Origin of the sequence: Lujinxingia sediminis, from assembly GCF_004005565.1 — a bacterium.
In the GTDB taxonomy this organism is placed as follows: domain Bacteria; phylum Myxococcota_A; class Bradymonadia; order Bradymonadales; family Bradymonadaceae; genus Lujinxingia; species Lujinxingia sediminis.
Window position 1 is genome coordinate 288,358 of record NZ_SADD01000003.1, and the last position, 57,671, is coordinate 346,028.

Annotated in this window: 51 protein-coding genes and 1 riboswitch (1 of these 52 running past the window's edge); of the genes, 33 read left to right on the top strand and 18 right to left on the bottom strand. The window is 63.8% G+C overall.

Features of this window, described 5'->3' with window-relative positions:
* On the bottom strand, positions 1-1,397 hold the 5' portion of the coding sequence (locus EA187_RS08865) for a ribonucleoside-diphosphate reductase subunit alpha (RefSeq protein ID WP_115605978.1). The gene continues 991 nt to the left of window position 1, outside the view; only the first 1,397 of its 2,388 coding nucleotides appear in the window; the start codon lies at positions 1,395-1,397; the stop codon falls past the left edge of the window.
* A gap of 183 nt (positions 1,398-1,580) precedes the next feature.
* Positions 1,581-1,789: riboswitch (cobalamin riboswitch) on the bottom strand.
* 273 nt (positions 1,790-2,062) lie between these two features.
* Positions 2,063-2,371 (bottom strand): hypothetical protein, encoded by a 309-nt coding sequence (locus EA187_RS08870; protein ID WP_127780019.1) that lies wholly within the window; start codon positions 2,369-2,371, stop codon positions 2,063-2,065.
* A gap of 670 nt (positions 2,372-3,041) precedes the next feature.
* On the opposite strand from EA187_RS08870, the gene dnaN reads away from it, so the two are divergent.
* The 20 genes from dnaN to hutH all read left to right on the top strand — a co-directional run bounded on the left by dnaN (position 3,042) and on the right by hutH (position 25,997).
* Positions 3,042-4,166 (top strand): DNA polymerase III subunit beta, encoded by a 1,125-nt coding sequence (gene dnaN / locus EA187_RS08875; protein WP_115605975.1) that lies wholly within the window; start codon positions 3,042-3,044, stop codon positions 4,164-4,166.
* 166 nt (positions 4,167-4,332) lie between these two features.
* Complete coding sequence (gene recF, locus EA187_RS08880) at positions 4,333-5,481, top strand: DNA replication/repair protein RecF (RefSeq protein ID WP_127780020.1); 1,149 nt, start codon at positions 4,333-4,335, stop codon at positions 5,479-5,481.
* Between the two features lie 612 nt (positions 5,482-6,093).
* Positions 6,094-7,620: a class I SAM-dependent RNA methyltransferase gene (locus EA187_RS08885; protein WP_127780021.1), complete on the top strand. Its 1,527-nt coding sequence runs from the start codon at positions 6,094-6,096 to the stop codon at positions 7,618-7,620.
* A 183-nt stretch (positions 7,621-7,803) separates the two neighbouring features.
* The gene (locus EA187_RS08890; RefSeq protein ID WP_127780022.1) at positions 7,804-8,646 is read left to right on the top strand and encodes a hypothetical protein; all 843 of its coding nucleotides are present in this window, start codon (positions 7,804-7,806) and stop codon (positions 8,644-8,646) included.
* A gap of 109 nt (positions 8,647-8,755) precedes the next feature.
* A complete protein-coding gene (gene moaA, locus EA187_RS08895) occupies positions 8,756-9,757 on the top strand; it encodes a GTP 3',8-cyclase MoaA (RefSeq protein WP_127780023.1) in 1,002 nt (333 codons plus the stop codon).
* A 1-nt stretch (position 9,758) separates the two neighbouring features.
* A complete protein-coding gene (locus tag EA187_RS08900) occupies positions 9,759-10,478 on the top strand; it encodes a molybdenum cofactor biosynthesis protein (RefSeq protein ID WP_127780024.1) in 720 nt (239 codons plus the stop codon).
* A gap of 132 nt (positions 10,479-10,610) precedes the next feature.
* On the top strand, positions 10,611-11,516 hold the full coding sequence (locus tag EA187_RS08905; RefSeq protein ID WP_127780025.1) for a cyclic pyranopterin monophosphate synthase MoaC: 906 nt from the start codon (positions 10,611-10,613) through the stop codon (positions 11,514-11,516).
* Between the two features lie 333 nt (positions 11,517-11,849).
* Positions 11,850-13,415 carry a lysine 5,6-aminomutase subunit alpha gene (gene kamD, locus EA187_RS08910; protein WP_127780026.1) on the top strand — a complete coding sequence of 522 codons (1,566 nt, stop codon included), beginning with the start codon at positions 11,850-11,852 and terminating at the stop codon, positions 13,413-13,415.
* Between the two features lie 262 nt (positions 13,416-13,677).
* Complete coding sequence (locus tag EA187_RS08915; protein ID WP_164856140.1) at positions 13,678-14,070, top strand: DUF3015 family protein; 393 nt, start codon at positions 13,678-13,680, stop codon at positions 14,068-14,070.
* Between the two features lie 230 nt (positions 14,071-14,300).
* On the top strand, positions 14,301-14,798 hold the full coding sequence (locus tag EA187_RS08920; protein ID WP_115605960.1) for a DUF3015 family protein: 498 nt from the start codon (positions 14,301-14,303) through the stop codon (positions 14,796-14,798).
* Positions 14,799-15,289: 491 nt separating this feature from the next.
* Positions 15,290-15,763 (top strand): hypothetical protein, encoded by a 474-nt coding sequence (locus EA187_RS08925; protein WP_127780028.1) that lies wholly within the window; start codon positions 15,290-15,292, stop codon positions 15,761-15,763.
* A gap of 195 nt (positions 15,764-15,958) precedes the next feature.
* Positions 15,959-16,420 (top strand): hypothetical protein, encoded by a 462-nt coding sequence (locus EA187_RS08930; protein ID WP_127780029.1) that lies wholly within the window; start codon positions 15,959-15,961, stop codon positions 16,418-16,420.
* 235 nt (positions 16,421-16,655) lie between these two features.
* Entirely contained in the window at positions 16,656-17,609 is a 954-nt protein-coding gene (locus tag EA187_RS08935; RefSeq protein WP_164856141.1) for a calcium/sodium antiporter, read from the top strand.
* A gap of 61 nt (positions 17,610-17,670) precedes the next feature.
* On the top strand, positions 17,671-19,350 hold the full coding sequence (locus tag EA187_RS08940) for an NAD+ synthase (protein ID WP_127780030.1): 1,680 nt from the start codon (positions 17,671-17,673) through the stop codon (positions 19,348-19,350).
* Between the two features lie 316 nt (positions 19,351-19,666).
* Positions 19,667-20,443, top strand: a complete 777-nt coding sequence (locus EA187_RS08945) for a hypothetical protein (protein WP_127780031.1) — start codon at positions 19,667-19,669, stop codon at positions 20,441-20,443.
* Between the two features lie 225 nt (positions 20,444-20,668).
* On the top strand, positions 20,669-22,126 hold the full coding sequence (locus EA187_RS08950) for a tetratricopeptide repeat protein (RefSeq protein WP_127780032.1): 1,458 nt from the start codon (positions 20,669-20,671) through the stop codon (positions 22,124-22,126).
* 168 nt (positions 22,127-22,294) lie between these two features.
* The gene (locus EA187_RS08955; protein ID WP_206524229.1) at positions 22,295-23,674 is read left to right on the top strand and encodes a dipeptidase; all 1,380 of its coding nucleotides are present in this window, start codon (positions 22,295-22,297) and stop codon (positions 23,672-23,674) included.
* Between the two features lie 4 nt (positions 23,675-23,678).
* Positions 23,679-24,044 (top strand): hypothetical protein, encoded by a 366-nt coding sequence (locus tag EA187_RS08960; RefSeq protein WP_127780033.1) that lies wholly within the window; start codon positions 23,679-23,681, stop codon positions 24,042-24,044.
* Positions 24,044-24,415, top strand: a complete 372-nt coding sequence (locus tag EA187_RS08965) for a DUF423 domain-containing protein (protein WP_115605935.1) — start codon at positions 24,044-24,046, stop codon at positions 24,413-24,415. Before EA187_RS08960 ends, EA187_RS08965 begins: the two co-directional genes overlap by 1 nt.
* Before the next feature lie 19 nt (positions 24,416-24,434).
* Complete coding sequence (gene hutH / locus EA187_RS08970; protein WP_127780074.1) at positions 24,435-25,997, top strand: histidine ammonia-lyase; 1,563 nt, start codon at positions 24,435-24,437, stop codon at positions 25,995-25,997.
* Between the two features lie 535 nt (positions 25,998-26,532).
* On the opposite strand, the gene EA187_RS08975 is transcribed toward hutH, so the two are convergent.
* The 5 genes from EA187_RS08975 to EA187_RS08995 all read right to left on the bottom strand — a co-directional run bounded on the left by EA187_RS08975 (position 26,533) and on the right by EA187_RS08995 (position 30,319).
* Positions 26,533-26,835, bottom strand: coding sequence for a DUF2795 domain-containing protein (locus EA187_RS08975; protein ID WP_115605931.1), 303 nt, complete (start codon positions 26,833-26,835; stop codon positions 26,533-26,535).
* Between the two features lie 70 nt (positions 26,836-26,905).
* Entirely contained in the window at positions 26,906-27,199 is a 294-nt protein-coding gene (locus EA187_RS08980; RefSeq protein ID WP_164856142.1) for a DUF2795 domain-containing protein, read from the bottom strand.
* A 338-nt stretch (positions 27,200-27,537) separates the two neighbouring features.
* A complete protein-coding gene (locus tag EA187_RS08985) occupies positions 27,538-27,867 on the bottom strand; it encodes a hypothetical protein (RefSeq protein WP_127780034.1) in 330 nt (109 codons plus the stop codon).
* A gap of 174 nt (positions 27,868-28,041) precedes the next feature.
* Entirely contained in the window at positions 28,042-29,241 is a 1,200-nt protein-coding gene (locus EA187_RS08990) for an ArsA family ATPase (protein WP_115605925.1), read from the bottom strand.
* 52 nt (positions 29,242-29,293) lie between these two features.
* Positions 29,294-30,319: an ArsA family ATPase gene (locus tag EA187_RS08995; protein WP_164856143.1), complete on the bottom strand. Its 1,026-nt coding sequence runs from the start codon at positions 30,317-30,319 to the stop codon at positions 29,294-29,296.
* 314 nt (positions 30,320-30,633) lie between these two features.
* On the opposite strand from EA187_RS08995, the gene ygfZ reads away from it, so the two are divergent.
* From ygfZ to EA187_RS09030, 7 genes are all read left to right on the top strand, one after another.
* Positions 30,634-31,743, top strand: coding sequence for a CAF17-like 4Fe-4S cluster assembly/insertion protein YgfZ (gene ygfZ, locus EA187_RS09000; protein WP_127780036.1), 1,110 nt, complete (start codon positions 30,634-30,636; stop codon positions 31,741-31,743).
* An 88-nt stretch (positions 31,744-31,831) separates the two neighbouring features.
* Positions 31,832-32,647, top strand: coding sequence for an undecaprenyl pyrophosphate synthase (gene uppS, locus EA187_RS09005; protein WP_127780037.1), 816 nt, complete (start codon positions 31,832-31,834; stop codon positions 32,645-32,647).
* 1 nt (position 32,648) lies between these two features.
* The gene (gene thiD / locus EA187_RS09010) at positions 32,649-33,494 is read left to right on the top strand and encodes a bifunctional hydroxymethylpyrimidine kinase/phosphomethylpyrimidine kinase (RefSeq protein WP_127780038.1); all 846 of its coding nucleotides are present in this window, start codon (positions 32,649-32,651) and stop codon (positions 33,492-33,494) included.
* Entirely contained in the window at positions 33,491-36,217 is a 2,727-nt protein-coding gene (gene alr, locus EA187_RS09015; protein ID WP_164856144.1) for an alanine racemase, read from the top strand. The genes thiD and alr overlap by 4 nt, the downstream gene beginning before the upstream one ends.
* Positions 36,218-36,419: 202 nt before the next feature.
* Complete coding sequence (gene infC / locus EA187_RS09020; protein WP_127780040.1) at positions 36,420-37,022, top strand: translation initiation factor IF-3; 603 nt, start codon at positions 36,420-36,422, stop codon at positions 37,020-37,022.
* Between the two features lie 249 nt (positions 37,023-37,271).
* Positions 37,272-38,897 carry a response regulator gene (locus EA187_RS09025; RefSeq protein WP_115605911.1) on the top strand — a complete coding sequence of 542 codons (1,626 nt, stop codon included), beginning with the start codon at positions 37,272-37,274 and terminating at the stop codon, positions 38,895-38,897.
* Between the two features lie 29 nt (positions 38,898-38,926).
* Entirely contained in the window at positions 38,927-39,298 is a 372-nt protein-coding gene (locus EA187_RS09030) for a response regulator (protein ID WP_115605909.1), read from the top strand.
* A gap of 14 nt (positions 39,299-39,312) precedes the next feature.
* Here the strand turns inward: EA187_RS09030 and EA187_RS09035 are convergent, their stop codons facing one another.
* From EA187_RS09035 to EA187_RS09065, 7 genes are all read right to left on the bottom strand, one after another.
* Positions 39,313-39,717 carry a tetratricopeptide repeat protein gene (locus tag EA187_RS09035; RefSeq protein ID WP_127780041.1) on the bottom strand — a complete coding sequence of 135 codons (405 nt, stop codon included), beginning with the start codon at positions 39,715-39,717 and terminating at the stop codon, positions 39,313-39,315.
* Complete coding sequence (locus EA187_RS09040; protein WP_127780042.1) at positions 39,714-40,784, bottom strand: EscU/YscU/HrcU family type III secretion system export apparatus switch protein; 1,071 nt, start codon at positions 40,782-40,784, stop codon at positions 39,714-39,716. Before EA187_RS09040 ends, EA187_RS09035 begins: the two co-directional genes overlap by 4 nt.
* The gene (locus tag EA187_RS09045) at positions 40,781-41,632 is read right to left on the bottom strand and encodes a flagellar biosynthetic protein FliR (protein WP_127780043.1); all 852 of its coding nucleotides are present in this window, start codon (positions 41,630-41,632) and stop codon (positions 40,781-40,783) included. The genes EA187_RS09040 and EA187_RS09045 overlap by 4 nt, the downstream gene beginning before the upstream one ends.
* A 25-nt stretch (positions 41,633-41,657) precedes the next feature.
* Positions 41,658-41,921 carry a flagellar biosynthesis protein FliQ gene (fliQ, locus tag EA187_RS09050; protein WP_127780044.1) on the bottom strand — a complete coding sequence of 88 codons (264 nt, stop codon included), beginning with the start codon at positions 41,919-41,921 and terminating at the stop codon, positions 41,658-41,660.
* Positions 41,922-41,945: 24 nt separating this feature from the next.
* Positions 41,946-42,704, bottom strand: coding sequence for a type III secretion system export apparatus subunit SctR (sctR, locus tag EA187_RS09055; RefSeq protein WP_127780045.1), 759 nt, complete (start codon positions 42,702-42,704; stop codon positions 41,946-41,948).
* A gap of 115 nt (positions 42,705-42,819) precedes the next feature.
* Positions 42,820-43,272 carry a flagellar biosynthetic protein FliO gene (locus EA187_RS09060; RefSeq protein WP_127780046.1) on the bottom strand — a complete coding sequence of 151 codons (453 nt, stop codon included), beginning with the start codon at positions 43,270-43,272 and terminating at the stop codon, positions 42,820-42,822.
* A gap of 96 nt (positions 43,273-43,368) precedes the next feature.
* Positions 43,369-44,040, bottom strand: coding sequence for a hypothetical protein (locus EA187_RS09065; protein WP_115605896.1), 672 nt, complete (start codon positions 44,038-44,040; stop codon positions 43,369-43,371).
* 319 nt (positions 44,041-44,359) lie between these two features.
* On the opposite strand from EA187_RS09065, the gene EA187_RS09070 reads away from it, so the two are divergent.
* The 5 genes from EA187_RS09070 (at position 44,360) to EA187_RS09090 (ending at position 50,066) form a co-directional block, all read left to right on the top strand.
* On the top strand, positions 44,360-45,796 hold the full coding sequence (locus EA187_RS09070; RefSeq protein ID WP_127780047.1) for an MBOAT family O-acyltransferase: 1,437 nt from the start codon (positions 44,360-44,362) through the stop codon (positions 45,794-45,796).
* Positions 45,797-45,822: 26 nt separating this feature from the next.
* Complete coding sequence (locus EA187_RS09075; protein WP_127780048.1) at positions 45,823-46,761, top strand: hypothetical protein; 939 nt, start codon at positions 45,823-45,825, stop codon at positions 46,759-46,761.
* Positions 46,762-46,835: 74 nt separating this feature from the next.
* Positions 46,836-47,747 carry a glycosyltransferase gene (locus EA187_RS09080; RefSeq protein ID WP_164856146.1) on the top strand — a complete coding sequence of 304 codons (912 nt, stop codon included), beginning with the start codon at positions 46,836-46,838 and terminating at the stop codon, positions 47,745-47,747.
* Positions 47,748-47,952: 205 nt separating this feature from the next.
* Positions 47,953-49,191: an NHL repeat-containing protein gene (locus tag EA187_RS09085; protein WP_127780050.1), complete on the top strand. Its 1,239-nt coding sequence runs from the start codon at positions 47,953-47,955 to the stop codon at positions 49,189-49,191.
* Positions 49,188-50,066, top strand: coding sequence for an ATP-grasp domain-containing protein (locus tag EA187_RS09090; protein WP_127780051.1), 879 nt, complete (start codon positions 49,188-49,190; stop codon positions 50,064-50,066). The genes EA187_RS09085 and EA187_RS09090 overlap by 4 nt, the downstream gene beginning before the upstream one ends.
* Before the next feature lie 301 nt (positions 50,067-50,367).
* On the opposite strand, the gene EA187_RS09095 is transcribed toward EA187_RS09090, so the two are convergent.
* The 3 genes from EA187_RS09095 to EA187_RS09105 all read right to left on the bottom strand — a co-directional run bounded on the left by EA187_RS09095 (position 50,368) and on the right by EA187_RS09105 (position 56,458).
* Positions 50,368-51,105 carry a hypothetical protein gene (locus tag EA187_RS09095; protein WP_127780052.1) on the bottom strand — a complete coding sequence of 246 codons (738 nt, stop codon included), beginning with the start codon at positions 51,103-51,105 and terminating at the stop codon, positions 50,368-50,370.
* Between the two features lie 109 nt (positions 51,106-51,214).
* Entirely contained in the window at positions 51,215-53,788 is a 2,574-nt protein-coding gene (locus EA187_RS09100; RefSeq protein WP_127780053.1) for a hybrid sensor histidine kinase/response regulator, read from the bottom strand.
* A 105-nt stretch (positions 53,789-53,893) separates the two neighbouring features.
* On the bottom strand, positions 53,894-56,458 hold the full coding sequence (locus tag EA187_RS09105; protein WP_127780054.1) for a hybrid sensor histidine kinase/response regulator: 2,565 nt from the start codon (positions 56,456-56,458) through the stop codon (positions 53,894-53,896).
* 310 nt (positions 56,459-56,768) lie between these two features.
* On the opposite strand from EA187_RS09105, the gene EA187_RS20375 reads away from it, so the two are divergent.
* The gene (locus tag EA187_RS20375) at positions 56,769-56,933 is read left to right on the top strand and encodes a hypothetical protein (protein WP_164856147.1); all 165 of its coding nucleotides are present in this window, start codon (positions 56,769-56,771) and stop codon (positions 56,931-56,933) included.
* A 504-nt stretch (positions 56,934-57,437) separates the two neighbouring features.
* On the opposite strand, the gene EA187_RS20380 is transcribed toward EA187_RS20375, so the two are convergent.
* On the bottom strand, positions 57,438-57,602 hold the full coding sequence (locus EA187_RS20380) for a hypothetical protein (RefSeq protein ID WP_164856148.1): 165 nt from the start codon (positions 57,600-57,602) through the stop codon (positions 57,438-57,440).
* Between the last annotated feature and the right edge of the window lie 69 nt (positions 57,603-57,671).

Consider the following 57,671-nt stretch of genomic DNA (forward strand, 5'->3'; position numbering starts at 1 on the left):
GAGCCCAGGTTGCAGACCGCCGTCTCCTGAGCCGAGCTCACCTCGATGATCTCCGTGCAGAGGTTCGAGAGGTGAACGCGCGCCCCCTCCTCGGCGGTCTGATTGCAGGTTCGGTTACTCGGATCTTTAAAGGTCATCCACCCGTTGCCGGTCTGCGCCAGCGTCCGCATCATCCGCCCGTAGAGGTCACGGGCTCGCAGCTCGCGCACCGCCAGCCCCTCCTTCTCGGCCTGCTCGTAGCGCCGATCGAAGGCCTCCCCATAGAGATCTGGAAGCTCCGGCACCTCCTTCGGGTCAAAGAGACTCCAGGATTCATCGGCCTCCACCCGTCGCATAAAGAGATCCGGGATCCAGTTGGCGATATTCAGGTTATGGGTGCGCGCGGCTTCATCGCCGGTGTTATCCCGAAGCTCCAGAAACTCCTCGATGTCGGCGTGCCACGGCTCCAGATACACGCAACACGCCCCCTTGCGCTTACCCCCCTGATTAACCGCCGAGACCGACGCATCCAGGGTCTTGAGCCAGGGCACAATCCCGTTGGACTTCCCGTTGGTGCTCTTAATGAGCGATCCCCTCGATCGCACCCGATGAAACGCCGTGCCAATGCCCCCCGAGAACTTCGAGAGCAGCGCGATATCGGTATAGCGCTGGTAGATCGCCTCAAGCTCATCGGCCGGGGAGTCGAGCAGAAAACAGCTGGAGAGCTGCTCAAATGACGTCCCGGCGTTAAAAAGCGTCGGGGAGCTTGGCAGATACTCCAGCCCGGAGAGCAGCGCGTAGAGCTTCTCGGCCTGCGCCATATCCTCACTCAGCGCACACGCGATCCGCAGAAAGAAGTACTGCGGCGCCTCCATCACTCGCCGGCTCTCCGGATGCCGCTGCAGGTAGCGATCGTAGAGCGTCTTGATCCCAAAATACTCAAAATGCGCGTCGCGGCTGCGATCGATGAGCGCGTCGAGCTCCTCGTGATGGGCCTCGACAAATCCCTTGAGCCGCGCGTTGTAGCGCCCGACCTCATAGCCCCGCTCCACGCACCGCGAGAAGCTGGTGATCCCCTCGCTCTGCAGATCATCCCCAATCCGCTGCGCCAGCAGTCGCGCGGCCAGCTTCGAGTACTGCGGCTCCTCCAACATCAACGACGAGGCGACCTGAATCGAAAGATCGTCGAGCTCCCGGGTCGACGCCCCATCAAAGAGCCCCCCGATCGTGCGCACCGCCACCCGCGTCGGATCGACCCGGGACAATCCCCGGGCGCAGCGGCTGATCGCGGCGACAATCCGCTCCAGGTCAACGCGTTCATAGGTGCCGTCGCGTTTGACGACACGCATCCCTCCCTCGTCTTTTCCCCCCTCATTCTCGTCGCTCTGTTCTGGCAGTGTTGCAGAAGTGGTGGTCATCTCTCATCCCTCGCTGCTCGGGTCATACGCGGGAACGACCAACCTCTTCAGAGCTCTCGGGCGCCTGACCCCAAAAGTTCCTCCAAAGTCGACCAGCGCTCCCGCGAGCGAAATGGGGCTTTGGAGGGCGTCTTAACGCTCACCTCTCTAAAAGCTCCCGAGTCGGACTGGCGCGGGATGTCTCCCCGGCGCCAGGCGCTGGCAGGTCTTCGGGCTCTCGAGCGCGCCCTTTTAAAAGGCACCTACTGCCCACCGCTTCCCAGGCTCTCAAGCCCAGTGCCATTGGTGGGGGTCGTTCTCGAATACCGCTGCGGGGCAGCTCCGGAGTCTCACCGGATTCCCTCTTCGGTGTCGCGATCATCTCGCGAAACACCAGCACGCAAACCACATAGAGTGGATCCCCCCCGTGGTCAACCACAAGATGTTGTGTTTCGAAGGCACGTCCGCGCCAACACGCGCTCCTGCCATCAGCCCCCTTTCGATGGGCGTTCCGGCGCGTGGCGACGCGTGAGTCTTTGCGGCGAGTCGTTTTGAAAAGAACGACGCCCCCCTGCACTTCGGTCTTCACCATCACGCGGGAAGAACTCGAAAAGGAGGGGGGCGTTATCTGATCATGGAGATGTTTCTGGCCTGCTCAGCGCGCTCCGCTGCTGCGCAGGCAGGGCCTAAAACTCCACCCGGTCGCCCGGGCGCAGGTTGCCGTCATAGCCCGGATCATCGCCCTTTTTCTGGCGGGCCTTGCGCGCGTTCCACGCCGCGCTCCCCAGAAAGGCCGGCGCGGCCACCACGCATAAGGGGCACATCACCGTGCCAAAGGCCGCAAGCCCCGCCACGCTCAACGCCCCCATCGCCCCGCCAAAGATCGTGTGCTCCCGCGCGCGGCGGCGGTACTCGCAGGGCGCTTCGCCCTGGTGTTGCTCCTCCTTCACGTGGATCGAAGACGCGCTCCCCTGGCCTGCTCGTTGTGTCACCATCTCAACCTCCGCAGCTCTCTCGAAGCGGCCCCCACTCACCATGAGGGCGCTCCCATCATCATCATCAGGGCCCCGAGCCACTCGCCCACCATCGCATCGTGTCGCGCTGCGGTGGCATCGGCACCCCACACCTACGTCCTGAGAGGAAAACAACGCCCGCTCACCGAACCTTCCGCCTCGCCATCGCACGACCTTCTCGAACGTCAAAACGCACCCGACTCCCCCCCCTATCTGAGCTATTTGATCCTTAAGCGATCGACCTTGATGAGAGAGCCCTGTGGAAAACTCTGTGAGAAACCCTGTGTTAAAGCTGTTAATCCACAACTGGAAAACCTGGGGCAAACTCGGCTCTCAGATTCTCCCCACATCTCCCACAGCCTTTCCCCGATCCGAATGTGGATAAATACTCGAAGTATTCAGGTGCTTTAGCGCTGCTCTCCACATTTCCACAGGCCCTACTTCTTCTACGTACCTCAAACACACCAAACCTTTTTTGTCTTTTGGTAGAAGATCCGTGACTGTGGAAAACTCCTGAGGCTCTAAGGGGCGCAAGCTCGCGAGTTACAAGGGCGATTGCCACTTGAAACCCTCCTCAACCTGTGGTGGATTGTCAGGGCTTACGAGCCGGGAAATTTATAAAAACCCAAACCTCTCCGCGGAGACGCGCTCCATGAAGATTCGCATTTCCAGCAAGACGCTCACCGACGAGCTCTTCAAACTTCAAGGCGTCGTCAGCCACCGCAGCACGCTGGCCATTTTGTCCAACGCGCTCCTGGTGGCCGAGGGCAACACGCTGACCCTGCACGCCACCGACCTGGACATCTCCGTGTCCACCTCCTGCGAGTGCGAGGTGCTGGAGCCGGGCAAGGTCACCCTGCAGGCCCGCAGCCTCTTCGACATCGTCAAAAACCTCGAAGAAGACACCCTCTCGCTGGAGACCGAGGAGAACCACTGGGCCAAGCTCAAGAGCGGCAACGTCAACTGCCGCATCGTCGGCACCCACGCCGATGAGTTCCCGCACCTGCTCGACATCGCCGGGGTGGAGCTCTTCCCGATTGGCACCCGTCGCCTGCTCGACATGATCGAGAAGACCCTCTTCAGCGTCTCCACCGACGACGCTCGCGCCAACCTCACCGGGGCCTTCTTCAAGGTCACCAACGAGAAGACGCTTCTGATGGTCTCCACCGACGGCCACCGTCTCTCCAAGATCGAGACGAAGCCCGAGGAGTTCGACGCCGGTGGCGACATCCCCGCCGCGCTCAACAAGGGCATCATCATCCCCCGTAAAGGGCTCGCTGAAATCAAGCGCACCGTCGATGCGAAGAGCGATGAGCTCAGCTTTGGCATCATCGACAACAACATCGTCTTTAAGAGCGGCCCGATGAGCCTCTCGGTGCGCCTGATCGAGGGGAGCTTCCCCGACTTCACCCAGGTGCTGCCCAAAGAGAGCGAGCACCGCGCTGTGGTCGAGAAGGACGTCTTCCAGCAGGCGCTCAAGTTCGTGAGCCTCTTTGCCAGCTCCAAGACCAACAACGTGCGCATCTCGCTGAGCGACGAGGGCCTGGAGCTCTACGCCTCCGACCCCGACCGCGGCGAAGCCACCAAGGTCGTGCCGATGCAGTACGGCGGGCAGGCTGTCAAAGCCGGCTTCAACTACCGCTACCTCAACGACGTGGTCAGCGCGCTCGACGGCTCCGAGGTCTCCATCGAGATCATCGACACCCTCTCCCCCACGCTCATCCGCGACACCCAGCGCGACGAGATGCTCTTCGTCGTCATGCCCATGCGCCTCTGATCCTTTTAATCAGGGTTTTTCAATTAAGGGAGTTGTTCCGTATCTGGCAGCTGAATTTGTTTTAAAAGATAGTTAGCGCGCGCCTCCGACGACCTTCGCCGGGGGCGTTCGCGTTTTCGCGCCACCCCTGAGCCATAGAGCCCAACTTTTTCGGGATAGTTCATCGATGCTTCTGGAAGCCCTTCGACTGCGCGATTTTCGCAACCTGCAGCACGTGATGTTGACGCCCAACCCGCGTTTTAACGTGATTGCCGGTCCCAACGGTCAGGGCAAAACCAACCTCCTGGAAGCCATCTACCTCTTGAGCGCGGTGAAGAGCTTTCGGCCCGGCACGACCAACCGCGCGCTGATTCATTTTGAGCGCACAGAAGCCACCCTGGAAGCTCGCGTGGAGCGCGGAGGCCATGAGCGCCTGGTGCGCCTGGAGATCTCCGAGCGCGGCAAGAAGGTGTTTTTGAATGAGGGGCAAGTCCGCAACATATCTGAGTTTTTCGGCACCCTGAACGTCGTGATCTTCGGGCCGGATGACATCGGCATCCTGCGCGGCTCCCCCTCGGAGCGCCGCCGCTTTATGGACCGCGCCATCTTCAACGCCCACCCGGCCTTTGGCACCGAATCCACCCACTACGAGGACGTGCTCAAGCACCGCAACGCGCTCTTAAAAGAGCCGCGTCAGGACGCCGCCCTGCGTGCGGTCTACGACGAGCAGCTCATCACCTACGGCGCCCAGATCCTGCGCCGCCGCCTGGACTTCATCACCCACTTTCGACCCGTGCTCACCCGCACCTTTTCGACAATTTTCGACCCCTCGCTTGCCGCCGACCTGCGCTACGCCCCGAGCTGGCTCGCTGAGGGCGAAGAATTTCTGGATGAGGCCGAGGCCTTAAGCTCCCCGCAGTACCTGGAGCGTGCCCTGGAGTTGGCCTTAAGGCGCACCGAGCGCGACGAGCGCGAGCGCGGCTACACCCTGATCGGCCCCCACCGCGACGACCTGCACACCACGCTGGGCGGCCACGACGTGCGCACCTTTGGCAGCCAGGGCCAGACCCGCGCCTTCGTGCTCGCCATGAAGATCGCCGAGATCACCTACCTGGAAGAGCGCTACCATTTTGCGCCCATCCTCCTGCTCGACGACGTCTCCAGCGAGCTGGACCGGGAGCGTAACCGCCTGCTCTTCGACTTTTTGCGCGCCCGCACTCAGGGGCAGGTCTTCATCACCACCACCCACCGTGATTTTATTCTGCTCGACCAGAATTTGAGTATTTTTGACGTGCAGGGCGGTCAGGTCATCGAGCGTGTCTCGGACGACGCGTGATTACCCCGACCGAAGAAACCCTCGTAGCGCTCAATACGATGGTCCGAAGCGAGCGACGCGGCTTTCACCAGTTGAAACATTTTTTGTCGAAGTGAACGACGCGGCCTTCGCCGGTTAAAACATCCGTCCCGAAGCGAACGACGCGACCTCCGCCGGTTGAAATAGCCTTCGTGAAGCGAGCGACAAGGTCTCCGCCGGTTGAAATAGCCTTCGCCAGGCGAGCGTGATGGCTTTCGCCGGTGAACATAGCTTTCACGAAGCGAATCGCATGCCTTTCGCCGGATAAAAGAGGTGTTACGAAGCAAGTGACGCCCCTGTTTGAAACGCAACGAGCCCCGTCGAAGAAAATGGCGTGGCTCGTTCATCCAGCGAGACACGCGTCGAAGGGAATCCCTCACCTCTTTTAGACGGGGCATGACGCGTTGAGCGCTTTGACAAAGGAGCTTCAACCGGCGGACACCTCGACACAGCGAATGTCAGGGCGCGTTCAAAACGAAATCACGTGCCGGACTGCCCGACACTGCTATTTTAATTTAAAACCATCGCGTCGAAGCGCATCGAATAAGGCGCTCGACGTGTTTGAGCCTTCCACGTCTGAAGAGAGCAAAACACATGATTCTGGAGCTTAGCCGGGGATTTCGACACGGCGATGAGGTCGAGCTGACCATCGACAAAATGAACGAGCGGGGCCTGGGCGTCGCCTTTGTCGAGACGGTCATCGGCCCGCAGAAGATGGAGAAGCGCTACGAGGTCTTTGTGCGCAAGGCCATCCCCGGCGACCGGGTGCGCGTGCGCATCGATAAGACGCGGCGCAAACGCGCCTCGGCCACCCTGCTGGAGATCCTGGAGCCCTCGCAGCTGCGCATCGAGCCCCGCTGCCGCCACTTTGGTACCCGCGAAGAGGCCCAGAAGGGCTGCGGCGGCTGCACCCTGCAGTCGATGCGCTACCGCCATCAGCTCGCCATCAAAGAGCGCCTGATCAAAGAGAACTTTCAGCGGGTGGGCCTCGACCCCGGGCTGGTGCTCCCGCTCAAGGGCATGGAAGAGCCCTGGTACTACCGCAACAAGATGGAGTTCACCTTCGGCGACGACGCCGAGCGTCACTTCGCGCTGGGGCTTTACCCCTCGGGCTACAAGTTCGAGATCCTCAATCTTCAGGAATGCCACCTGCAGTCGGAGTTCGTCTCGCGTTTTGTGCCGGCGATGAGTCATTTCTGTGCCTCGGTGGGGCTGGAGCCCTACCACAGCCGCCGCGACGAGGGCTGGCTGCGCAACCTGACGATCCGCGAGGGCAAACGCACCGGGGAGGTGATGGTGGAGCTGATGACCAGCCCGGCCACCGAGGTGCGTCTGGGCACCGAGACGGTCGATGCGGAGCAGGCCGCGCGGGCCTTCGCCGCCGAGGCCCAACGCCTGGCCTCGGAGCTCGGGCGGCCCATCACCTCCTTTTACTGGTCGCGCTACATCGCCGAAAAGGGCAGCCGCACCCGCATCGAAGAGACCCTGCTCCATGGCGAGCCCGTGTTGAGCGAGGAGATGCACCTGCCTGGCGAGCAGGTGCTGCGCTTTGAGATTCACCCCCGGGCCTTTTTTCAGCCCAACACCCTGCAGGCCGAGCAGCTCTACGCCGAGGTTATCGAGCGCGCGGGCCTGCTCGACGCCGATAGCCCCAACCGGCCCCAGACCGTGCTCGACCTCTACTGCGGCACGGGCACCATCGGGCTCTGCCTGGCCCCTTATGCCGAGCGCGTGCTCGGCATTGAGCTTCAGCCCGACGCGGTGGACAACGCCCGCAAAAACGCCACCGACAATCAGATCGACAACGCCACCTTCTTTGTGGGCGATGTGGGTAAGGTGCTGGCCAGCCCCGAGTTCATCGAGGCCCGCGGCGACGCCATCGACCTGGTGGTGGTCGACCCGCCCCGCTCCGGGCTTTTTGACCAGGCGATTGAACAGATTCTGGAGATCGCCGCCCCCACGCTGGTCTACGTCTCCTGCAACCCCAAAACCCTGGCGGACAACCTGGTGGCGCTCACCGCCGGGGGCTACCAGCTGGAGGTGGTGCAGCCGGTCGACCTCTTCCCGCAGACCTACCACGTGGAGAACGTCGCGCTCCTGGTGCGCAAGACGTCAACCTGAGTCGTTCGACCCGAAACCCATCAGCCGCCTCCGCTTTGCGGCGAGCCCGGGCGCTGGTAGCTTGGGCGCCCGTCGACTCCCGGCACGATTCATGCGCTGTGTTCCTGTGTAGGGGCCCCGAGCAGGGCTGCGGGGCGACGTGGTTCCGATAAACATTTCAGTGCTGATGGTGATGAGGTCGCTATGAACTTCGAGCTGCTGGTTGTCGTGGTGATTGTTGGCTTCGGAATCGCCGCGTTCTTTGTGGTGCTTCAGAACATCTCGCGCATGCAGGAACTTATGAAGACGAAATCGTACTGGCGAGCGATCGCCGAGAAATTCAACCTCAAACACGACTCCCCGACGGCCGGCCATGTGGAGCGGCTGGTGGGTTCTCACCGCGCCTGTCCGCTGATGCTCACGGGCACGGGCGACCCTTTGAGCGAGGGTTATGAGCTTGTGGCCGAGGTCGATCTCGTCACAGCGCTGCATAAAACGCTGACCCTGGTCAGCGAGCCCGACGCTCAGGAGGCTCCCACCATCGCCACCCTGCAGGCCGAGGGGCCCTCGCAGGCCCATGAGCTTCTGCAGGCCCCGGAGCTTCGCAAAGCCTGGGATGAGGCCGCCGCCTTTGCCAACTCTATGGAGGTGCGCGACGCCACCCTGCGCCTCAAGCGCCGCGGTCCGCTCAGCGATGAGACGATCCTCGAAGAGCTCACCGAGCTGGCCGTCAGCCTGGCGATTGTGCTGGAGAACCAGGCCGGAAGGTTCGTCACCCTCACCCCCGAGGGACGAAAGATCGAGGCGGCCTCACCGGCTCAGGCCGGTCGGATGCCCGTCTCCGGTGCGCTTCACTCCCGCAGCACGAGCCCGATGAAGGGCGACTTTTTTGATGAGAAATCCGGCTTTCCGGTGCGTGGCGAATGGGATCGTTCCGGGGAGTTTCGGGTGCCCGCCGAAGGCAAAAAAGACGCCGAGGCGAAGCGCAAAAACGCCCCCGAAGACGACCTGAAGTTGCTTGATACGGATGATGGCGACCTCTTTTAGGGTTATGTGAGCCCGACATCGGCGGCGCGCCCTTCAGACGACTGGACAGCGCCCCTCGCCACACTACACTGAGCGCCGACTTCGGGTTTCTCTTGCAGGCAGTCGGCCCATGACCTCATCCCTTCCTTCATCGCAGCTCATCGACCGTTTTGGACGCGCGCACCGTTCGTTGCGCGTCTCGGTCACCGATCGCTGCAACCTTCGCTGCTCCTACTGCATGCCGGCCGAGGGGCTTCCCTGCGCGCCGCGCTCCGAGCTGCTCACCTTTGAAGACATCACCTTTGTGGTGGGCGTGGCCTGCGAGCTGGGCGTCGATAAGATTCGACTCACCGGCGGCGAGCCTTTGTTGCGCCGCGATCTCCCCGAGTTGGTGAGGATGTTAAAGGGGGAGACGGCGGTGGCCGATGTGGCGCTGACCACCAACGGGCTCCTGCTCGAGCGCAAGGCCGCCGAGCTCAAGGCCGCCGGTCTCGACCGGGTGAACATCAGCCTGGATTCGCTCGATCCGCAGCGTTTTCGCGAGATCACCCGCAACGGCACCTTCGAGAAGGCCTGGGCCGGGCTGGAGGCCGCGCTTGAGAGCGGCTTTGCGCCGGTGCGCGTCAACACCCTGCTTCTGGCCGGCATCAACGACGATGAGCTCGACCGCTGGATTGAGCTCACCCGCACCCACCCGGTCGATGTGCGTTTTATGGAGATCATGCCGATTGGGGAAGGCGCGCTGCACGCAAAAGCGGGCCGTTTTGTGAACCTCAGCGAGCTCATCGCCGAGCTGATGGCCACGCGCGGCGTGGTGCCCGATGTGGCCAGGGTGGGCAATGGCCCGGCGCGCTACTACCGCGCCCCGGGCGCGCAGGGCCGCCTGGGCTTTATCACCCCTATCTCCAACCCCTACTGCGACACCTGCGCGCGACTTCGATTGACGTCGACCGGGGAGCTCCGGGCGTGCCTGGCCGTCGATGACCAGCATGAACTCAAAGAGGCCACCCGTAGGCGCGATCGTGAGGCGTTGCGGGCGATTTTTGAGCGCGCGGTCTTTCAGAAACCCGCCGGCCATCAGTGGCGCAAGGGCCACGTGACCGCCGCGGGCATGTCGGCGCTGGGAGGTTGAGATGAAGATCCACGTGCGATTCTTTGCCGGGCTGGCCGCCCGCGCCGGCTGCCGCGATGGTTTCATTCAGGTTGCGCCGGAGCTCGATGAAGATGGGGAGGTGTGTGTCGCCGACGCCCTCTCGGCCATCGAGCAGGAGTTTCCCTCCCTGGCTTCGATGCTCTCGCGGGTGGCGGTGGCGCTGGACGACGCCATCGTCTCGACCTCGACGCCTCTCTATGACGACGCCACCCTCGATCTCCTTCCTCCGGTAAGCGGGGGCACCGACCGCCCCGCAGATCCCTCACGCTGGCTCTCCGAGACCCCGCTCGATATGAGCGCCCTTCTGGCCGAGTGCGAGGATCCGGCCGGCGGCGGCCTCGTCGTCTTCAGCGGTGATGTGCGCAACCACCACGAGGGCCGCCGGGGTGTCACCGCCATCACCTACGAGGCCCACCCGGCGATTGCCGCCCGCGTGTTGCGCGAGCTGGAAGCCGAGGTGCTTGAGCGTTTTGAGGTGTTGCGCTGCCGCATCCAGCATCGCACCGGCCGCGTCGAGGTTGGCCAGGCCTCGGTGCTTGTGATCTGCCGCGCCGCCCACCGCGACGCGGCCTTCGAGGGGGCCCGCTACGCCATCGACACCCTCAAGCTCAAGACCCCCATCTGGAAGCTGGAGCATTACGATGACGGCACCGAACGCTACCTCGACGGCACTCCTCTTCAGCCGGAAGCGAAGGAGTAAGACCTTTCTCGCCATCTTTGCCCCCCGATCGTTTGCCCCCCGATCGTTTGCCCGGGGCTGAGCTCCTGAGGCTCGCCACCTGACACAGGCGCCCGGGCGGATCGCCAGCGACTTTTGATTGAGAATCAGCGAATGAAAGACATCACGCATAAACCCACCAGCGAGCGTTTTGCGCGTGCCTCGGCGATGCTGCGCATCGACCCGGCGATTCTTCAGGCCACGGCTCACGGGCGTAAGACCGATAAGGGAGACGCCATTGAAGCCTCGCGCGTGGCGGGGATTATGGCCGTCAAACGCACCTGGGAGGCGCTTCCTTTCTGCCACCCGCTGCCGATCACGGCCTGCGATGTGCATTTCGACTATCTGCCCGAGGGCATCTACCTGGAGGTCACCGCCACCACCGTCGGCCAGACCGGCGTGGAGATGGAGGCGCTCTACGCGGCCAGCGTCGCGGCGATGAATCTCTACGACATGCTCAAACCCCACGCCTCGGCCGATACCGGGCTCATCAGCGTGACCGACATCAAACTTGTCGAAAAACGCGGCGGAAAGAGCGACTTCCGCGCTCCGGTCAGCGTGCGCGCCGCCATCGTGGTGACCTGTGACGCGGTTGTGCAGGGCTTCAAAGACGATAAAGCCGGGCGCATCGTGCGTGACCGTCTGCTCAAGCGGGAGGGCGTCGATATTCTCGACTACATTCTGCTGGGCAACGATCCGGGGCCGATCGAAGCGACCCTCGACGATCTGCTGGCCCGCGAGCTCGATCTGATCATCACGGTGGGGGGAACGGGCCTTGAGCCCTACGCCCGCACCGTCGAGGTGGTTCAGTCCCGCATTCAACGCCCCATCCCCGGTATGATGGAGGCCGCCCGCGCCCACGGTCAGGCCCGCACCCCGCGCGCGCTCATCTCCCGCGGTGTGGCCGGTCAGGCCGGGCACACGCTTCTGGTGACCCTTCCCGGCTCTTCGGCCGGCGCCGCGCAGAGCTGCGACGCCATACTCACCGGCCTGCTCGAAGCGGTGCGCCCCGCTCCTTAAAAGGGTCCATCGGGCCGCGATGGCCCTTCTCCCGGCCCCCTGGCCTCCTTCAAACGCCATGAAACGGGCAAAATACCGGCCCTTTTGGGCGCGCTCCCCGGCGCTGTTTCACGTGGAACACGCCATTTGGGGCCGGTCTAAGTCGCTGAGGTCTAAGGGTATTTTAGAGCGTCATGCCTTCGTCGGGCAGCGCTCAAAAAACCTGCATTCAAACGCGGGTTGCCGATCTTGCTCCCCCGGCCACGCTCGGGGTAAACCGGTCTCCTGAACGCATTTGAGCCCCGCTCTTTCCTACTTCACCCCTCTCCTGCCTCCTCGCTTCGGGTACACGTTATGGCCTCCAAACTCGATCTCGATCCCCATATCATCGACCGCGCGCGCCAGGCCGCCAGCGATATCGCCGATACGATGGACACCTTCATCCGCGAGCGCACCACCGTGGCGGTCGAGCGCACCACCCTGCGCCTGCTCGGCGTCGACGGGGTCGACGAGGACGATGTGCCCCTGCCCAACGTCGTCGTTGACCACGCCCTGGAGGCCGGCCTGCTCGCTGAGGGCATCACCCGTCATATCGTCCGGGCGATGATTCACACCGGCCGCGATGCCCAGACCGTCAGTGAAGCCATCGCGGAGGGGGATCTGGACCTGAGTGACCTTCCCCTGATCGATGAGGCCCGGATTCAAGAGCTTGGCCGGGAGCTGGCCGACGAGGCCATGGCCCGCATCGCCACTCGCCGCGCCGAGCGCGACGGCTTTCTGGAGCGTTTTGAAAAACGCCCCGCCCCCCTGCACTACGTGATCGTGGCCACCGGCAATATCTACGAAGACGCCGTCCAGGCCCGCACCGCCGCCCGCCAGGGCGCTGACATCATCGCGGTGATCCGCTCCACCGGACAGAGCCTCCTCGACTTTGTGCCTTACGGCCCCACCACCGAGGGCTTTGGCGGCACCTTCGCCACGCAGGCCAACTTCAAGATCATGCGTGAGGCCCTGGATGAGGTCGGCGAGGAGCTCGGGAGGTATATTCACCTCTGCAATTATTGCAGCGGGTTGTGCATGCCCGAGATCGCTGCGATGGGCGCGATTGAGCGCCTGGACATGATGCTCAACGACGCCCTCTACGGCATCCTTTTTCGCGACATCAACCCCCAGCGCACCTTCGTCGACCAGTATTTCAGCCGCATGATCAACTCGGCGGCCGGCATCGTGATCAACACCGGCGAAGATAATTACCTGACCACCGCCGACGCCGTGGAGGCCGCTCATACGGTGACTGCCAGCCAGTTCATCAACGAGCAATTTGCCCTGCGCAGCGGCCTTCCCCCCGCACAGATGGGACTGGGCCACGCCATGGAAATGGACCCCACCATCGAAAACGGCTTTCTCTTTGAGCTCGCCCAGGCCCAGCTCGCCCGCGAGCTCTTCCCCGAGGCGCCGCTTAAATACATGCCGCCGACCAAGTACATGACCGGCAACATTTTTCGCGGTCATATCCAGGACGCCCTCTTCAACCTCATCGGCGGCTGGACCGGCCAGGGCATTCAACTTCTGGGCATGATGACCGAGGCGATGCATACCCCTCATATGGGCGATCGTTACCTCGCCATCGAAAACGCCCATTATGTCATGAACAACACCCGCCAGCTTGGCGAGGAGATCGAGTTTAAGTCGGGCGGCATCATCCAGGGCCGCGCTCAGCAGGTACTCGCGGAGGCCTGCCAGCTTTTGGAAGACGTGCGCGATAAGGGGATGTTCGACACCCTGGCCGCCGGCACCTTCGCCGACGTCTTCCGTCCGGTCGACGGCGGCAAGGGCCTGGGCGGCGTGCTGCGCCGCGCACCCGACTATTTCAACCCGGTCGAAGACGCGCTGCGAGGCTCACTGGACCTCGCAACCTGATGTTCGCTACGACGAACGCCGGCGATGAACCGAAAGAATGATGTGGACGTTTTTGATGATAACGCCGTGAGGTAAGGGTGACGCCTCCGGGGGCTCTCGATGCCGCAGACATGGCGTCAACGGTGGCGTGTGGCGTCCTAAGAATACAGGGATCATGATGTTTTCTCGTTGTTTTGTGGTGACGCTGCTCGTCGCTTTACAGATTGCTTTCGCAGCGCCGGTGTATGCACAGCAGGAATCCCATGCCTCGGATGAAGTGGACATGGCCCAGGCCTTTTCACTCACCCTATCCAGCTACGCGATGCTCATCACGGTCCCCGTCGGTCTGACCGTACTGGTTGCCGTGCTCGTGCTGCGCTCCTCCTCGGAGATGGAGTCGTACATCAAAGAGAATAACGTCGCCCTGCAGCACGACCTGCATATGGGCGGCGGCGAGACGACGGCCGAGCTGGCGACCATCTTCAACGTGCCGGCTGAGCAGCACGCCGGGTTTGCCCGGGTGCTCAGCGAGAAGCGCGACGCGCTCCTTCCCCTGACCGACGTGGATGCGCTCAGCGCCGAGCGCGCCGGCACCTTCGTGCGCGTCATCTACGACGCGCTCATGGAAGAGCCCGAGTTTGCGCAGCACCTGCCGCGCATCAACGGAGACGTGTGATCGCCATCATCCGGCGGCGTTGAGCCGACCGAAAGATCAATGAAAACCGGGCCTTCGGGCCCGGCTTTTTTTGGGTCCGGACACGTGATGAGTGTGGGACATCGCCCGGTCGAAGGCGCACTTCGAAAATCACTGGACCTTCCCCCCTGATCCGGGGTACATCTCGGGCTCTTCAAAATCCGTTGTGGCCACCCGTGGTTTTCGTTGATCTCTTTTGATCGGAGATTTTTATGTCGTTGCATTCGCGTAGTCTTATTGGTGCGTTGATCGTTGCTCTTACGTTTGCGTTTTCGACCCCCGCCTTTGCCCAGTCGAGCGCCGATGACGAGGCCGCCGCCGGTCTTGCCGTCACCTCGGTGACCTCCACCTATGTTTCGATCTTTACGATTCCCATCGGTTTGACGGTGCTCGTGGTGGTGCTGCTCCTTCGCTCCTCCTCGGAGATGGAGTCGTACATCGAAGAAAACAACGTCGCCCTGCAGCACGACCTGCATATGGGCGGTGGTGAGACGACCGCCGAGCTGGCGAAGGTCTTCAATGTGCCCGCCGAGCAGCACGCCGAGTTCGCGCAGGTGCTCACCGAGAATCGCGATGAGCTTCTTCCCCTGACCGACGTTGATACGCTCACCGCCGAGCGTGCCGGCACCTTCGTGCGCGTCATCTACGACGCGCTGATGGAGAAGCCTCAGTTCGCGCAGCACCTGCCGCGCATCAACGGCGAAGTGTGATTGCCATCATCCGGCGGCGTTGAGCTGACCGGGAGATAACTTAAAAAGACCGGGCTCGGGTGTGGGCCCGGTTTTTTTGTGCCTGGTGTCGAGCGCCCCAGGCCGAGCGCCCCAGGCCGAGCGCCCCAGGACGAAGCCAGCTGCGTCGCTTCGTCGTCGCGGTAGCGCTGCTACACGCTCCTCCTTGCTCCTTGCTGGACTTCGCCCTGGATGCGCTCGGGCTTTTTATCATGCGGGAGAAGGCCGAGTTGTCGATTTACCCGGGTACATCGGGTGCAGGGGGGCTGATTATCCCCTGCGTAGCGCTGGTATGGCCTCGCTGCTTGCGTGGTGCCGCGCTGCTCGGTTAGCGTCAACGGGTTGTCGAAACACTTGGTTTTACCCGCCTGGCGGGTGATGTCGTGGAGATCGCAGGTATGCAGTGGCACCGGTTTCGATCCAATTCTCCCAGATGTGGTGTGCGTCCGTCCCCGAGGCTTCGATGCTGGAGGATGGGTCTCTGTGTGATGGCGGCGGCCTTGCTCGTAGCCTCCCCGGGCTTTGCGCAGTCCGAGCCGACCAACGGCACACCCTTTTATAATGACATCTTCTCGCTCTCGACCTCGACGACGACCACGGCGGTGGTGGTTGGGGCGGTGATTCTGACGGTTACCCTGGTCAACGACACCAGCGCTGCGCTCGATGTGTACCTCGACGATAACGCCGCGCTGGTGCAGCGGGATGTGCATCTGGGGGGCGGTGAGGCCACCGCCGACCTGGCGGCGCTCTTCGGGGTGCCGGCCGAGGGGCATGAGGCCTTCGCGCAGCTTCTTTTTGAGGCTCGCCATCAGCTCTCTCCCCTGTGCGCGCCGCCGGCCGATGAGGCCGCCTCCCGGGGGCGCGCGCATGCCTTCGCGGCCCATGTCTTCGGGGCGATGGCCGAGCACTCTGTGTTGGCCGAGCATCTTCCGCAGCACGGCGCCTGAGCGTCTCCGGGTGCCGGAGCAGCGGGTGCCCGTCGGAGTGTTGTGCCCGCCAGACGCGTTATGGCATCGGGAAGCCTGTGCAGCAGGCGTTTGCCTGCATTGCGATGAGCCCCCACCTTTAACGTGGTGCGTCGCCCCTGATCGCCCGGGTCGGGATATGCGACGATGACGCCTGACCCAGCCCCGAGTCTCTCCATGCGCGATGTGTTGAAAGTAGCGGCCGAGATTGCCGGTGATACCGGCAAAAACCTCTGGAAAGAGATCGGCGAAGACGCCCTCAAGAAGGCTGTCTCCACCTTCGTGGGCGAAGGTGTGAAGGCGATGGTGGACCTCTGGAAGACGCGACGCGTCAAAGAGCTGGAGCGGGAATTCAAGGCCCGGGCCCGAGAGGACGAGGCGGCGGCCTCGCCGGCGGTCGAATCCCCGAAAGCGTCGGAGCCGACTCCTGTCGAGCCTGAGCCGACTCCCGTTGAGCCCGCGCCGACTCCTGTGGAGCCCGCGCCGACTCCTGTGGAGCCCGCGCCGACTCCTGTGGAGCCCGCTCCTCCCATCGAGCCAGAACCGGCTCCTCCCACCGAGCCGGTGCCTGCTCCTCCCATCGAGCCAGAACCGACTCCTCCCACCGAGCCGGACACTCCCCAGGGTGGAAATCGCTGAGCCAGCGTCCGGCTATGCCTTGCAACCCCTGACAATTTAAGTAGGTTGACCCTTTTTTGTACGCCGAGGGCTGGCGAGCGTCTCGGCGCGCGCGGCCCCCACCGGCAGTCGCCTGTGTTGCGATGACGGTGCCGGCTGACGACGCACATGGCGCTCTGGCTGCATGGTCGCTGTCGTCCTGGCCTGGCGAGCAGCGCGTCGCCCCGAACCTTCTTGTTGTTGGGAGTTAGACTTTATGGATCCGATTTTACTGGCCGCTGGCATGGTCATCGCTGGCCTGGTGCTCCTCTATTTTGGCGCGGAGGCGCTTGTCGGCGGGGCGAGTTCTCTGGCGATTCGCCTGGGCATCACACCGCTGATTGTGGGGCTGACGGTGGTGTCCTTTGGCACCAGCGCACCGGAGCTTCTGGTGGGCCTTATCGGCAGTGATGACGTCAACCTGGGGAACGTCGTCGGATCCAACATCGCCAACATCATGCTGATTCTGGGTTTGGCGGCCACGATCAGTCCGCTGAAGATCGAGAGTCGGGTGGTCACCCACGAGCTCCCGATTATGCTGGCGGCCACCGGGCTCTTTATCGGGCTTTCGCTCGACGGCAGCCTCACGCGTATCGACGGCATCATCCTGCTCACGGCCATGGCCGGCTACATCGCCTACATGTTCGTCGGGGCGCGCCGCGATATGAAACGTATGGAAGCGATTGTCGGCGATGAGCTCAGCGAGATCGATCCCAACCAGCGCAAAGCCATCGTCGATGTGCTCCTGATGGTCGGCGGTATCGTGGGGCTGGCGCTGGGGGCGAAGTGGATGGTCGATGGTGCCACGACCATCGCCATGACGATGGGAATCTCCGAGCTTGTCATCGCCCTCTCGATTGTGGCGATTGGCACGAGCCTCCCGGAACTGGCCACCTCGGTGGTGGCGGCCTTCCGCGGTGAGGCCGACATCTCGGTGGGCAATGTGGTGGGCTCCAACGTCTTCAACCTGCTCTTTGTGATGGGTGTCGTCGCCTGCTTTGGTACGATTGTGGTGGGCGAAGACGCCCTGAGCATTGACCTGTGGGTGATGGCCGGCATCAGCGTGCTTCTGTGGCCGCTTCTGCGCACGGGCCATAGCCTTAAGCGCTGGGAAGGCATCGTGATGGTCGTCGGTTACGTGGCGTATCTCGTGTCGATGTTCATGCGCTGACCTCCTTTTTAAGGCCGCGCCCCATGAGTGCGCGGCCCCCCCTCTTCCCCCGCGATTCTCTATGATCCAGACTCCCTCCTCGCTTCGTATCGCGCTGGCTCAGCTCAACTTTAAGGTCGGGGATCTCGACCGCAACGTCGCGCGTATTCGTGACGAGGTGGAGCGCGCGCGCGCTGCCGGCGCCGATCTGCTGGTGACCTCGGAGCTGGCGCTCACGGGCTATCCGCCCCGCGACCTGCTTCATCATGACGCGTTCATCGACGCGCAGCTCAAGACCCTGGAAGCGCTGGCGAAGTTGAGCGACGACGATTTTGCGTTGATCGTCGGCTACGCCGATCGCAACCCTCATCCGAAAGGTCGACGCCTGGTCAACGCCGCGGCGTTTTGTGTGGGGGGACGGGTCAAAGAACGCGTCTTCAAACAACTGCTGCCCGAGTACGACGTCTTTGATGAGGCGCGTTATTTTGAGCCGGGCGGCCAGGCACCGATCTTCACGTTTAAGGGGGTGCGCCTGGGGGTGAGCATCTGCGAAGACGCCTGGGCCCGGGTCGAGCACCGGGAGCAGCCGCGCTATGCGGGCGATCCGGTGGGGGCGCTGGTGGTCAACGGGGCGCAGGTGCTGATCAACATCTCGGCCAGCCCCTTCGCCCGCGGCAAGCGCGCGATGCGGGAGGCGATGCTGGCCGAGCACGCCTCCCGTCACAAACGCCCGCTGATCTTTGTGAACCAGGTCGGTGCCACCGATGAGCTGATCTTTGAGGGGGCATCGGTGGCCATCGATGCCGAGGGTCGCATCGCCCACCGCCTCTCGGACTTTAGCTCGGCCTGCGAGATCGTGGAGGTCAACCCCTGCGGGGAGGTCGTGGGGCCTGCGGGGGGCTCGGCCTCGGTGCGCGATGCCATCGGGGAGCTGCGCGCGGCGTTGGTGCTGGGCACCCGTGACTACGTGCGAAAGTCGGGCTTTAAGCAGGTGCTGCTGGGGCTCTCAGGGGGCATCGACTCGGCGGTGACCGCCGTGATCGCCGCCGATGCGCTGGGCCCGGAGAACGTGCATGCGGTGGCGATGCCCTCGCGCTACTCCTCGCGCCATAGCCGCGATGACGCGCGCACCCTGGCCAACAACCTGGGCATTGAGTTCGATGAGATCGGCATCGAGCAGCCCTATTCTAGTTTTCTCGATGTGCTCACCCCGCATTTTAAAGGCCGCGACTTTGACGTGACCGAAGAGAACCTCCAGGCGCGCATCCGCGGGGTGTACCTGATGGGCCTGAGCAATAAGTTCGGCAAGCTCGTGCTCTCGTGCGGCAATAAGAGCGAGCTGGCCGTGGGATACTCGACCCTTTATGGCGATATGTGCGGGGCGCTCGCGGTGATCGGGGATGTGCCCAAGATGCAGGTCTACGCCCTGGCCGAGGAGTACAACCGCCTGGCGGGCTACGAGGTGGTGCCGCGCAGCATCATCGAGAAGGCACCGTCTGCGGAGCTTCGTCCCGATCAGCGCGATGAGGACAGCCTGCCGCCCTATCCGGTGCTCGACGCCATTGTGGATCGTTATGTCGAAGATCGGCAGAGCATCGCGGGCATCATCGAGGCGGGTTTTGAGCGTCGGGATGTGGAGCGGGTGGTCGGTCTGATTCAGCGCAATGAATACAAGCGCTGGCAATGCCCCCCGGTGCTCAAGGTCACGGCGAAGGCCTTTGGCTCGGGCTGGCGCTATCCGCTGGCGGCCAGCCACGGCTGAGCGGGCCGGTCGGGTGCGGTGGGGAGGGGAAAAGGATGCGTCACCGGGGTCGAGGTGGCCCGCGCGATCATGACTTTACGCGGGTCGAAGGTGAAGGGGGCCGGCAGATGTTTAGGTTCGCCCGGGGGTTCCGACGCCCTGAGCCGATGGTGATGTCGGGATGTGAGACGTTGCGAGCGGCAAGGGCATGGCGAGAGACGCAAAGGCGATGCTCTGGAGCCCGAGATGCGCTCCGCGCAGCAGACACGGCGTCAAGGGTAGCTTAAGGCGTAGGTACGATGCGTTTTCACGTGAAACACCACCTGTGGAGCGTTTTATGGAGAGCTGGCGGCGGTATCTGAGACATCTGGCACCACGGCCCGATGCGCAGCAGCCCTTTTATCCGGAGCGGGTTGAGCCGGAGGGGCAGGCGTTGCTGACGACGATGGATCTGTTGAGCGCGGCCTATGTGGGGGGGCGACTCATCGAAGCGCTGGCGCTTCGCGGGGGCACGAGGGTGCGGGCCGGGGCCGCCGGCGCCCTCTTGAAACGCGTAAGCCGCGCGTTACCCGAGGAGGTTGTCAACCACTGCGAAGCCGAGGCCGAACGCGCCTTGCTCTGGCTTCATGAGGCCGAAACCCTCCCGGAGCCCCCCTCCCCCCAACATCCCGAGCTCGACCTGATGCTCTCCAGCGATATTGAGAGCCGCCTGCAGGTCGCGCGCCGCGCGCTCAACGAGGGCCAGGGGCTGGAACTGGAGCGCTACGACGCCGAGGAGCACCGCTGGTATCGCCACCGCGCCACCCCGCTAGCACTCATCGACGCGAGCGCCGGTGATCTGCAGAGCGCGCTTCGCCTGCGCGATGAACGTGGCGACATTCTGGAGATTCCCCTCAAAGCTATCCGCTGGTTGATGCCCGTCTCGCCACTTAATACCGCAGATGAGGAGGCCAATGATGGGGCGAAGACCGGCGAACCATCGAAGGAAGGCGGGGAGCTTTTAAACTTTCCCTTCGGACGCAGCAAAGATCGCCCCACCCTCGTCGACGACCTCGGCGAAGCTCACCCGGAGGTCGACCGCGACACCCCGAACCTTCCAGACGAACGCGACTGATCCTTATGACCCACACACTCGCCGGATGAACCCGGCTGAGGCCCGTCGTTTCGATGAGAACATCCAGGGGGAGTGATGGGGATCACGGCTTGTTACACCCCCCTTCATTGCGATCGCCCGAACACCTGTGGGACTATGGCCCCGGGTTGGCCTCGTTACAACGGATGAGCCCGGTGGCTGACCAGAACCCTGAGCACTTCCCTTTTGAACGATCGGAGAGACCTCGTGCGTCGACGCCCTGCCCTTCTTTTCTTTCGATCGCCCTTAAACCACGGAAGCTGTGTAGGCCATGCCGGCGAGTCTGGTCTGCGCCGCGTGACGCTCCTTCTGCTGGTGGCCGCCGGTGTCTCGATGGGCTCGGCCTGCACCACCGGGGCCACCCGCACAGATGAGGTCGGCGTTCAGACGCCGACGAGCACCTTTGAGGCCGATCCGACGCTGATTCGCGTGCGCGACGGGGAGCTCGTCGATACCGAATCCCTCGACTCCCAGGAGGTGTTTGAGAACGCGTACCTCGACTTCCAGGCCCGGCGCTACGAAGACGCGCTGGAGAACTACCGCATCATCATCGACTATTTTGAAGAAAGTCGTTTCATTCTGCCCTCGCTCTACAACGCCGGGCTGGCCCTGGAGCATCTGGAGCAATGGGAGGACGCCGCCCTGCTCTACCGCCGCATCCTCGACGACTTCCCGGAGAGCGAAGAGTCGATCAACGCGAGCTTCCGTCTGGGTAAGTCGCTGCATGAGGCCGGCCGCTATGAGGAGGTCGTCGAGATCATGCTCGGCCTGGGGCTGCGGGATTTAAGTCATTTCGATACGGTCGAGGCGCACGTGCGTCGCGGCAACGCCCTTCTGGAACTTGAGCAGTGGGCCGAGGCCGAGGACGCCTTCCAGGCGGCGGTGGATCGGAACCAACGTGCCCCGGGCGATGAGAAGCTCCTGGAGAACAGCCACTTCATCGTGCAGGCCTACTTCGGGCTGGGAGAGAGCTTTCACGGGCGTATGGATCAGGTCAAACTCGTGCTCCCCACCGAGCGCATGACCGACGATCTCAACACCAAGGCCGACCTTCACCAGAGCGCCCAGGCCAACTACCTGCGCGCCCTGCGCCAGCACCACCCCTACTGGTCGGTGGCCGCCGGCTATAAGATCGGCCGGCTCTACCAGAATTTTTATCTGGATATCTTCTCCGCGGAGATCCCCGACGGGCTCAGCGAGGAGCAGATCACGCTCTATTTTGAGGAGCTGCGCGAGACGATCCGCGTGGTGATGGAGCGCGCACTCAGCGTGTACGAGCGCAACTTAGGGCTGGCGCGGCGCATCGTGCAGTCGCCGGATGCGGCGGCCTGGATCGACGCCACCGCCCTGCACCTGGAGCGGATGCGCGCCCTGCTCGACGACCCGATGGTGCACCGCCGCGCCGAGCAGATCGTGCTGGCCGGGGGCTCGCTGGAAGAGGAGCTCTTTAACATCCCGGCCTTTGCCAGCGAGCATGTGCGCCACGCGCTGGCAAAAGCGCGCGATGCGGCGCGGGAGGCCTCCCCTCCCGCCGTGGCCCTCCACGAGGCTGACCGGCACGTTGCTGACCGGCACGCTGCTGACCGGCACGCTGCTGACCGGCACGCTGCTGACCCATGGGTGCGCGCCCTGCCCTTGCCCCCCCGGACCGCGCTGCGGTACTAAGAGCCCGACATTAAGGCCCCGAAACGTTTTGACTTCGGGGCCTCCGACCAAACCCCTCGAGGGCGAAAGCGCGTCGTATCAACACCCCGATGTGGGTCCTGGCGCGCACGATACGTACCCACGCGAGGATCGCACTCTCCCCCCCTGATTGAAAAAAATGGAGGCCTTTTGAGCACCGTCGCGATTGATGCCTTTTTCGAAAAAAATCAGCAGCGTTTTCTCGATGAGCTCTTTGAGTTTCTGCGCATCCCCAGCATCTCCACCGACCCGGAGAACGCCGCTGACGTGCGTCGCTGCGCCGAGTGGCTGATCGCGCACCTCAAAGGCATCGGGCTTAACACCGTGGAGCTGCACGAGACTCCGGGCCACCCCATCGTCTACGCCGAGCATCTGACCCGGGACGATGCGCCCACGATCCTGATCTACGGTCACTACGACGTGCAGCCCCCCGATCCCCTGGAGCTGTGGACGACGCCCCCCTTTGAGCCGCAGGTGCGCGACGGCAAGATCTTTGCCCGCGGCGCCACCGACGATAAGGGCCAGCTCTTCTGCCATATCAAAGGGCTGGAGGCCTGGCTCTCGAGCGTGGGCGATCTGCCGGTGAACATCAAACTGCTGATCGAGGGCGAAGAAGAGGTCGGAAGCGTCAACCTCGACCACTGGATTGAGGCCAACCAGGAGCGCCTTTCGTGTGACGCGGTGGTGATCAGCGACTCCTCGATGTTTGCAGCCGGAAAACCCTCGATCACCTACGGGCTGCGCGGCCTGGCGTACCTGGAGATGACGGTCGAGGGCCCCGATCACGACCTGCACTCCGGTCTTTTTGGCGGGGCGATTCCCAACCCGATCAATGAGCTTGCGCGCATCATCGCAAACCTCCATGACGCGCAGGGTCGCGTGGCCATCCCGGGTTTTTATGACGATGTGATCGCGCTCACCGAGGAGGAGCGCGCCGATTTTGCCGCCCTTCCCTTCGACGAGGCCGGGTTTTTGGAAGAATCGGGCGCGGCCGGGCTCAGGGGTGAGGCCGGCTACACCACGCTGGAGCGTATCTGGGCCCGGCCCACGCTGGATTGCAACGGCATCTGGGGCGGCTTTACGGGCGTGGGTGCCAAGACGGTGCTGCCCTCCAAAGCTCATGCCAAGTTCAGCTGCCGCCTTGTGCCGGGCCAGGACCCGGACCGCATCGCCCAGCTGGCCGAAGACTTTGTGCGGGAGCTCGTCGATCCGGCGCTGCGCGTGAGTGTGAGCCCGCACCACGGGGGTAAACCGGTACTCACCGAGCGCGATGCACCCACGGTGCAGGCCGCCCTGCGCGCCCTGAGCCGGGTCTGGGGCACCGAGGCGGTGTTCACCCGCGGTGGAGGTTCCATTCCGGTGGTCGCGACCTTCTCGGAGATTCTGGGCGTGCCGACCGTGCTGATGGGTCTGGGCCTCTCGGATGACCGCCTGCACAGCCCCGACGAGAAGTTCGACGTGGAGAACTTCTATGCCGGCGTGCGCGCCAGCGCCTACCTTTTGGAAGAAGCCGCTCAGCCGGCGGAATGATGCGATGAGGTCGACTCTTTCGACGAAGCCGGTCACACTCCTGCGCCTTCGAGGGAACGCTCTGCTTTTGATGGCGTGGGCGTTGCTCGGAGCGCCGGGGTGTGAGCGGGCGCAGGAGGTCGATCCCGATGTGGCCCGTCGTCACGCCGAGCTCCGCGGCCGCGTGCGGGCCGATGATGTGCGCCGGGTGGCCGATGAACGCATCTTCTTGCACCCGAACTCCGAGCGACAGCGCGCCGCCCGCAAGGCTCAGCTGATGCTCGACGAGCTCATCGAGCGCGCACCACACACGCAAGAGGAGCGCCCGGACGCTGTGCCCGGCGAGTCCCCTGCCCTTGAGAGTACGGGGCGTGAGAGGAAGGAGGAGTAATGAAAATCTTTGCGATTCTGGGCAGCCTTTTTGGCATGCTCGCCGTGGTCACCGGGGCGTTTGGCGCGCACGCGCTGGCCGATAAGGTCGATGCCCGCATGCTGGAGATCTGGCAGACGGCGGCCCATTACCAGATTGTGCACGCCCTGGCGCTTTTTGCGGCGGCCTGGCTTGTGAGTCAGACCCAGTCCACCGCGGCGATCACCGCCGGGTGGTGCTTTACCGCCGGGATCCTGGTGTTCAGCGGCTCGTTGTACCTGATGGTCTTTACCGGCGCGCGCTGGCTGGGGGCGATCACGCCCATCGGCGGCACCGCGATGATTGTTGGATGGTTCTGCTGCATGCTCGCAGCTCTTAAACTGGGGAGTTGATCCCGTGGTTGATGCCGTGATGTTGGGTCAGCGTCTGCTGAACCTCGAAGATATCGAAGATGTCGTCTACCACCGAAAACCGGTGGAACTTGCCCCCGATGCGATCACACGCATTGATGAGGCCGCCGCCTTTGTGCGCCAGATGGCCGAGAGCGGTCAGGCGGTCTACGGGGTGACCACCGGCTTTGGCGCCAACCGCGACCGGGTGATTCGCCCCCAGGACGCCGAGCGCCTTCAGGAAAACCTGATCATGAGCCACGCCTGCGGCGTGGGCCCTGCCCTCGACGTCGATGTGGTGCGCGCGATGATGCTTCTGCGCATCAACGCCCTGGCTCAGGGAAACTCCGGGATCCGCACCTCCACGCTGAACCTGCTCATCGAGATGCTCAACCGCGGCGTGCACCCCATCGTCCCGGAGCTCGGGAGCGTGGGCGCCAGCGGTGACCTCTGCCCCCTGGCCCATATGTGCCTGCCGATGATCGGCCTTGGCGAGGTGCAAATCGAAGGGGTGACCTACACCGCCGAAGAAGGCATGAGCCGCGCCGGGCTGGAGCCGGTGCGCCTGACCTACAAAGAAGGCCTGGCGCTCCTTAACGGCACCCAGGCGATGACGGCGCTGGGCGTGGTCGTCGCCCTCTCCCTTCGCCCCCTTCTGGACTGCGCCGACGCCATCGGCGCGATGAGCCTGGAGGCCGTCGGCGGCCGCATGGAGGCGCTCGATCCGCGCATTCACGCCATTCGCCGCCGTCCCGGCCAGATGCTCAGCGCAGGCCACGTGCGCTACATGGTCGAAGGCAGCGAGCTTGCCGGTGCCTCTCCGGGCACCGTCGAGGGCAAGGTCGAGTATGTGCAGGATTCGTACTGCCTGCGCTGCATGCCCCAGGTCCACGGCGCCTGCCGCGACGTGCTCCACCACGTCATCAATGTGCTGATGACCGAGGCCAACGCCGTCACCGACAACCCGCTGGTCTTTGTGCCCGACGCCTTCCAGGACGGCGCGATCCTCTCCGGCGGTAACTTCCACGGCCAGCCCGTGGCCATGGCGCTCGATTACCTCAAGCTCGCCATCGCCGAGATCGGCTCCATCTCGGAGCGACGCAGCGCCAAGCTCACCGACAAATACTTCTCCGAGGGGCTTCCGGCCTTTCTGGTCAACGAGCCCGGGCTGAACTCCGGGATGATGATCCCGCAGTACGTCGCCGCCGCGCTCGTCTCCGAGAATAAGAGCCAGAGCCACCCGGCCAGCGTCGACTCCATTCCCACCAGCGCCAACATGGAAGACCACGTGTCGATGGGCATGCACGCCGGCCTCCACGCCTACCGCATCATGACCAACGTGGAGCGCGTGCTGGCCATCGAGTATCTGATCGCCGGCCAGGCCCTCGACCTGCGCGAGGGCTACCAGCTCGGAAAGCGCACCGGAAAAGCGCTGGAGAGCCTGCGCCAGAAGGTCAGCTTTATGAGCGAAGACCGCGTGCTCTACACCGACATCAACAACGCCACCGAGCTCATCCGACGCGGCATTCCCGCCGACTGTCTGGCCGATTACGAGACCGACCACGAAGCCATCCTCGCGGAGTAAGCGGGCTCGGCCAGTGCGGAGACGACGAAGGGCGATGCGCGACCGTGGGTCGTGCGTCGTCCTTTTTTTATGCTGAGAATCTGCGCCTGAGTGGCTGTTCTGGGTCGCCTGAGGTGCAGCTAAGGGGTCTGAGTCGTCGATTTACCTGAGTAAAAGAGGAGGTAAGGAGGCCGAGTCGTCGATTTACCCGAGTAAAAGTGGAGGTAAGGGGTCTGAGTAGCCCTTCTGTTGCGAACAGAAGTGGAGGTAAGGGGTCTGAGTGGGTGTTCTGTTGCGAACAGAAGCGCAGCTAAGGGGTCTGAGTGGGTGTTCTGTCGTGAACAGAAGTGGAGGTAAGGGGCCTGAGTAGCCCTTCTGTTGCGAACAGAAGTGGAGGTAAGGGGCCTGAGTAGCCCTTCTGTTGCGAACAGAAGCACAGCTAAGGGGTCTGAGTGGGTGTTCTGTCGTGAACAGAAGTGGAGGTAAGGGGTCTGAGTGGGCGTCCTCGCCGCTCCGACCTCCTTGCCAGCCCCCACCAGGCCCCCTTGAACGACCATTATTGATAAAATTCGTCGGGGAGCAGGGCGCGGCCCAGCGCGCTGAAGCCACGAGGATCTTCATCGGATGACGCCGGGGCGCTTTCGGGGTCGACGACCAGGGCGACGAGGTCGTCGTAGGTCTGGAAGGTGCGATCGGGCAGAAGCCCCAGGGTGTCGATGACACGTTGGGGAGCGCCGGCTTTACGCGCCTTATCGAGGAGCTCTCCGGTGTGGGCGGGGTACTCCACGTCGGCGATGTATTCGGTGACCTCGTTGAGGAGGCGATTGGTGGCGGGGTCGTTGGTCAGGCGTTCCATCATGGGTCTCCAGAGCGGGGTTCGGGAGAGGGCGTTTCCGACGAAGGGGGCGCATCATGCCAGCCGATGGTTCTTAATGAGCGGTCTTGTTGGGGAGACTGCTGCTGCCTTTGAAGATCGAGGTCGAGCTATGCGGCTCGTTCTCCGGGTCGAATTTGTAGCCCAGGAGCGCCTTTTTGAGTTCATCGGGGTTCTGGAAGGTGTGTTCCGGCAGATCGCTCAGTGCTTTGAGGGTGTGCTCGGAGGCGCCCTCGTTGCGGAACTGGCTCAAGATATCTTCGGTGTAGATGGGGTAGTCGACCCGGGCGATGAGCGCGTCGATCTCGTCGCGGCTGAGGCGAGTGACGGGGCGGTCGGCGTAGTGCATGGAAAGCCTCCTGGCGAGGGTGGGGGAAGAGGGTGGATCCATGCCAGAAACCTGCGCACGACCGGCCCGACACGAAACGATGGGGGCCGACCTTCTCAAAAACGCTGCTCTGCAGAGCGACCTGCAGAGCGACCTGCAGAGCGACCTGCACAACGACCTGCAGAGCGACCCACGGTCGCGTCGCAGAGCGACCCACGGTCGCGTCGCAGAGCGACCCACGGTCGCGTCGCAGAGCGACCCACGGTCGTGGATGGGGCGCATAAAAAAAGGGCGATGTTCGACCGAAGGTCGGACATCGCCCCGGGGTGGCGCGGTGATGAGGTAGGTGCGGGTCAACCTCAGGCCGCTCGCTCGCAGGTGATCGTCGCGCCGCATTCGGTGACGTCGTAGCAGGAGGCGTCGGTCGGGCAGCTCTCGACTTCGGCGTCGTCCGCCTCGCATTGGGGGAGGGCCGCGCACTCGTTGGGGATGTCCTGGCAGTAGATGGTGGAGCCGCAGAGGGTGTTTTCGTGGCAGGTGTCATCGCCTTCGTCGCAGCGTTCCACCACGTTTTGATCGGCGTTGCAGGCGGGCTCGGCGTCGCATAGGTGGTTATCTTCGACGCAGGCGCTCAAGGTGAGGGTCAAAAGAAGGGCCGCGCTCAGGCGGCGAAGGATCGAGAGGGTCATGGCAAGACTCGGGGGCAGGGGGCGCATTCGCGCTGCATGTGCATCCATTGGAGGACTGAACTGATAAGGCATGCGAAGAACGCGAATCAAGGGAAGCCCGCACAGGCCGAACCGAGGTGCCCGATTCGATGGACGCGCTTTGGAGCTCCCGGGTTGTATCGACGCGAATCTGCCTCAGCCCGAGGTCGCAAAAAGAGCGGTGCGCGCCTGGTTGAGGCCGGCCAGGGAGTGAATATCCCGGTTGAAGTAGGGCACTTGCAGGATCGGCATCGTTTTGGGCAGTCGATCGCCCATCAGCGCGATGCTGGAGGCGTCCTGGGAGGCGCGGAGCTCGAACTGGGAGGCGTTCTCCAGCAGAAGCGCGGCCAGGGCGCTGGCGTCGAGGGCCTCGTCGAGCGCGGGCAACGGGGGCGCTTCGAGTGCAGTGGCCAGCTCGGCGGGCGGCAGCGCCAGGGCCTCTTCGCTGACCCAGCGGGGGTGCACGCGGTTGACGATGAAGGCGTCGACGTGCAGGGCGTCGCGGTCGAGCTTTTCGTAAAAGTAGAGCGCTTCTTCGACCGTGAGGCTGTCGGGGGCGGTGACCACCACAAAGCCGGTGGCCGGGCTTTTGAGCAGGTCGATGACGCCGCGGGCGCGCTCCTCAAAGCCCTCAAAAAGCGAGGAGAAGGTTTTGAGGAAAACGCCCAGGTCGCTCAAAAGCTCGCCGCCGGTGAATTTGCCCAGGGTGCGCATCACGTAGTTCGTGCCGAGGGAGACGATCCCCATGCCGGAGCGCCCGGAGAGCACGCCGGGTTTGTAGAGCCACTGCAGGGCGCGGGAGCTCACGGCGTCGACCAGGCGCTCGGGGGCTTCGAGAAAGTCCAGCGCGTGGGTGGTCGGCGGGGTGTCGAGCACGATCAGGTCAAACTCACCCGACTCGACGAGCTCATGGAGGCGCTCGGAGGCGGCGTACTCCTGGGTGCCGGCCAGGCTGGTGGAGAAGTAATGGTAAAAACGGTTGTCGAGGATGGCGTCGCGGGTTTTGGCGTCGGGGGCGTGGCGCTGGACCAGGCGATCGAAGGAATCCTTCATATCGAGCATCATCGCCCAGAGCTCACCCTTTGGCTCAAGGCCCAGCTCTTTAAAACGCTCCAGCGGAATCTGCTGCATCTCGCTGCCCAGGGCCTCGATGCCCAAGGAGTTGGCCAGGCGGCGGGCGGGGTCGATGGTCATGACGAGGACGCGGCGGCCGCTGAGCGCGGCGTTGAGCCCGATGACGGCGCTGGAGGTGGTCTTGCCCACGCCGCCGGAGCCCACGCAGATGACGACCTGTCGCTCGGAGATCACGCGCTCGAAGTGTCGGGAGGCCTGGGCCTCATCGTCGGTGCGGGCCATGGAGGAATCCTTTAAAAAGGTCGCCAGAAGCGCTCAAACGTCGGCTAGGAAATCAGCCGGCGGAGCTTGAGGAGCGGTCGGCGGCGTCTTCGGCAGGGTTGGCAAGCGCGGGAAGCTCGCGGGAGAGGTGCTCGGCGATCTCGTCGATCGTGGCAAAGCTCATGCGGTCGTGGAAGTAGAAGGGCACCTCGACCATGGGCGCGTCGGCCTTCTCGCGCAGCAGATCGAGGTACTCCTGCTGCATGGCGACCCGGGCGTTGCGAAAACGCGCAGCTTCCAGAAAACCGGACGCCGGGTGGGCCTCGGCATGCTTGTCGCCCGCATCGGCGGCGGCCTGCAGGGCGGCGTGGGCCTCGTTGAGGTGGGCGACCTGAGCCTCGTCAAAGAGGGGACGGTAGACGGCGTTGGCCAGCACCACGCCGATGGGTACGCCCATCTCTTCGCGGACCACCCGGGCCAGCTCCAGGGTCTCGTTGACCGGCATGTCTTCGGCCAGGGTCACCAGGTTGATGGCCGTGCGCTCCGGGTCCTGCAAAAGATCGAGGATGCGCCGGGCCTCCTCGAACATCAGGCCGGATTTGACCAGGCTGGTGATCACCGAGGGGATTTTCAAAAAGAAAATACCGTGGCCGGTGGCCGGGGCGTCGACGATGATCTTATCCCATTTCGGGCGGCCGGCCTCGTCGGTCTCGTTGACGTGGTAGTAGGCCTTGCCCAGCATCACCAGCTCGTTGAGGCCGGGGATGACTTTGAGAAAGGAGCTGACGATGCGGTTCTCGAAGACGGCGCGGTAGACGAGCTTGATCTTGAGGATCATCAGCGCGTATTCGCGCATCGCCGCCGCCGGGGTGACGTTGACGGCGTAGAGGTTATCGTCGACCTCGCGGATCTCGTGGTCGACTTCACCGGCACCGAAGAGGGTGCTGATCTTGCCCTTGACGTTGAGCTCCATCAGCAGCGTGCGTTCGCCGCGTCGGGCGCAGCTGAGCGCGAAGGCCGCGGCCAGGGTGGTCTTGCCCACGCCGCCTTTGCCGCTGAAGAGGAAGAATCGCCGGTTGTAGAGGTCTGGGGAGGACACGTCGGGCTCACCGAGGAGGGGGGAGCAGCTGGGAGGGGCCCGGCCGGAGAAGCGCGCGATGCGCGGCCGGCGATGGGGCCCGCGAGGCAGGCGGAATCTAATCAGGAACGACCACAACCGCAAGGCCCTGAGCGTCAGGCAAAGCGGGCGGTTGACCCTTGCTTCTGGGCGATGGAACGAAGCGGCGCTGGAGCTTGTTCCGCACCCGACCTATAAGGCGGCGAGCGCCCGCCATGGAGGATTCTTTCAAGGAGGGGCCGGAGGCTCGGTCCGCCGAGATATCAACACGATGACGATGAGCGTGAGGCGTAAGGATGGCGATATCGCAACAGATTCAGGCGAATTTTGAGGCGCGGGGCGCGGTGGTTGGCGAGGCGGGCCGGGTTCGTTTTGTGGGGCAGGAGGGCGCAGACGATCAGGTGGGCGTCGAGGCGGTGCTCGAAGAGGGGTTGGGCTGGGTGGCCCGAAGCCCGCGCGAGACGCTGACGATTGCGGGCGATGACGCCATTCCCTGGTTGCAGGGCCTTGTGACCAGCGATCTGATGGGGCTGGTTGAGGAGGGTAGAGGCCAGCGCACGACCTGGGTCAGCCATACCGGCCGCTTTGTGGGGGAGGCGCGTCTTATGCACTTCCCCGAGATGCTTCTGGTGGATCTGGAGCCGGGCACGCTGGCCGGCGGGCTGATGAGTCACCTGCGTCGCCATATTATTCTGGAAAAGGTCACCCTCAACGATCGAAGCGCCGAGACCTTTGTGCTGGGGCTCTACGGCCGGGGCGCAGCTCAGGTGCTGGGGCAGAGCGGAACGTGGGCGCATCGCATGGCACCCGGGAGCCTGACGATGTTCGGAGGCACCTGGGGTCAGATCGCCGGCTGCGGCGTGGTGGTGCAGCGGGTGCCCTGGTCGCCGGAGGAGGCCTATGAGCTGCGTCTGGATCCGGCGGAGGTGCTCAAGGTGATGGCCGCGGTGGAAGAGGTCGTGGGCCGCCGGCTTTCGATGTGCGGGGAGGCCGGCTTTGAGCGGCTGCGCCTGACCGCCGGGGTGCCGCGCTTCGGGGTGGAGCTGCACGAGAAGGTGATTCCGCTGGAGGCGGGCTTTGAAGACGCCATCGCCTACGATAAGGGCTGCTATCTGGGGCAGGAGATCATCGCGCGCCTGGATACGCGCGGCACCCCGGCGAAGATGCTGCGCGGGGTGCGTTTGAAGGCCAGCAGGGCGCCGGAGGTCGGAGCGAAGGTGGAGGCGCTCATCGATGGCACGTGGTCCCAGAAGGGTGAGCTTGTCAGCGTGGCCCGCGATGGGGGTGGGGCGTTGTACCGGGGGCTGGTCTTTATGAAACGTGGGGCGTATGAGGTGGGGCAGACCATCCGCATCGGTGAGCTCGAGGGTGAGCTTGAGGCCCTTTTATCACTGCCCGGCGCGTAGTAGCGTGCACGGGATTCTGCGCCCGCTGAGGATGGGCGCAGCGCGGAGTGTTCCGAACGACATCGAACCTTTTACGAGTGCAGACGCGATGGCAAAACTGACGGTCGATGAGGCCACGCTCAAGCAATTTGATGGAGTGGTCCCGCGCCACGTGGCCGTGATCATGGACGGCAACGGGCGCTGGGCCGTGCAGCGGGGAATGGCGCGTATTCGCGGCCACCATGAGGGGGCGAACGCGGTGCGACGGGTCGTGGAGAGCTGCCGCTACCTGGGCGTGGAGATTCTGACGCTCTACGCGTTCAGCTCCCAGAACTGGGGGCGGCCGCGCGATGAGGTCAGCGGGCTGATGACGCTCTTCGACCTCTACATCAAAAAAGAGCGCAAGCGCCTGCTGAAGAACGGCATTCGTATGCAGGTGATCGGCGACCGTGAGCGTCTCTCCCCGAAGTTGCAAAAAGCCATCGAGGACTTGGAGGCGCATAGCGCCGAGAATACCGGGATGATCCTGCAGGTGGCGGTGAGCTACGGCGGACGCGAAGAGATCACCCAGGCCGCGCGCAACATCGCGCGGGACGCCGTCGCCGGAAAGCTCGATGTTGACGCCATCGATGAAGACACGATCAGCCGGTACCTCTACACCCGGGGACGCCTCGATCCGGATCTCGTGATCCGCACCAGCGGGGAGTGCCGGGTCTCGAACTTTTTGTTGTGGCAGATCGCCTACAGCGAGCTCTTCATCACCGAGACGCTCTGGCCGGATTTTGATGAGGCGAAGTTGATCGAGGCGTTTGAGGATTACAGCCGACGCCAGCGGCGCTTCGGTCAGACCGGGGCGCAGATCGAGGACGATGGCGAGGATGCGGAAGGGGCCGACGGCCCTGATACCAGCGTGAGCGAGGAATGAGATGAGCGCGTTTTTTGATCTTTTCGAAAAACCCGGAGGTTCGGGGGCCGTCGAGGCACCGGCGGTGGCATTGACGATCGCCGGAAGCGACAGCGGTGGGGGCGCCGGCATCCAGGCCGATTTGAAGACCTTTGCGGCCTGCGGGGTCTTTGGCACCAGCGTGCTCACGCTGCTCACGGCCCAGAACACCGTGGGGGTGAGCTCGGTGGAGATGGTCTCGGAGGCGATGGTGCGCGCGCAGCTCGACGCGGTGCTGGGCGATCTCAAACCCACCGCGGCCAAGACCGGGGCGCTGGGCAGCGAGGCGATGATCGGATGCGTGGTCGAATACCTCGAAGATCATCCGATGGAGCGCCTGGTGGTCGATCCGGTGATGATCTCCAAGCATGGCGAGCCTCTGATGCCGCCCTCGGCCTTTGTGGCTCTGCGGGAGAAGATGTTGCGCCATGCGCTGATCGTGACTCCCAACCGCTTTGAAGCCGGGCACTTAAGCGGCATGAACGAGGTGGAGAGCCTGCAGGATATGAAGGAGGCCGCCAAACGCCTGCACGGCGCCGGCGCGAAGAACGTGGTGATCAAGGGCGGGCATTTTGATCGCATCGTGCGCGATGTGTTCTATGACGGCTCGGGCTTTGTGGAGTTCGGGGCGGACCGGGTCGACTCGGGTCGGTTGCACGGCTCGGGGTGCACGTTCTCGGCGGCGATCTGTGCGCGTCTCTCCCGGGGGGATGCTCTGGTGGATGCGGTGGCCTTTGCCCGCGAATTTATCAGCGAGGCGATCGAGAAGGCGCCGAAGCTCGGCGAGGGCATCTCGCCGGTGAATCCGATGCACGGAGTGTGGCGGTGAGCAGCAAGATAAGGTCGGTTGGCAGTGGCGAGTTGGCCGCGCGGCTGACATTGGGGGAGGTGGCCAGCTGGGCCAACGGGAGGCTCGACGGGGGGGATGCGGAGCGCGAGATCAGCGAAGTTGTGGTGGACTCGCGGCGCCTTCTGGCCGCGGGCGCGCTTTTTGTGGCGCTGGAGGGCCCCCGTTTTGACGGGCACGCCTACGTGCGTCAGGCGCTGGAGTCGGGGGCGGGCGCGGCGCTTGTGCATCATGGCCGGCGCGAAGAGTTCGGAGAGGGGGCGCTGATTCGGGTGGCGGATACGCGGGCGGCGCTGCAGGCGATCGCGGCGGCCTGGCGGGCGAAGTTCGATATTCCGGTGGTGGCCATCACCGGCTCCAACGGCAAAACCATCGTCAAAGATATGCTGGCGAGCATGCTGGCCCGCGGTCATACGGTGCATGCGAGCCCGGGGAGCTACAACTCCCAGGTGGGGGTGCCGCTGACATTGCTGGGCATACGTCCGGTGCATGATGTGGTGCTCGTCGAGGTGGGCATCAGCCAGCGCGGGGAGATGGCCCGGCAGGTGGCGATGGTGCAGCCAACGCACGGGATTCTGACGAATATTGGCTCGGCGCATGCCGCCGGTCTGGGCGACGGACGAGGCATTGCCGAAGAAAAGATGCGGCTTTTCGAGGGTTTGGAGGCCGGCCGTCTGGTGGTGTTGCGGGAGGTTTTCGAGGCGTTTTCGGATCTGTTTCACGTGAAACCGCACCTGGTGGACGTGGGGATGGAGGGGGATGGGCAGGTCGATCCGGCGCTTTCAGGTGCGTTTGAGGAAAACGATGAAGCGGGGGAGACGGCGCTCTCGGAGCTCGATGGTGCGGGTGGGCTGGAGGGTGTAGCTCCGGGGGCGACGCGCCGGGCCGGTGAGACGGACGAGGAAGCTCAGGGGCGCATCGAAGCGGGCGGTGGGCCCGAGGCTCAGAGCGTGGCTCGTCGGGTGCAGGCGCTGGCGTCGGGCTGGCGTTTTGAGCTGGCGCTGGCGGAGAAGGGCAGCCGGGAGGTACGCCTGCGGGTGCCCGGAGCGCATAATGTGCAGAACGCCGCGGTGGCTGCGGCGATGGCCGGGAACCTGGGCGCTTCGATGAACGAGGTGGTGGGCGGGCTGGAGCGATTTGAGCTCAGCGAGATGCGCCTGCAGATGCATACGACCAGCGGGGGCGTAACGCTGATCAACGATGCGTACAACGCCGATCCGTCGAGTGCGCGCGCGGCCCTGGAGGTGCTCCGCAACTTCTCGGCCGGGCAGCGCAGCGTGGCGATCCTGGGCGATATGCTCGACCTGGGAGCCCGTGCTGAAGAGGCCCATCGGGAGCTCGGAAGGACGGTGGCGCGCCACCAGATCGACACCCTTTATCTGCTCGGAGAGCTCGCAAAGTTCATCGGTGAGGGGGCGGTGGAGGCGGGGATGGACCCGGAGCGCATCCACCAGGCCGCGGGGCTGGAGGCGCTCAACCGCGTGCTGGAAGAGCGGCTGATGGCCGGTGATGTGGTGCTCTTTAAGGCCAGCCGCACCATCGGGCTCGACCGCGCGGCGCGCCATCTTCTGGAGAGCGTGGCGCCTACGCGCCTCGCGATCGATCTGGGGGCGATCCGCGATAATTACCATGCCCTCAGCCGTCATCTGGGCGACGAGGTGGGGGTGATGGCCGTGGTCAAGAGTTTTGGCTACGGCAATGACGCCACCCGCGTCTCGCAGCTCCTGGCGCGGCAGGGGGTGCGCGCGCTGGCGGTGGCCTACCCGGATGAGGCGATCCCGCTGAGGCGGCGCGGAATTCGCCTGCCCATTCTGGTGACCAATGTGCAGGCGGCCGAGGCCGATAAGATCGTCAAATACGACCTCACCGCGTTGATCTATGCGCTTCCGGTGGCTCGCGCGCTGCAAATGCAGGCGCGCCGGGCCGGCAGGGAGGTCGATGTGCATCTGGAGGTCGACAGCGGCATGCGCCGGGTGGGGCTTCTCCCGGAGGATGCGGTGGCGTTTGGCAAAAAGGTCGCCGGGATGGGCGGGTTGCGCATCGGCGGGGTGATGACGCACCTGGCAGCTGCCGATGATCCGGCCGAGGACGCGTTTACCCACCGACAGCTCGATGCGTTTGACGGGGTGCTCGCAGGCTTACGCGCCGCCGGGGTGCCGACCGGGGTGGTGCATGCGGCGAACACGGCTGCGGCCTGGCGTCATGAGCGCGCGCGCTACTCGATGGTGCGCGTGGGGCTGGGGCTTTACGGCCTGCATCCCTCGGAGGCGGTGGGCGATGTGGCCAGCGGGGTACGCCCGGCGCTGCGCTTTACGACGCGGATTCTGCATCTTCAGCAGGTGGAAGCGGGCGATACGGTGGGCTACGGGCGCACCTGGCGCTGCGAGGGGCAGGCGCGTCGATTGGCGACGATCGCGGTGGGGTATAACGATGGTTTTCCGCGCTTTTTGTCCAATGGCGGCGAGGTGATGGTGGGAGGTACGCGCTGCCCGGTGGTGGGCAATGTGTGCATGGACGTGGCGATGATCGACGTGACGGACGCCGGCCCGGTGCAGGTGGGCGATGAGGTGCTGCTCTTCGGGGAGGCGACGCCCGGGGGCCCCGCGATCGCGGTGGAAGAGTGGGCGGAGCGGGGCCATACCATCTCCTATGAGCTGCTCTGTCGTATTTCACCTCGGGTACGTCGGATCTTTTTGACCGAGTAAGTCTTCGGTGACTTACGACGCCGCTCTGGCGGTGCCAAACGTTCAAAACGTACTCGCCGCACCCCGCAGCGGTGCGCAGTTTTGAGGCAGGTCCGAAAAAGATGGGGGCACGTGCCGATGTCGCCAGCGTCCGAATTCCGGCGCTCAGCGCCGCATACTGCTCCAGGAACGCCGCTGGCTGGCTTGTTGGGTAATTGTGCTTATGTTAACTTCAAACGGTAGGCCCGTAGAACAACCAACCCTTGAGGAGGTCATCATTCGCCGGAGCAACCATAACGACAGCACGAACGCGGGACATCGCGTCAACCACTCCATTCGCACATCTGAGGTTCGGGTGATTTCGCCCGATGGCGAGCAGCTGGGGATCATGCATCCCAACGAGGCTCGCGATAAGGCCAAAGAATACGGCCTGGATCTGGTGGAGGTTGCGCCCAACTCTCGCCCGCCGGTCTGCCGCATCATGGATTTTGGTAAGTACCAGTATGATCAGTCCAAGAAGGCGGCCGCATCGCGCTCCACGCGTGTGCAGCTCAAGACCGTGCAGTTGCGTCCGAATACCGACGAGCACGACATGGACGTGAAGTTGCGTCGCGCCAAGAAGTTTTTGGAGGGCGGCAACCAGGTTCGATTTGTCATGCGAATGCGAGGCCGCGAGCGCGCCTACACCCAGCGCTGGGTGGAACATCTTGGCGAGCTGCTGGCAGATTTTTCTGAGAACTACGAGACGCCCATCAACGTGGTATCGTCTCCGCGCGGAGAAGGCTGGAGGATCCATGCGATCGTCGAGCCTGCTTCGACCTCATAAGGGTCAGGAAACCTGCGGCGATGCGCGCCTCCATCGATGGCGCGCTTGCGAGCAGGTGCGAGAGATGTTCGGTGTTGAGCACCGGGTGGTTTCGAGCAAAAGATCCGGCGATCGCGAGGCGATCGTCGGATCTTTTTTTGGCGAAATTTGCCGGGGTGGCGGCGTTGCCCCAGATCGAAGCCCGACGTATGATGCGAGCGCATCTGTCGGCGAACGATAAAGAGGCAACCCACAGGCGTTGATAACGTGATGGATCAGCGAGCAGCAATCGACACATTGAGGGAGCGTTTCGAGGCGCTCTCTGAGCCCGAAAGCGCCCATAGCGAAGGCAGCGCGAAGATCGCGCAGGGGCTGGCCGACATCATTGGCGAGCTTGATGATGAAGGTGCCGACGCCACCCGACTCGATGTGATCGTGCGCGGGCTTTCGGGGTTGGCTGACTTTCTGAGCGCACGCCAGGCAGCCACGACCCGGACGCCGACCAGGCCCAAAGCATCGAGTGGCGCCGCCGCCGGGCTGGAGCAGTTTGTGGAGGCCTTTCAGCAGGAGGCCAGCCGTCGGCTCACCGGCCTGTCGATCGCGATGATGGGGATCTTCAGCGAGCACGGTTCCGAAGAAGCCTTGCAGCAGTCGACCTCGCACCTGCATGCGATCCGCGGCGGTGCGGCGATGTTGGGGCTTAAGCCCGTGGCCGAAGTCACCGGGACGATGGAGCAGGTGCTCGTGGCGATGCGTAAAGTGGAGCCGGCCAAACGCGCCTGGCCCACCAAGACCTTGCTGCGAGGTTATGCGCTGATCGAGGACGCCGCCCGCGAAAAGGGGGCGCGTATCGATGAGGTGCAGTCCGACGAGATCGTGCAGGAGCTTCGCAAGACCCTCGGTGAGCTCGGGCAGACCCGTCAGGCCGGGGAGACGAAGAGCGGTGCGGCGGTGCTCGTGCCGGCGAAGAGAGCAGTCCTGCCAGGCGCGGCGGAGACGGCACCCGGGGCGGACGCTAAAGCTGAGGAGATTCCTGAGATTCCGGCCGAAGTCGAGGGCGTCGCCGAGATCACCGATGTGGAAGACGGCCCGGCTCCCGAGGTGCTGGAGCAGCGGATTCTGGTGGTCGACGATATCCCCACCATCGCAGCGAGTGTGGGCTTTTTGCTCTCGGATCTGGAGGTGCCCATCGACATCGCCGAGAACGGCGAAGAGGCGCTGCAGATGTTGCAGGAGCAGGCCTATTCGCTGGTGATTTCTGATGTGGATATGCCGCGGATGGATGGGGTGGCGCTGACCCGAATGGTGCGCTCGACGCCTGGGCTTGACCATATCCCGGTGATCTTGCTCACGAGCCTGGATCACCCGGAGCAGCGAGAGACCGGTTTGAAAGCCGGGGCGATTGATTACCTGATCAAGGGCTCCATTGGAGGCGGTGAGCTGGTGAATCGCGTGCAGGAGATCCTCACCGTGGCACCCTATGTGGAGCGTCAGGAGACGGTGCGCAAGCAGCGGATTCTGGTGGCGGAAGACACCGAGACGGTGGCCGCCTCCATCGCGTTTGTGCTCTCGGAGGGGCCCTACGATATTGTGCTGGCGACCGACGGCAAAGACGCGCTCTCGCGGATCAAGCAGGCCGATTACGACCTGTTGATCACCGATATGCAGATGCCTTATATGAGCGGCACCGAACTTGTGCGCGCGGTGCGCGGGCTGGGCACCTTTGATGCGCTGCCGATCGTGATGCTCACAAGTGTTCAAGATGAAGAGGAGATCGCGCAGGCGGTCTCAGCCGGGGTGAATCGCTATTTGATTAAGGGCGAGATCGCCGGCGGGAAGTTACTCAACCTGGTGGAAGAGCTGCTGGCCGCCGATCGCGAAGCGCTCGGTGTTTAAGCGGCGGTGAGGCCAGAGGAAAGGGATTCATGGCGCGGGTATTGATCGTTGAAGACAGTCCGTTGATCGTTCAGATGCTCACGATGGTGTGCCAGGGGGCGGGCCATGAGGTGGTGGCGTGTGAGCGTTTTGGGGAAGTCGCTCCGGTGGCAGGGCAGGGCTTTGATGTGGTGATCACGGATCTGAATCTGCCGGAAGTCCCGGGCGACGATACGGTGCGCGCGTTGCGCGCGATTGAAGGGCTTGCGAGTCTTCCGGTGATCATTGTGTCGGGGCGGCCGCGTGCTGAGCTTGAGCAGATCGCTGCGGAGCGCGGGGCGCAGGGGGCGTTGTCCAAGGATGACGGCATGCCGGTGATCGCTGCGGAGCTTCCGCCGATGATCGCAAATCTGATCGGCTGATCGCGGCCGACACTTCATGAAGCGACAAAAGGGGCGGGGCAGCATCGCAAGAGAGCCAGCGCGCGCTTCGCGCGCGGATCGTCGCGCGGCACCAACCGGCAGAGCTCGGTGATGGCGTGGCGCGCGGCGTCGGGCTCAGCGCAGATGACCTGCACTTCGGCCAGGGCAAGCCAGGTTTGGGGGCGACGCTCGCCATGACGCGTCGCCTGGGTCAGCGCCTGAGCCGCATCACTCAACCTTCCTCGCCGACGCAACGATTCGCCGAGGTAGTACCAGGCCGGACCGTCGGTGGCGTCGAGGCTGAGCAGACCGCGGGTGAGGGCTTCGCTTTTATGGAGATGGCCGCGTTCCAGATGCCAGTAGGCAAGCTGCAGGATGGCGCAGCGGGCGCTTGAAGTGAGGGTGGGTGAGGGGGTCATGGGTGTCCCGGGTGTGAGTGCGACTTGGTGTCGCGCAGGCTGTAGACGTGGCGCAGGATCTCGGCCACCGGCTCAAAGAAGGCTTCGGGGATTTCGGTGTCTTCGCCCAGCTCTACCAGCGCCCGGGCCAGCGAGATGTTTTGAACCACGGGGATGTTGTGGCGGTAGGCTGCGCGTTTGATGATCTGAGCGGTCACCCCGCGGCCGCAGGCCACGATGGTGGGCGCGCGCATCGCGTTCTGGTCGTAGCTGATGGCCACGGCCACGTGGGTGGGGTTAACGACGACGGCGTCTGCGTCGCGAACGCGTGCCAGGCCGTTGCCGGCGGTGAGCTCACGATGAAGTTGTTTGCGTTTGCCCTTGAGCTGGCCGTCGCCGTCGCTCTCTTTGTGTTCGCGTTTGATCTCGTGTTTGGCCATGCGCAGTCCTTTGGTGAAGTTGTAGCGCTGCAGGAGAAGATCGCAGATGCCAAAGACGACCAGGCCGGCGACCAGGTGGGTGGTGAGTTCGAAGGTGGCGTGAGAGAGGGCACCGAGAGCCCCGAGCAGCGAGCCGCCCGGGGCGCGGGAGACCGGTGGCAGCCAGTCGCCCAGGATGCCGTAGCCGACAAAGCCCATCAGGCTGAGCTTGAGGAGATTTTTGATAAGTTCGACGACGCGCTCTTTGGAGACGAGCCTTTTTGCACCCTGGATCGGGTCGAGCCGTTGGGGATCGGGAATCAGGGGCTTGATCACCAGCATCGCGCCGACCTGCAGGTAGGTGGCCAGGGCGGCTGCAACGAAAGCCGCGCCGAGCACCGGTGCGAGCGCGCGGGCCATGCTTTGCAGGGCCTCCCAGAGAAGGGGGCCGATGTGGGTGGTATCGAGGTCGGGGCGCGTGGCCAGCTCGATCGCGCGTGCGCTTAATGCGGCGAGTTCCAGGGCGATGATCGGCAGCGTCAGGGTGAGGGTGGCCAGGGCGATGAGCATCACCGCGACGCCTGTAAACTCCTGAGATTTAGCGACTTTTCCGTCTTTTCGGGCGTCGCGTAGTTTTTTGGGAGTGGGTTGTTCGGTCTTTTCGCTCACGGATTGCCTCCCGTCATGGCGGGGAGCGCGTTCAGGAGCGCGAGGTCGTCGAGGGCGCGGTCCATGAAGAGATCGAGGAGGACGTCGAGGCCCAGGAGCATGACCGCCACGGCGATGGCGGCTTTAAGAGGCATGCCCAGAAAGAAGACGTTGATCTGAGGCGCGGACTTGTTGACCAGTGCCAGGAAGACGTTGACGAGCAATATGGCGGCGATGACCGGGAAGGCCATGAGCACGCCCAGCGCGATGGCCTCCACGCTTAAGCGCAGGATGAGGTCGGCAGTCTCGGCAAACATCGCCGCACCTTCGCCCACCGGCGCTGGCAGCAGAGTTTGGGGGGGCAGGCGCTCAAAACTTCTGGCCAGGCCCCATAAAAAGATGCGGTGGCCGCCCAGGGTGAAGAAGGTGACGATGCTCAGCTGCAAAAGGAAGTTTGTGCTGGGGGAGACGCGCTCGGGGATCTGGGGAGCGAGGCTCGTGGCCTGGGTGAGCCCGGCGTTGTTGTCGATAAGCTGGCCGGCGACTTTGATGGCCTCAAAGCTCAATGAGGCGACAAAGGCCAGGGTAAAGCCCACGAGCACCTCTTTGAGCAGAAGCACGGTGAGCAGCGCGCTGCTCTCGGGGAGTTCGGTACCTGCGCCCTGCATCCAGACGGTGGGGAAGATCAGTGTGCCGAGCGCGATCGCGAGCCCGAGCTTGACCGTCTGCGGGGTGGCCTTGCCGCCGAAGTAGGGCACGATCTGCACGATGGGGATCAGGCGCGCGGCGATGAGCGCGGCCAGAGCCACGGCCTCAAAAGCCATCGTCTGAAGGGCGGTGTTTTGTAAAAAGGCGGAGAGCTCGCTCATGGCGCGTCTCGGGCTTCAGGGCCGCTTAGAAGTAGTTGGGAAAACCCTCGAAGAGCGCGTGGGTAAAGCGCACGAGCTGACTTCCGATCCAGGGTCCGGCGATGGCCAGGCTGGCGAAGACGGCGATGAGTTTGGGGACAAAGGTCAGGGTCTGCTCCTGGATCTGGGTGGTGGCCTGCACCACGCTCACCGCCAGGCCCACGCCCATGCTGGCAATCAGCGGGGGGGCGGAGGTCAGGAGCACAAGCCAAAGGCCCTCGCGGGCCACCTGGAGGATGTAATCTTCCACGCGAAACTCCGGGGGTGAGGGGCGTCAGACGTAGCCGAGGATCAGGCCCTTAACGACGAGGTACCAGCCGTCGACGAGCACGAAGAGCAAGAGCTTAAAGGGCAGGCTCACCGTGGTGGGGCTGAGCATGTGCATCCCTAAGCTGAGCAGGATGTTGGCCACCACCAGATCGACGATGATGAAGGGCACAAAGAGGATAAATCCGATGGTGAAAGCCTCTTTGAGCTCGGTGATGACAAAGGCGGGGACGACGACCAGCAGATCCTCTGCGGCGACGTTTTTATGTTGTTCGGGGGGGCGAAGCTCGATGGCGAGTTCGTGCAGGAGCAGGCGATCTTCGGGGTCGGCGTGGCGCATCAAAAAGGCGCGAAGCGGTGCGGCGCCAGCCTGCGAAGCCTCCTCAATACTGCTGAAATTCACCTGGAGATCGCCGCGCTCATACGCGTCGATGTGAGGGCGGAGCTCGGTGAAGATGTCGTGGCCCACCGGCGCCATGATGTAGATGCTCAAGAGGATCGCCAGGCCGGTGATCACCGTGTTGGGCGGGACCTGCTGGGCGCCGATGGCGGTGCGCAGAATCGAGAGCACCACGGCGACTTTGACAAAGCTCGTGACCAGGATCAGCGCGAAGGGCAAGAGCGCCATGCCGGCCAGCAGTGCGGTGAGCGCGAGTGGGCTTCCGCCGCTCGGTGAGAGCGGTTGGGCCAGAGGCTCGGCGCTGGCAAGGGTGGGCGCAAGCAGGGAGAGCGCAGCGATGATGGGGGCGATAAAACGAAGAGACACGAGGAGCTCCGCGGGCTCGGGTCGTCTGAGGTCAGTCAGGCTGTGTCTCTTATTGTCGTGGGGCGCGCGGAGGTTTTGCGTGGGCAGGCGTTTTTTTCGATCTTTTTTGATCAGGTCAGCGCCCGGGGTGGGCGTTGCTCGGCGAGTTGAACTCGTTGATTTCCGCCTGCGAAGCGGGGATCAGGGCATCGCGATCGAGGCCATTGAGGTTGGTGTCGGCGGCGATCACGTCGGGCGCGTGGGAGGCGTCGGTCGGGATCTCCACCCCGGGGGAGGGGGATGCGGTTGAGGTGGCGACGTTGTTGCGCCAGGGCGCAGGGTCGAGCTTACCAACCGGGTGGATGCCCTGCTCGGTGCTGGCCAGAAGCCAGTACTCGCCGGCTGTGCGCACGACGAGCAGGGAGCGGCGCGGCTCAATGAGCTGGCGCTCCAGGACTTCGATGCGGCCAGGCTCTGCGGGCTGGCGCTGGCCGAGGTGCCTGGCGAGCAGGCGCAGCGCGGCGTAGGCCAGCGCGAGCACCGCAGCGAGCACGATGAGCGTGCGAAGGATCAACCATCCATACGCCATGGGGAGCTCTCCCTGAAGGGGTCAACTTCGATGAAGTGGAAGGGAGAGGATGGCATAGGTGGCGGTCGGAGCGCCAGAGGGGGAGAAGCCCCTGGCTCACTCCTCGGCGATCTCCTGGCTCGACACCAGGGCAAAGATCGCGTCGCGCAGCTCCCCGGCCTGTTGCAAAAGCTCGGCCTGCTCCTCGGGTTCCATCTGGTCGAGGGCTTTTTCGACCTCGTTGAGGGCGCGTTTGAGGTGTTTGAGGGGGTTAGGCGCCGGGGTTTCGCGCAGGTGCTCAGGCACGGCCTCTTTGAACTCTTTGCGCAGCTCGCGGGCGTTGCGTTCGCCGCGTAGCGCGGAGTCCTTGAGCTCCATGTAGGTTTCTTGAGGGACGCGTTCGTCGGCGACCTCCCGGTAGCCTTTGGCCATCACCGAGACGGTGTCGATGTCGGGCATGACGCGGGCGGGCTGGTCGGGCTGGCGGTTTTTGGGAAGATACTCGGGGGCTTCTTCGGCCAGCCAGCTGTAGCCTTCGAGGAGTTTTCGGGCGGTGGCGCGGCTGATGTCGAGCTCGGTGGCGCAGTAGGCAAAGACGGTGCGGTAGCCCCATTCTTTAAACGCGTCGTTGTCGACGATTTCGCTCAAAAACTCGGCCAGGTCGACCCAGACGGAGCGAAACTCCACCGAGCCTTTGAGCGCCTGGTAGCGCAGGTCGCTCTCATCGAGGGTATCGAGCATGGCCTTGAGGCGGCCTTCGAGCGTTTCTTTATCCAGTCCTTCACTCATCGTGCACTCCGGGGGTTCGAGGTCTGTTGTCGGGGGTGGGTTTACCGAAAGTTTGGTGGGTGTGCCAGTGTGGATGGAGGCCGCGGTGAGGACGTGTGTGGGTGGGTGACGAGCAGGCCGGGGCGGGATGGGACAAAGGATGTTTTAGTGTAACATGTTGTTTTTGTTATGCTTTTAAAGGGGGTGGTCGAGTGATGTTGGTGCTCGACGTTCGGGGGGGCAAGCCGTTAGGATGGCGGCGATACTGTCCATAAGTGAGCCGCGCGGACGCCATGGAATCGTGATGTTCAGATAGAAGAGTACGGGGTGAGGCCAGAAGGTGCTTTTTAACTCGCTTGATTTTGCGGTTTTTTTCGGGGTGGTTTGCGCGCTTTATTTTGCGCTGGGTCAGCGCTGGCGGTGGATGCTGCTGCTGGTGGCGAGCTACGTGTTCTACATGCAGTGGAACGCGAGCTATGCGTTTTTGATCCTGGCGTCGACGTGTGTGGACTATGTGGCGGGGCGGGCGATGGCGGCTGCCGAGAGTCGGCGTCGGCAGACGGGGATCCTGCTGGGGAGTCTGGGCTTTAACCTGGGGATGCTCTTTACGTTTAAGTACTGGAGCTTTTTTCATACGAGCCTGGCCCAGGGTCTGGGGGCGTTGGGGGTGAGCTATGCGCCGCCTGAGCTCAATGTGCTGCTGCCGGTGGGGATCTCGTTTTATACCTTCCAGACGCTGAGCTACACGATCGACATCTGGCGGGGGGAGCTGAAACCGGAGCGGCATTTTGGAAAGTTTGCGCTCTTTGTGACCTTCTTTCCGCAGCTGATCGCCGGGCCGATTGAGCGGGCGAAGCATCTTTTGCCGCAGCTGGATCGGGAGGTGGCCTTTGATTTTGAGCGGGTGCAGTCCGGGTTGCAGCTGATGGGGTGGGGGCTCTTTAAGAAGGTGGTCATCGCCGACAACCTCTCGGTGTATGTGGATGCGGTCTACGGTAACCCCCAGGCGCATTCGGGGTGGACGCTGGGGTTTGCGACCTATGCCTTTGCGTTTCAGATCTACTGCGATTTTTCGGGGTATTCGGATATTGCGATCGGGGCGGCGAAGGTGCTCGGGTTCGATTTGATGAAGAACTTTGAGCGGCCGTATTTTTCGCAGTCGATCACCGAGTTCTGGCGGCGCTGGCATATCTCGCTTTCGAGCTGGCTGCGGGATTATTTGTATATTTCGGTGGGGGGAAACCGGCGGGGGAGGTGGAAGACGTACCGCAACCTGATGATCACGATGGTGTTGGGCGGGTTGTGGCACGGGGCGAGTTGGAATTTTGTGATCTGGGGGACCTTGCAGGGGGTGATGCTGGCGGCGTCGCGCATCACGCTTCCCTGGCGTGATAAGATGTCGAAAAGATTAGGGATTCCGTCGCTGGCGGTGTCCGGTTGGCGGATGTTGGTGACCTTTCATCTGGTGTGTTTGAGCTGGATTTTCTTCCGGGCGGCGACTTTCGACGATGCGATGGTGATCATCGGTCGAATTGCGGGTGTGATGCCGGGGCCGGAGGGCCTGGCGTTGTTGGACATCAACATCTTGTTGAGTGCGGCGGTGGGGCTTGGGGTGATGGGGGCTGTGCAGGTGTTGCAGGAGCGTAAGGGGAGCGCGAGGGAGTGGCTTGCGCGGCGGCCTGTGGCGCTTCGCTGGGGGGCGTATGTGGCGATGGCGCTGGGGATCACGCTCTTCGGGGCGGAGAGTGCCGGCCAGTTTATCTACTTCCAGTTTTGAGCATGCAGTTGCGAGCAGGTCATACGATGAGAACACAACGATGGCGGTGGGTGGCAGGATTTTTAGCGGCGTTGGTGCTGGCTGATTTTGGGGTGGGATCGGTGTTGAATGCGCTGAGCCGGCAGGTGCGCACCGGGGAGGGGATAGGGCAGGTGCGGGCGGCGGTGGAGGGGGAGCCCATCGACCTGCTGGTGTTGGGGAGTTCCCGGGCGCGGCATCATATTGACACCGATTGGATCAGCGAGGAGTTGGGGATCAGGGCGCTCAACCTGGGGGCGAACGGGCAGGGCATTTATCATGCGTATTTGACCCTGGGGGTGATGTTGGAGGCGGGGCAGGTGCCCGATGCAGTGCTTTTGCAGGTGGAGCCTCGGGATCTTCGCGGGGTGCGTTTTGAGCGGGCAGTCCATTTTTATCCGGAGTTGGGGGCGTCGGAGTTTTTGCAAACGACATTGCCGCGCTTCGGGAAGTGGACGGGGGTGAAGCTGCTCTCGCGGACGTATCGGCACAATCATCGGGTATTTCCGACGTTGCGCCATGTGGTGATGCCGCCCTCGGAGAGCGATATGGGCACGGGGTTTGAGCCATTGAATCGAGCATTTCGCGACCTGGCGATGGAGCCCATCGAGGGGGATTCGGCCTTGATCGACGAGGAGAGCCTGGAGGTGCATCGGGCCCTGATGGCGCTTCTGGCTTCGCATGAGTTGAAGGTGATCGTATTTGAAGGGCCGCGTCTGCGGGAGCGATACGACGGATGGGACCTGCTCTTTCGGGAGGAGATGGGAGAGCTGGTCGGGGGGTATAAGCATATGCGTTTTGAGTCCTGGGATGAGCAGGAGTTTGAAGCGTTCGTCTCGGAGGATGCCTATATCGACCCGGCGCATTTGAACGGGGAGGCTGCGAGGCACTTTACGAAGGAGATCGTGGGCACGGAAGCATTTCGGGCGCTGGATATGGGGAGGTAAGGGATGTACGTTGCTGAAATATATGGTGTTTCACGTGAAACGGTGGCGTTGTGGGTGAGGTGGAGCGGGTTTCTGTGATCATTCCGACGCTGGAGGAGGCGGGGCGTCTGGGGAGGCTGCTCGATGCGCTGAAGGGGCAGAAGGGGGTGGCGATGGACGTGGTGGTGGCCGACGGGGGCTCGATTGATGGGACGCCGGAGGTTGCGCGTAGGGTCGGGGCGCGCGTTGTGGAGGTGGGGATGGCGAGTCGAGCCCGCCAGATGAACGCGGGGGCGCTGGTGAGTGAGGGGGAGTGGTTGTTGTTTTTGCATGCGGACAGCGTCCCGGCGGATGTGGATCTTTTGCGGGACGCTCTGGAGCGCATGCGGCGGGAGGAGCAGGGAGGGGTATCGGAGCGTGTGGTGGGGCATTTTTCGCTCCACTTTGAGGGGGCGCAGCGAGGGGAGCGGAGGAGGTTTTACCGGGGGTTGGAGCGCAAGTCGGCGCTGAATCGGGCTCTGACGACCAACGGGGATCAGGGGATGTTGATGCGCAGGGAGACCTATGAGGCGGTGGGCGGGTTTGATGAGGGGCTGGGGTATCTTGAAGATCAGCGCTTTATCGCGGCGCTGGAGAAGAGGGGAGGGCGGAGGGTGACCCTGGGGGGCTACCTGAGAACGTCGACCAGGCGTTTTGAGGTGGAGGGGGTGGGGGCGCGCTACGCGACGATGACCTTGATCATGATGGCGGAGGCGGTGGGGCTGGAGGCGTTTCTGAGCGATGAGGAGCGGGTGTATGCGCCGCAGCATCGGGCCGGGCGTCTGCGCTTTTTTCAGCAATTGAAGGTATTTGGGGCAGTGCTACGTACGGGCGATCGCCAGGTGGTGCGGAGACGACTTCGAGGGCTCGGGGTGTTGGGCTGGCAAAACCTCTGGCAGGTTCCTTTCGGGATCGATGTGTGGTTGTGGCCGGCGTCCCACGGGCCGACGCCCCTGATGGACGCCTAGGATCGGGTGGCCGGTTCTGGCCAGCGTGTTTGTGGAGATGGGGGCTCTGACGTAGAGTGCGCGTCGACGTGAGGCAGCCCCGCACCCGGAGCCGCGTGTGTGATCGACGTTGATCGACGCGGCACAACGATGAGGGCGCCGCGCCATCTTGAAGATGGGTGCGCCGCCGACGAGAAACGCAGATTTTGTGAGATCAGGAGTGCATGTGCGAGTTGTAGGTTTGAAAGGACTGGCCCTTCTCGGGGCCTCGATGATGCTGGCGGTCGGATGTGGCGAGGGGAGCCAGGCCGAGTGTGAGAGTTTTTCCGATTGCAGCGGTGAGACGCCCTGGTGTGCGCCGGAGCAGACCTGCGAGGCGCTTCCGCCGGGCCATCAGATCGGGGTGGGCGACGGGTCGCCGGGTACGGTGATCCTGGAGGAGGTCTACGCCACGGAACGCTCCATGGAGCTGACCGATCTGGCGTTTAACCCGGCCGAGGAGAACGAGCTGTGGCTTCTTCGTCGCGAACATCCGAGCGATGAGCCCTGCGAAGAGGGCAATGCCACCGCCGCAGGTTGTGGGGCGCTGGAGGGCTCGACGACGACGATCAAGAACTTTGGCACGGCCGACGAAGAGGTGATCGTTAAGGTCGACCCGAACGCCTGGCATTTTATGCGTCGTCCGCCGGCGATGGCCTTTGGAGACAACGGCTTCTGGGCGACGGTGGGTGAAGAACGCACGGCGAACTTCCTGGATGGTCAGGCTGACTTTATGGGGCCGGTGCTCTGGTCGGCCGACCTGACCATTCACGGAGAAGAGCCGCCTCCCGGGCTCAATGGCTCCCACTTCGATATGTTGCATAACGCGCCCTACGGGATGGGAATCGCCCATGAGGTCGATAACGTCTACTGGGTATTCAACGGGATGTACGGCTCGCTGGATCGCACCGATTTCGGTGAAGATCACGGCGTCGGTGAGTCCGATCATACCGACGGCAAGGTGCTGCGTTACGTCAATGGCGAGCTGAGCCGCGTCGAAGGTGTGCCCAGCCACATGAAGCTCGATAAAGAGACGCGCCTTCTTTACGTGGCCGATACCGGCAACAGCCGCATCGTGCGTCTGAACATTGACGCCGGGGATCTCGGAGCACCGATCACGCTGCCGAATTACGACGGGATCTCGGTCTACGACCATATGGACGGTGCACAGCTCGAAGACATCGTGCCTGCGGGGCTCCTGGAGCAGCCCAGTGGTCTTGCGCTGCATGAGGGCGTGATGTTTGTCAGCGATCAGGCCACCGGCAAGCTGCACGCCTTTACGCTCGACGGGGAGCATCTGCGGGAGCTGGATACAGGGCTGGGCGCCGGCGCGCTGGCCGGTATCGTGATCAGCCCGGTTGATGGCAGCCTCTATCTCGTGCATCAGCGCGAAGGGAAGCTCTACCGCGTGGACGTGATCCTGTGATCGACAATCGACGAGGGGCGGGGCTTCGGAGCTGGGATGTTCAGGTGGTGACCTGCGCTCAGCTTCCGGAGCCCGATGAGGATATGGCGCCTTTGATGGAGGCGCTTAAGCAGGCGGGTCTTCGGGCCCGTCGGGTGGTCTGGGACGACGCGAGCGTGGACTGGGGGGAGAGCAGCCTGACGGTGATTCGCTCCACCTGGGATTACCACCGCCGCCGCGACGCCTTTGTGGCGTGGGCGCAGGCTGCTGGCGAGCGCAGCGAGCTGCTCAATCCGGCGGAGGTCGTGGCCTGGAACACCCATAAGCGCTACCTGCTCACCCTGGCGCTGCGGGGGGTGGCCGCGGTGCCCACGGCGATGATCGAGCGGGGCTCGTGCCTGAAAGTCGGCGAGCTCTGTGAGGACCAGGGGTGGGAGAAGATCGTGGTCAAGCCGGCGGTTTCGGCGGGCTCCTATCAGACCCATGTGATGGAGGCCGGGGCGATCGACGAGGATGTGGTCGCGGCGCTGGTGGCCGCCGAAGACGTGCTGGTGCAGCCCTATGTGGCCAGCGTGGACGACTACGGGGAGCGCTCGCTTATCTTTATCGATGGGGAGCTCACGCATAGCGTGCGAAAGGCACCGCGTTTTGCCGGGGAGGACGAATCGGTGAGCGGGCCGCATCCGGTCGATGCGGCGGAGCGCGAGCTCGGTGAGCGGGCGCTGAAGGCGGTGGGGGGTGAAGGTCTGCTCTACGCCCGGGTGGATCTGGTGCGGGGCGTGGACGGAGCGCCGATGGTCGCGGAGCTGGAGCTTGTGGAGCCCTCGCTCTTTTTTAACCTCTGCCCGGCGGCGTTGGAGCGGTATGTGGCGGGGGTGAAGAGGCGGTTGGGGTGAGGGGTGTGTTTTGTGGTTATGTGGTTAGGTGGTTGAGGGGCGTCGGGGTACGCGACGTTGGGCGATTCGTGAGGGCGTTAGGGGGTACGCGTTTTGTGGTCAGGTGGTTAAGAGGTTAGGTGGTTGAGGGACGCCGGGGTACGCGACGTTGGGCGATTCGTGAGGGCACCGAGCGCATCAGGACGACGCTGGCTGCGTCGCTGCGGACTCGCGGTGGCGTTGCCACAGCTTCGTCCTTGCTCCTTGCCAATCGCCGCCCTGAATGCGCTCGAGTGGTGTGCTGCGGGCTTTTTACCCGACTTTAGTGTGCGCCCAGGTCGTAGATCTCAAGGTTGTCGAAGGCCGCCGGGGCCTGCCAGTTGTTGAACGCAAAGTAGCGGTGGCCTTCGCCCTGGAGGGGGGCTTCATCGGCGTAGGTGAGGAAAGGTTTGCCGTCGACGAACCAGCGCAGGCGCTTGTCGGTGCGCACGATGGTGAAGGTGTAGGTGCGCTCGGGCTCGACCTTCTGGCCGCGGGCACCGACGAGGCGATCGTCGCCGTGCTCGTCGAGCCGGGCGATGATGTTGAGGCTGTTGTTCCAGCCGCCGAAGATGCCGATGTAGCCACTCTCGTGGGTCTGGCCGTCGCCGAGGATCTCGAATTTGAGGTCGCCCACCTCCGAGAGCGCTGTGGCTTCAAAGCTCACGCGAAAATTCTCGGGAAGGGGCGTTTGCAGCCAGAGGGCGTCGTTTTTCGCCCCGGCGATTCGCAGCCTTCCCTCCTCGATCTTCCAGCCGCCATAACCGCTCTGCCACGACTCGCCGGGTGCCGATCCGTCGAAGGTGTCTTTGTAGATGAGCTGGCCGCCTCTAAGCCCGGTGGTGTCGTCGTCGGCGCTGGCGGTAGTGGCCGCCGGGGCCTGTCCGGACTGCGGGATGTCCGGGGCCTGGTCGCAGGCTATGGCGAGCATAAGCGTCGCGAGCAGCGCCGTGGTCAGCCGGGGAGTGGTGAGCCGGGGAGTGGTGAGCAGGGGGGAGGGCGTCGAAGAGGGGGTGGGCATCCGCATATCCTCATAAAAAAAGCCGATGAAGTCAGGGTGACTTGCATCGGCTTCTATAGCAGATCGGTGCGTCGGCAAAAACCGCAGCGCCGCCCCGTGGTGGGAGGACTCAGGTGTGCTCGTGGACCTTTCGCACCAGCTCACGGATCTGCTCGAGCAGGCGTTCGCCGTCATCGCCGCTCTTCGGGAGCACCTCGCGGGCGCCGCGGGAGAGCTCCTCGCGATCGTCGTCGGTGAGCTCCTTGGCAGTGATGACCACGACCGGGATCTGACGGTGGGCGGCGTCGTGACGCACCCGGCGCAGGAACTCGAAGCCGTCCATCTTCGGCATCATCAGGTCCAGGAGAATCAGCGCCGGGGGCGCGTTGCTGGCGAGTGCCTGGAGACCCTCCAGGCCGTTGGTGGCCTGGTCGACCTGCCAGCCTTCTTTTTCGATGACGCGGCAGATCAACGAGCGGGTGGGCTCGTCGTCTTCGACCACGAGCACGCGGCCTTTCTCAGAGCTCGATGGGCTTTCGTCTTCGTGACGGTAACGATCGAGGATGCTCAGGAGGGCGTCGCGGTCGATGGGTTTCATCAGGTAGTGGTCCGCGCCCAGCGCGTAGCCGCGGGAGGTTTCCGAGACCATGGTGACCATGATCACCGGGATGTGCTCGAGCTTCGGGTCGGATTTGAGGCGCGCGAGGGTGGACCAGCCGTCGAGCTGGGGCATCATCACATCGAGGGTGATGGCGGCCGGGTGAAGCTCGGCGGCCAGGTGCAGGCCCTCGGTGCCGCTGGCGGCGCTGACCACCGAGAACCCTTCGCGCTCCAGCATCCGACGCAGGAGATCGCGTACGGTGGGATCGTCGTCGATCACCAGCACGACGTTCTCCGAGCTTCGGTCCACGCCGGCCTCGATCAGCGCGTTGGCGGTCTGGTCGGGGGTGGATTGGGGGCGGGAGCGATCGTGCTCACCCTCTTCGGCCTCCTCGCGAGGGAGCTCGTTGGCGCGAAGATCGGCGGAGAGGCGCACGGTGAAGGTTGTTCCCTGATCTTTTTTGCTCTCCACCTCGATGGTGCCGCCGAGCAGGCTTGCGAAGTGGCGGGTGATCGTCAGCCCCAGGCCCGTGCCGCCGAACTCGCGGGTGGTGGAGGTGTCGGCCTGGGTAAATGCCTCAAAGATCTGCTTGAGCTCCTCGGGGGTCATGCCGATGCCGGTGTCGGTGACACTGAGGACGATCTGGTCGGCCTCGGTGTCGCGGCGGGCGTCGACTTTGACCTGGCCCTGGCGGGTGAATTTGCAGGCGTTGGAGAGCAGGTTAAACGCGATCTGACGCACCTTCGTGGGGTCGGAGCGCATGTAGCGCAGCTCGGGATCGAGGGTCATCGTCAGGGTGTTGAAGTTCTGACGGGCCAGCGGAGCCACGGTGGCGGCGATATCATCGAGGAGCTCGCTGATGTCGAAGAGCTCGATGTGGGTGGTCATCTTGCCGGCCTCGATCTTGGAGAGATCGAGGATGTCATTGATCAGCGCGAGCAGATGCTTGCCCGCCGAGCGGATCCGCTGGAGGTCGGGTCGAAAGGGCTCGACGATAGGGGTTGCCTCGTTTTGCGCTTCGACGATGACGTCGATCTCCTCAAGCACGATCTCGGCGTAGCCAATGACGGCGTTGAGCGGGGTGCGCAGCTCATGGCTCATATTGGCCAGGAAGGCGCTCTTGGCACGGTTGGCCTCCAGGGCCTCATCACGGGCCAGCTCCAGGGCCTGGCGGGCAGCGTGGCGTTCGGTGACGTCGCGCAAGATCAAAACAAAGCGCACATTCGTCGAGTCGTAGAGCGTGCCCAGCGCCACCTCGATCGGAAAGAGCTCCCCGTGGCGCATGCCTTCGAGCTCGGTGGCCGAGCGCAACGTGCCCTTGAGCGCCGATTCGCGAAGCCTGCCCGCGGTCAGCGCCGGGACCAACGCCTCGATCGGAGTCTGAATGAGCGCGTCTTCGGAGAGGCCAAAGATCCGGGCGCTGGCCGGGTTTCCGCTCTCGATACGTCCATCGGCGTTGATTGTCAGGATGGGGTCGGGGGCCGTCTCCACCACCGCCCGGGTTTCGGCCTCACGGGTTTTGACCCGGTCGATAAGCCACTCCTGGAGGCGGTCTTTTAAGACGAACATCGAGAACATCACGCTGGTCATGCCCACCATCTCGATGAGTCGGGTCGATTCGGGGCTGTTTGCGCCGATGATCTGCGCGAAGGCCACGCCGTTGATGTCGGCGATAAAAATGGCCACCCAGGTTGTTAACGTCAGCGCCAGCCACCCCAGGGCGGGGCGAGTGCCCAGGAAGAGCAGCGCAAACATGGGCACCAGCCCCATCCAGCTGAGCGATTCGGAGTCCATGCCGTTGGCCGCCAGCGCCATGCCCAGAAAGAGGATGTAAAAGGGAATCAGGATGAGATTTCCCGCCAGCGGCATGCTCCCGGTGCGCTTGAGCGCAAAGGGGGCCGAGCCCACGCAAATCGTCGCCGCGATCACCGCCAGCGTGATCGACACCGAGTGCTGGGTTACCCAGATAAAGGTCGCGGCGATGGGGCCCCAGATCACCAGAAAGAAGACGGTTTGAATGGCCAGTTCGGCGCGTTTTCGCTCAATGTCGCGTCCCTGGCCATAGTCCTCGGGGATAAAATAATCGACGGCGTTTTGAAGCATGATTCGGGCCTTAGGCCAATGAGCTCAACGACGAGAGCTTTGTGGATAGAAGGAGTTCAGGGGGCGTGCATAAGAATCGCTGCGTGAGCGCGGGAAGTATCACTCTCAGAGGAGCGTGTCGACGAGCGGGCGTGGCGTGTGGCGTCGGACCATCGTGCGGAGCTCATCGAGGAGGCGATCGCGGTCGTTTCCGCCCTTCTCGATGATGGCGTTGACGCCCTGGCGAAGTCGAGCGCGATCCTCGTCGGTGAGCTCCTTGGCAGTGACCACCACGACGGGGATATGACGACGGGCCTGATCCTGACGAAGTGTATGGAGAAATTCAAAGCCATCCATTTTGGGCATCATCAGGTCGAGGAGGATGAGCCGGGGGGTATGAGCGTCCAGGCTTTCGAGGCCTTCGAGGCCGTTTGTAGCCTCGATGACCTGCCAGCCTTCGTTGTGAAGCACGCGGCGCATCAGGGCGCGGGTGGGCTCGTCGTCTTCCACAATAAGGATGGGTTGCTCCTCGGGAAGATCTGCGTCGCGGTAGGTGTGCAGAATGGAGAGCAGGGCGTCGCGCTCTACGGGTTTCATCAGGTAGTGGTCGGCGCCCAGCGCGTAGCCGCGGGCGGCCTCGGAGACCATCGTGATCATGATGACCGGGATCGCGCCAAGGTCGGGGTGAGCTTTGAGCCGGGAGAGGGCGGTCCAGCCGTCCATCTGGGGCATCATCACATCGAGGGTGATGGCGTCGGGGCGAAGCTGCTCGGCCAGAAGGAGGGCCTCGGTGCCGCTGGCGGCGCAGACGACCTCGTAGCCCTCGCGCTCCAGGATGCGCCGGAACAAATCCCGCACCGTCGGATCGTCGTCGACCACCAGCACCAGGCCCGACTCCCCGATGGCCGGGAGGTTGGAGAGGGTGTGGCCGCTGCCGATGAAGCTCGCGTGGGCGTTCGGGGAGGTGTCGACGAGCGTGGCGTAGGGGGCCGCCGCGTCGTCGTCACTTCCCAGATCCATGGCCAGGCGTACGGTGAAGGTCGTGCCTTCGCCCGGGGCGCTCTCCACCTCGATGGTGCCGCCCAGAAGACTCGCGAAGTGGCGGGTGATGGTCAGGCCCAGCCCCGTGCCGCCGAACTCGCGGGTGGTGGAGGTGTCGGCCTGGGTAAAGGCCTCAAAGATGCCGGCGAGCTGCGCGGGCGTCATGCCCAGCCCGGTGTCGCGCACGGCCATGACGATGTGCGTGTTCTTCTCGTCGGGGCGCACCTCGACGGTGACCGTGCCGGAGTGGGTGAATTTGCAGGCGTTGGATAAGAGGTTGAACGCGATCTGGCGCACCTTGGTGGGGTCGGTGCGCACAAAGCGGATGGCGTCCTCGTCCATATCCAGGGTGACCTGGTTGCCGTTCTTCTGGGCCAGGGGAAGCACCGTGGCGCTGACGTCCCGCAGGAGCGCGGCCAGATCGAAGAGCTCGATGTGGGTGGTCATCTTGCCGGCCTCAATCTTGGAGAGATCGAGGATGTCGTTGATGACCGCGAGCAGGTGTTTGCCCGCGCCGCGGATGTGGTTGAGATCGGGCACAAAGGGCTCGACGATCGGGCGCACCTCGGGGTTCTTGTCGCCGGCAAGCTCGATCTCTTCGAGGATCATCTCGGAGTAGCCGATCACGGCGTTGAGCGGGGTGCGCAGCTCGTGACTCATATTGGCAAGAAAGGCGCTCTTGGCGCGGCTGGCCTCCAGGGCCTCGTCGCGGGCGGCCTGAAGGGCCGTCCGGGAGGCCTGACGATCGGTGATGTCGCGCATCACCAGCACGTGGTGCAGGGCGCCCTCCTCTTCAAAACTTCCCAGCGCGAGCTCCAGGGGAAACTCCTGGCCCCGGCGAAGGGCGGTGTGCTCGTGGTTGGTCCGGTCGCTGGCCTGCAGACGCCCCTCCAACACTTCGTGCTCCAGCGAGGGAATCAACGCACGGATCGATTCGCCGACCAACGCCTCCTCACCGCGGTCGAAGACGCGGGCGGCCGCGGCGTTCGCATCCAGGATGTGCCCGTGGGCGTCCAGCGTCATGATGGCGTCGGGCGCGGTGTCGACCACCGCCCGGGTGCGTGCCTGCTCCTGCCCCAGCGCCTGATAGAGCCAGCCCTGAAGCCGGTTGTTGAAGACAAAGATGCCAAAGACCAGCGAGCCCACCCCCACCAGCTCCAGGAGGCGGTTTCCCAGAAGCATCTCATCCTCAAAGGCCTTAAAGCCCGGCCCCAGCGCCTCGTAGAGCCCAAAACCCACCCAGATGGCCACCGCCAGCACCATCCAGAGCACGGCATGCCTCCTTCCCTGAAGCACCAGCGAGAGCAGGGGAATGATAATCAGCCAGGTCAGCGCGGTGGCCTGCACCCCGCCGGTGATCGTCGACATCCCCACAATCAAGGCCGCCGCGGGCACCAGCACCACGTAGCCCGTCAGCACCATATTGCCGCTGCGCCGGAGCAAGGGCGCCGCCGAGAAGGTCACCGATGTCCCCAGAAGGATCACCGCCAGCGAAAACAGACTCTTTGTCAGGTAGTAGGTCACCAGAGCGCTGATCACCCCCCAGCCCCCCATCACCAGAATCATGGAGATCGCCGCCTCGGCGCGGCGGCGCTTCACGTCGTGTTCGAGGAGGTGATCGGGGATGAAATAATGAATGAATGATTTCATAGGCTCAGCGCTCGTCCCCTGGTTCTATGCGTGGTCGGCTCGTCATGTGGCGAGGTTCTCGCCGCAGCGGGAGCTCCGGGGAGGTCGACACGATGGCGATCCATTCCCCTGCTAAAGGTGCACAATTACAACCGTATTAGGGGGGATTATTGGGGGGAGTCAAAAAACTTTCGGTGCCGAGCGCCCCGGGACGACGCTGACTGTGCGCCGGTGGTTCGCGATGTCGGGCGATTTGTGTGTGCGATGGCGGGTTCGCTTTGGGGTTAGGTGGTTGGGTTGTTGGGTGGTTGTGGTGCGCCGGTGGTTCGCGGTGATGGTCGATTCGTGCGGGCAGTGGGGTGGCCGGTCCGAGCCCGAGATCGAGCCCGAGATCGAGCCCGAGATCGAGCCCGAGATCGAGCCCGAGGTCGAGGTCGAGCCCGAGCCCGAGCCCGAGATCGAGATCGAGCCCGAGCCCGAGCCCGAGCAAAGGTGACGTCCCGGGCGTGCGCCACCGTGCGTTGGAAATGGCGGAGGTGGAAGAAGGGAGCGTGCCCCGGGGCGGGGGGAGTAGGGGGTAGGACCCCGGGGGGTAGCCGCCGCCGGGCGTCAATTTTGGAGCAGCGCTACGAACCGACCGTGACCCCGAACGGGCAGGCAGGGGGTGGTAGCCCATGTTGTGCCGTCCCGGGACGCCTCATCTGACCGAACGTCACGAACCGACCGTGACCTCGAACGGGCAGGCAGGGGGCGGTACCCCATGTTGTGCCGTCCCGGGACGCCTCATCTGACCGAACGTCACGAACCGACCGTGACCCCGAACGGGCAGGCAGGGGGCGGTACCCCACCCTGTGCCGTCCCGGGACGCCTCATCTGACTGAACGCCATGAAGCGAGCGCGTCCTCGAACGGGCCGTCAGGGGGTCGGACCTCGCCAGAGGCCGTCCTCGGACGGGGAAGGAGGGGGCTCAACCCCCTAATGGGGTAGGTCGAGACGACCTTTAGTCCCCCAACGCCGCCTCGACGAGCGTCAGGTAGCGCTTGAGGATGGCGGGGCGGTCGAACTCGGCGGCGCGGGTGCGCAGGGTGGCCGGGTCGGCGGGGTACCTCAATTGGCGGGGCTGGATGGAGGGCGCGTGCCCGCCATCGATTGCTCTGGCGGTCACCCCTGAGATCGTGGAAGAGTCTCGATAAAGATGTATCGCGCGCTCAGCGAAGTTCATCGATGATGAGGA

What these genes read in the sequence shown, in the direction of transcription:
- EA187_RS08870 (WP_127780019.1), bottom strand. Translation starts at nt 2,371, where the DNA reads ATGGTGACACAACGAGCAGGCCAGGGGAGCGCGTCTTCGATCCACGTG.
- dnaN (WP_115605975.1), top strand. Translation starts at nt 3,042, where the DNA reads ATGAAGATTCGCATTTCCAGCAAGACGCTCACCGACGAGCTCTTCAAA.
- recF (WP_127780020.1), top strand. Translation starts at nt 4,333, where the DNA reads ATGCTTCTGGAAGCCCTTCGACTGCGCGATTTTCGCAACCTGCAGCAC.
- EA187_RS08885 (WP_127780021.1), top strand. Translation starts at nt 6,094, where the DNA reads ATGATTCTGGAGCTTAGCCGGGGATTTCGACACGGCGATGAGGTCGAG.
- EA187_RS08890 (WP_127780022.1), top strand. Translation starts at nt 7,804, where the DNA reads ATGAACTTCGAGCTGCTGGTTGTCGTGGTGATTGTTGGCTTCGGAATC.
- moaA (WP_127780023.1), top strand. Translation starts at nt 8,756, where the DNA reads ATGACCTCATCCCTTCCTTCATCGCAGCTCATCGACCGTTTTGGACGC.
- EA187_RS08900 (WP_127780024.1), top strand. Translation starts at nt 9,759, where the DNA reads ATGAAGATCCACGTGCGATTCTTTGCCGGGCTGGCCGCCCGCGCCGGC.
- EA187_RS08905 (WP_127780025.1), top strand. Translation starts at nt 10,611, where the DNA reads ATGAAAGACATCACGCATAAACCCACCAGCGAGCGTTTTGCGCGTGCC.
- kamD (WP_127780026.1), top strand. Translation starts at nt 11,850, where the DNA reads ATGGCCTCCAAACTCGATCTCGATCCCCATATCATCGACCGCGCGCGC.
- EA187_RS08915 (WP_164856140.1), top strand. Translation starts at nt 13,678, where the DNA reads ATGGCCCAGGCCTTTTCACTCACCCTATCCAGCTACGCGATGCTCATC.
- EA187_RS08920 (WP_115605960.1), top strand. Translation starts at nt 14,301, where the DNA reads ATGTCGTTGCATTCGCGTAGTCTTATTGGTGCGTTGATCGTTGCTCTT.
- EA187_RS08925 (WP_127780028.1), top strand. Translation starts at nt 15,290, where the DNA reads ATGGGTCTCTGTGTGATGGCGGCGGCCTTGCTCGTAGCCTCCCCGGGC.
- EA187_RS08930 (WP_127780029.1), top strand. Translation starts at nt 15,959, where the DNA reads ATGCGCGATGTGTTGAAAGTAGCGGCCGAGATTGCCGGTGATACCGGC.
- EA187_RS08935 (WP_164856141.1), top strand. Translation starts at nt 16,656, where the DNA reads ATGGATCCGATTTTACTGGCCGCTGGCATGGTCATCGCTGGCCTGGTG.
- EA187_RS08940 (WP_127780030.1), top strand. Translation starts at nt 17,671, where the DNA reads ATGATCCAGACTCCCTCCTCGCTTCGTATCGCGCTGGCTCAGCTCAAC.
- EA187_RS08945 (WP_127780031.1), top strand. Translation starts at nt 19,667, where the DNA reads ATGGAGAGCTGGCGGCGGTATCTGAGACATCTGGCACCACGGCCCGAT.
- EA187_RS08960 (WP_127780033.1), top strand. Translation starts at nt 23,679, where the DNA reads ATGAGGTCGACTCTTTCGACGAAGCCGGTCACACTCCTGCGCCTTCGA.
- EA187_RS08965 (WP_115605935.1), top strand. Translation starts at nt 24,044, where the DNA reads ATGAAAATCTTTGCGATTCTGGGCAGCCTTTTTGGCATGCTCGCCGTG.
- hutH (WP_127780074.1), top strand. Translation starts at nt 24,435, where the DNA reads ATGTTGGGTCAGCGTCTGCTGAACCTCGAAGATATCGAAGATGTCGTC.
- EA187_RS08975 (WP_115605931.1), bottom strand. Translation starts at nt 26,835, where the DNA reads ATGATGGAACGCCTGACCAACGACCCCGCCACCAATCGCCTCCTCAAC.
- EA187_RS08980 (WP_164856142.1), bottom strand. Translation starts at nt 27,199, where the DNA reads ATGCACTACGCCGACCGCCCCGTCACTCGCCTCAGCCGCGACGAGATC.
- EA187_RS08985 (WP_127780034.1), bottom strand. Translation starts at nt 27,867, where the DNA reads ATGACCCTCTCGATCCTTCGCCGCCTGAGCGCGGCCCTTCTTTTGACC.
- EA187_RS08990 (WP_115605925.1), bottom strand. Translation starts at nt 29,241, where the DNA reads ATGGCCCGCACCGACGATGAGGCCCAGGCCTCCCGACACTTCGAGCGC.
- ygfZ (WP_127780036.1), top strand. Translation starts at nt 30,634, where the DNA reads ATGGCGATATCGCAACAGATTCAGGCGAATTTTGAGGCGCGGGGCGCG.
- uppS (WP_127780037.1), top strand. Translation starts at nt 31,832, where the DNA reads ATGGCAAAACTGACGGTCGATGAGGCCACGCTCAAGCAATTTGATGGA.
- thiD (WP_127780038.1), top strand. Translation starts at nt 32,649, where the DNA reads ATGAGCGCGTTTTTTGATCTTTTCGAAAAACCCGGAGGTTCGGGGGCC.
- infC (WP_127780040.1), top strand. Translation starts at nt 36,420, where the DNA reads ATGTTAACTTCAAACGGTAGGCCCGTAGAACAACCAACCCTTGAGGAG.
- EA187_RS09025 (WP_115605911.1), top strand. Translation starts at nt 37,272, where the DNA reads ATGGATCAGCGAGCAGCAATCGACACATTGAGGGAGCGTTTCGAGGCG.
- EA187_RS09030 (WP_115605909.1), top strand. Translation starts at nt 38,927, where the DNA reads ATGGCGCGGGTATTGATCGTTGAAGACAGTCCGTTGATCGTTCAGATG.
- EA187_RS09035 (WP_127780041.1), bottom strand. Translation starts at nt 39,717, where the DNA reads ATGACCCCCTCACCCACCCTCACTTCAAGCGCCCGCTGCGCCATCCTG.
- EA187_RS09045 (WP_127780043.1), bottom strand. Translation starts at nt 41,632, where the DNA reads ATGAGCGAGCTCTCCGCCTTTTTACAAAACACCGCCCTTCAGACGATG.
- EA187_RS09060 (WP_127780046.1), bottom strand. Translation starts at nt 43,272, where the DNA reads ATGGCGTATGGATGGTTGATCCTTCGCACGCTCATCGTGCTCGCTGCG.
- EA187_RS09065 (WP_115605896.1), bottom strand. Translation starts at nt 44,040, where the DNA reads ATGAGTGAAGGACTGGATAAAGAAACGCTCGAAGGCCGCCTCAAGGCC.
- EA187_RS09075 (WP_127780048.1), top strand. Translation starts at nt 45,823, where the DNA reads ATGAGAACACAACGATGGCGGTGGGTGGCAGGATTTTTAGCGGCGTTG.
- EA187_RS09095 (WP_127780052.1), bottom strand. Translation starts at nt 51,105, where the DNA reads ATGCCCACCCCCTCTTCGACGCCCTCCCCCCTGCTCACCACTCCCCGG.
- EA187_RS09100 (WP_127780053.1), bottom strand. Translation starts at nt 53,788, where the DNA reads ATGCTTCAAAACGCCGTCGATTATTTTATCCCCGAGGACTATGGCCAG.
- EA187_RS09105 (WP_127780054.1), bottom strand. Translation starts at nt 56,458, where the DNA reads ATGAAATCATTCATTCATTATTTCATCCCCGATCACCTCCTCGAACAC.